Raw genomic sequence first — 55,059 nt, 5'->3', positions numbered from 1 at the left:
CGGTCGGGGTCCACGCCTCGGCGACGAGGACGCGCTCGCCGTCGTACTCGCTCAGCACCTGGCGCCAGGACCGGTAGATCTCGTGGACGCCGTCCTGGTCGAAGAACGGCATGACGTCGTTGCCGAGCAGCTTCAGCTGGTCGTGGGCGCCGATGTCGGGCAGCCCCTCGGCCTTGACCAGACCGTGGGCGACGTCGACGCGGAAGCCGTCGACGCCCATGTCGAGCCAGAAGCGCAGGATGGAGCGGAACTCGTCGCGTACGGCCGGGTGGTCCCAGTTGAAGTCGGGCTGCTCGGGCGCGAAGAGGTGCAGGTACCAATCGCCGTCCTCGGTGCGGGTCCAGGCGGGGCCGCCGAAGATGGACTCCCAGTCATTGGGGGGCAGTTCGCCGTTCTCGCCCTTGCCCGGCCGGAAGTGGTAGCGCTCGCGCAGCGGGGAGCCGGGGCCCTCGCGCAGCGCGCGCTGGAACCACTCGTGCTGGTCGGAGGAGTGGTTGGGCACCAGGTCGACGATGATCCGCAGGCCCAGCTCGTGCGCCTCGCGGATGAGCGCGTCGGCGTCGAGGAGGTTGCCGAACATCGGGTCGATGGCCCGGTAGTCGGCGACGTCGTAGCCGGCGTCGGCCTGCGGGGAGGCGTAGAACGGGCTGAGCCAGACGGCGTCGACGCCGAGGTCCCTCAGGTACGGCAGCCGGCCGCGGACGCCCTCCAGGTCTCCCATGCCGTCGCCGTTTCCGTCGGCGAAGCTGCGCGGATAGACCTGGTAGATCACCGCGTCTCTCCACCAGCCCGTGTGCGTGCCGGTGGTCGGGGCGGCGGCGGGGGCAGCGAGGTGCTGGGTCATGTCTTCCTTGGAGGTAAGGAGGTACGTAGAAGGGGATGCGCGGGGTTCAGCCCTTGACGGCGCCGGCGGACATGCCGGTCACCAGGTGCCGCTGGGCGAAGAGGAACACCAGCGCGGCCGGGACGGCGATGAGGACGGAGGCCGCGGACATCGGGCCCCACTGGGCGCCGTACTGGTTGACGAACTTCTGCAGACCGCCGGCCAGGGTGAGGTTCTCGTCGCCGACCATGAAGGCGGAGGCGTAGGCGACCTCGCCCCAGGCGGTGATGAAGGAGTAGAACGCGGTCACCGCGAGGCCGGGCTTGGCGAGCGGCAGGATCAGCCGCCAGAAGGTGCCGAACGGGTTGAGCCCGTCGACCTGGCCCGACTCGTCGATCTCGCGCGGGATGGTGTCGAAGAAGCCCTTCATCATCCAGGCGCAGAAGGGGACGGCGATGGTGAGGTACGTGATGACCAGGCCGGCCGCCCTGTTCAGCAGTCCGAGCGTCGCCATGATGTTGTAGATCGGCACGATCAGGACGGCGACCGGGAACATCTGGGTGACCAGCAGCGTCCACATCAGCCCGCGCTTGCCGGGGAAGCGGAAGCGGCTGACGGCGTAGCCGGTGGTGGAGGCGACGAAGACGCCGAGGAGCGTGGTGAGGCCCGCGACGAGCAGCGAGTTGCCGAACCATGCGAGGAACTCGGTGTTCTCCAGCAGGTCGGTGTAGTTCGCGAGCGTCGTCTCCTTGAAGAAGTCGGTCGTGGTCGCGTACTTCGCCGGCTTCAGCGAGGTGAGCAGGACCCACAGCACCGGGAAGACGGCGATCACGGAGGCGACGATCAGGGTGGTGTGCAGCCCGATCGAGGCGAGCGGCGAGCGGCGGCCGCGCCGGGGGGCGTTGGTCGCGGTGGTCTGTGCGGTGGTCACCAGACTTCTCCCTGCTTGCGGAGCACTCGCCGGTAGACCGCGGCGAAGAGCATCAGGAGGATCAGGATGAGGACGCCCCAGGTGGACGACTGGGCGAAGTCACGGGGGCTGATCTCGAAGGAGAACTTGTACGCCTGGGTGACCAGGATCTGGGTGGCCTCGCCGGGTCCGCCCCGGGTGAGCAGGAAGATCACCGGGAACATGTTGAAGGTCCAGATGGTGCTCAGCAGGATCACGGTGGTGGACACCGAGCGGAGCCCGGGAAGCGTGATGTTGCGGAAGCGCTGCCAGGCGTTCGCGCCGTCCATCTCGGCGGCCTCGTAGAGCTCGCCGGGGATGGACTGCAGCCCGCCGAGGAGAGCGACCATCATGAACGGCACTCCGAGCCAGACGTTCACGGCGATGACCGAGAACTTGGCCCAGGTGGGGTCGTTGAGCCACGGCACGGCGTCGATGCCGCCGCCGGTGAGGATCTGGTTGAGCATGCCGCGGCGCTCGTCGTACAGGAAGCGCCAGGCGAAGACCGAGACGAAGCCGGGCACGGCCCAGGGCAGGATCAGCATCATCCGGTAGAAGGAGCGACCGGCGATCTTGCGGTTGAGGATGTTGGCGAGGCCCAGGCCGAGGCCGAAGGTGACGGAGACACAGCACACCGTCCACACCAGCGTCCAGCCGAGGGTGCCGAAGAACTGTCCCCCGGTGAGAGCCTCGACGTAGTTGTCCAGGCCGACGAACTCATAGGTCGCGGGGATCTCGTTGACACCGATGCTCCGCGCGACGTTGCGCTCGTTGGCGTCGGTGAGCGACAGGTAGATCCCGCGTCCCAGCGGGTACCCGATGATCACGCCGATCACGATCACCACCGGAGCGACCATCGCCCAGGCGTACCAGTGGGTGGAGAGGGAACGGCGCACCTTTCCCCCGGGGGTGCCAGTACCACGGTGCCGGCCGCGGGCGTCGTCGCCCGCGGCCTTCACCGCCGACTGGCTGCTGGTGTCCACAGCCATCAGCCGGCCTGCCTTCCTGGTTACTTCCAGTCCTTCAGGAGCTTGCGGTAGGCGTCACCCGTCGCCTTGGCGCCCTGCTCCGGGGTGGCCTGGTTGGTGAGGACCTTGGTGTACTCGGTCTGCAGCGGCGCGAAGAGGCTGCCGCCCTCGGGGATCCAGGGGCGCTCGACGGCCTTCTCGACGACGGGCTTGAAGAAGCTGATCATCTCGTTGCTCGCGACGTCCGGCTTGATGTAGACGGACTCGCGGGTCGGGAGCAGGCTGAGCTCCTTGGCCGCGGTGGTCTGCGCCTCGACGGAGGTCATGTACTCGACGAAGGCGTAGGAGGCGTCCAGGTTCTTGGAGCCCGCGTACACGGCGAGGTTGTGGCCGCCCTGCGGAGCGCCCTGGCCGGCGGAGCCGGCGGGGACCGGCGCGATGCCGAGGTTCGCCTTGTCTGCGAACTCCTTGCCGGCGAAGGTGTCGGCGACGGCCCACGGGCCGTTGATCATCATCGCGACCTTGCCGTCCTTGAAGGCGGCCTGCATGTTGTCCCAGCCGTTGGTCGCGTCGGTGATCGCGGCCTTCGAGTCGACCAGGTCCTTCACGGTGGAGAAGGCCTTCACGCCGGCGGCGTCGTCGACGGTGATCTTCTTCTGCTCGGCGTTGACCATGTCACCGCCCTCGCCGTACAGGAAGGAGAGGAACCAGTAGGCGTCGTCGCCGCGCAGGTAGAGACCGGTCTTGCCGGTCTTCTCCTTGATCTTGGTGGCGACGGTCTTCAGCTCGGCGACCGTCTTGGGGGCCTCGACACCGGCCTCCTTGAAGATCTTCTTGTTGTAGAAGATGCCCATGGAGTCGATGACCTGCGGCACGCCGTAGGTCTTGCCGTTGTACTTGGTGGAGGCGGCGGCCTGCTTGAGGAAGTCCTTGTCGTCCTTCAGCGCGGCGGTGCCGTCCAGCGGCGCGAGGTAGCCGAGGTTGGCGAAGTCCGGGGTCCAGGCGACCTCGGAGCGGATGACGTCCGGGGCGCCGCTGCCCGACTGGGCGGCGTTCTTGAACTTGTTCTGCGCCTCACCGAACGGCACGTTGACGTACTTGACGGTGACCTTCGGGTGCTTCTTGGTGAAGTCCTCGGCCAGCTTCTTGAAGACCTTGTCCTCGCTGCCGACGCTCGACGTGTCCCACCAGGTCACGGTGCCGGAGAGCTCGCCCGAGCTCTTCGTGCCGCCGCCGTCGGAACCGTCGCTCCCGCACGCTGCCAGGGTCACGCCCAGGGCCGCGACCAGCGCGGTGGCCGCTATGCCACGCCGCATGTGAACTCCTTCAAACGATCCCGGATGAACGAGGGGCGAAGACCTTCCTCATGCGACCGCTCCCTCGCGGCGCGCCGGGTTGCCAGGAACGTAACAGGGATGAAAACGAGCCGAAAGAGCTTGCGAGAACTTTCTGCAAGGAGCGGCGATCGTTACATCGGCGTGTCCTGAAGGTTGCCGACGAGTCGCTTGACAGCGGGCTCCGAGCCACCTCCAGGCCCTCTTGCGGCCTGGCAGTGGCCCTGCAAACCTTTGCATCATCTCTTGCAGGACCGTTTCACGGCCGCCCCGACCTCGTTGTCAGTACGACCCCCACCCCCCGGAACACGCGAGAGGGACACCGCACATGGCCCATGAGCTCACCTCACCGTCGCTGTCGGACTCCGCAAGCCCTTGCGCAAGCGATCCCCGCACCGGCTGGTGGCGGGACGCCGTGATCTACCAGGTGTACGTCCGCTCCTTCGCCGACAGCGACGGCGACGGGATCGGGGACCTACGCGGCGCACGGGAGCGTCTGCCGCACATCGCGGCCCTGGGAGCGGACGCGGTGTGGCTGACGCCGTTCTACGCCTCCCCGCAGGCGGACGGCGGCTACGACGTGGCGGACTACCGGGCCGTCGACCCCGTCTTCGGGGACCTGGCGGACGCCGACGACCTGGTGCGCGCGGCGCACGCGCTGGGCCTGAAGGTCATCGTGGACATCGTCCCCAACCACACCTCGGAACGGCACCCCTGGTTCGAGGCGGCGCTCGCCGGGGTGGGCCGGGACCGGTACGTGTTCCGCCCGGGGCGGGGCCCGGACGGCGCGCAGCCCCCCAACGACTGGGAGTCCGTCTTCGGCGGCCCGGCGTGGACGCGGGTGGCGGACGGATCCTGGTACCTGCACCTCTTCGCGCCCGAGCAGCCGGACCTGAACTGGGAGAACGCGGAGGTACGGGCCGAGTTCGACTCCGTGCTCCGGTTCTGGCTGGATCTGGGGGTGGACGGCTTCCGGATCGACGTCGCCCACGGCATGGTCAAGGCGGACGGCCTGCCGGACATCGGGCACGGGCAGCAGGCCAAGCTGATCGGCACCCAGCGGCTGCCGTTCTTCGACCAGGACGGCGTGCACGAGATCCACCGCGGCTGGCGCCGGCTCCTGGAGTCGTACGACTCCGACCGCATCGGGGTGGCGGAGGCGTGGGCACCGACGCCGGAGCGGCTCGCCCTGTACGTACGCCCCGACGAGCTGCACCAGGCGTTCAACTTCCAGTTCCTGAACTGCCCCTGGGACGCGGAGGCACTGCGGTCGGTCGTCGACGCCTCGCTGCGCGCGACGGCCTCGGTGGGGGCTCCGACGACCTGGGTGCTCTCCAACCACGACGTGGTGCGGCACACCACGCGGTACGGAAGCCTGCAACGCGCCCGGGCGGCGGCGCTGTTGATGCTGGCGCTGCCCGGCTCTGCGTACGTCTACCAGGGCGAGGAGCTGGGCCTGCCCGAGGTCACGGAGCTGCCGGACGAGTTCCGCCAGGACCCGGCGTTCTGGCGGGGCGACGGCCAGGACGGGCTGCGCGACGGCTGCCGCGTCCCGCTGCCCTGGACCGCCGACGGTCCTTCGTACGGCTTCGGCCCGGCCGGTGCCTGGCTGCCGCAGCCCCCGGAGTGGGCCGGCCTGAGCGTGGCGGCCCAGACCGGTGACCCCGCCTCCACGCTGGAGCTCTACCGCGCGGCCCTCCGTATCCGCCGCGGCCATCCGGCCCTGGGCGCGGGCGAGGCGGTCGAGTGGCTGGACGCCCCGGAGGGCGTCCTCGCCTTCCGCCGCCGCGCGGAGGCGGGCGACGTGCTGGTCGCCCTGAACACGACGGGCGCGGATGTGACTGTGGACCTGCCGGTCACGGGCGCGCCGCTCCTGAGCAGCGCGCCGGGCGCGGCGCGGCCGGCCCCGGCTTCGCCGGGCGCCGGCGACCATGGGGCCACCACGTCCCGCCTTCCCGCGGCCGGCGCGGGTTCGGCCCGCGCCGCACACTCGGCTTCGCCGGGCGGCAGTGAACGCGCGGTCTCCACGGCAGGCGAGAACCCGCCCACCGGACAGGTCGCCGTCACCGCCGGCGAAGCCGGGCGGGGCACCGGCCCTGTGGCCGAAGGCCCGCACCACCGCGTCGACGGGCGGCCGGCCGGAAGGCCGGGAGGCCGGCGGGCGTTCAGCGGCGGGGGGACCGGGGGCGACGCGGCCCTGGTGCCCTCGCCCGCCGGGGAGTTCGACCCCGATGCCCCCGGCGCCGGCGCCGGGCCGGGCGTCCTGGTTCCCGCCGACTCCTGCGTTTGGTGGGCAATCTGACGTGCGACCGGTACAGTCCAATCCCATGACCGCGCGGCTTGCCGACATCGCAGCCCAGGCGGGGGTCAGTGAAGCCACAGTCAGCCGCGTGCTCAACGGCAAGCCCGGTGTGGCCGCGGCCACCCGTGAATCCGTGCTTGCCGCACTCGACGTCCTCGGGTACGAGCGGCCCGTACGGCTGCGCCAGCGCAGCGCCGGGCTCGTCGGGCTGATAACCCCCGAACTGGACAACCCGATCTTCCCCGCGCTCGCGCAGGTCATCGGGCAGGCCCTGACACGCCAGGGCTACACCCCCGTCCTCGCCACGCAGACCCCCGGCGGGTCCACCGAGGACGAGCTGACCGACATGCTGGTCGAGCGGGGCGTTTCCGGGATCATCTTCGTCTCCGGGCTCCACGCCGACACCACCGCCGACATGACGCGCTACGACCAGCTGCGCGGCAAGGGCGTCCCGTACGTCCTCATCAACGGCTTCTCCCCCAAGGTCCAGGCCCCCTTCGTCTCGCCCGACGACCGGGCCGCGATGCAGCTGGCCGTGACGCATCTGGCCGCGCTCGGGCACACCCGGATCGGGCTCGCGGTGGGGCCGAAGCGGTTCGTGCCCGTGCTGCGCAAGATCGAGGGGTTCCGGCGCGGCATGCAGGAGCGGCTCGGGCTCTCCCCCGAGGAGTCCGAGGAGCTGATCCAGCACTCGCTGTACACCCTGGAGGGCGGTCAGGCCGCCGCCGGTGCCCTGATCTCCGCCGGCTGCACGGCCGTCGTCTGCGCGAGCGACATGATGGCACTCGGTGCCATCCGCGCGGCCCGCCAGCAGGGTCTCCAGGTGCCCCAGGACGTGTCCGTCGTCGGCTTCGACGACTCCCCTCTCATAGCCTTCACCGATCCGCCGCTCACCACCATCCGCCAGCCCGTGCAGGCGATGGGGCAGGCCGCGGTCCGGGCGCTGCTCGAGGAGGTCGGGGGCACCCCGGCCCCGCACAGCGAGTTCGTCTTCATGCCCGAGCTGGTCGTTCGCGGTTCAACCGCTTCCGCCCCGCATCAGGGAAACCACTGACGTCGGCGTCCTCCTCAGGAGGGACCGAGTGCGCCCCGTACCCGTCCGGGGGATGATCGGACGAGGGGCTTGGATCTGGCAGACTCTCCTCCTATGGGTGAAGCGACCGTGAAGAGTTTGGAAGGCCGGACGGCGGCCACCCCGTCACCCATGCTGGACGGTGGCGGAGTGCGGGCCCGCCTGCGCGCGCCGCGCCGTCCCCGGATCTGGTTCGAGATCCTCCTGATCGGCGTCAGCTACTGGACGTACTCGCTCATCCGCAACGCGGTGCCGGAGCAGAAGGCCCAGGCGCTGAAGAACGCCGACTGGATCTGGGACGCCGAGAAGAGCCTCGGGCTGGCCTTCGAGCAGACCGTCAACCATGCCGTGAACTCGGTGACATGGCTGATCGTGTCGATGAACTACTACTACGCCACCCTGCACTTCATCGTCACCATCGGTGTGCTCGTGTGGCTCTACCGGTGGCAGCCGGGCCGGTACGCCGCGGCCCGTACGGTGTTGTTCGCCACCACCGGTGTGGCGCTGGTCGGTTACTACCTGTATCCGCTCGCGCCGCCCCGGCTGATGAACGGGCAGAGCTTCGTCGACACGGTCCTGGTGCACCAGACCTGGGGCTCGATGGCCTCGGGCGACCTCAAGCACATGTCGAACCAGTACGCGGCGATGCCGTCGATGCACATCGGCTGGTCGCTCTGGTGCGGCCTGATCATCTTCGCGCTGGCCTCGGCGCCGTGGGCGCGCATCCTCGGCCTGCTCTACCCGGCCGCGACCCTGGTCGTGATCGTGGCCACCGCCAACCACTTCTGGCTGGACGCGGTGGGCGGCATGATCTGCCTGGCCTTCGGCTTCACCGTCTCCTACCTCTGGTACGGCTCGCTGCCGCAGGGCCGGCCCACGCTGGTGGAACCGGCCGTGGCGGTGGTGCGGGGCGGTCCGGAGAAGGCAGGTCCGGGGAAGGCGGGTCCGCCCCCGGAGCCGGAGGCGGACCGCGAGCACACCGGGCCCAAGGTCACGTCCGGTACGTGATCCGGCCGCCAGCCGTGGTGAGCCGGATCGGCGCCTGCTCGGTCTCGTCGGCGGGCGCCGTCACCGGGTCGACCGTGAAGGCGGTCAGATCCGCCCGGTATCCCGGGGCGATCCGTCCCGCGATCCTCTCCTCCCCCGCCGCGACCGCCGCGTGCGTCGTCAGGCCCTCCAGCGCCATGAGGCCGGTCAGACCGCGGTGCGCGGAGGCTGCGCCGCGCGGGGCCTGGGCGGTGGCCAGGACCTGACGGGCGTCGTGGTGGGCGATGGGCCAGTCCGAGCCGAGCGCGAGGTACGCGCCCGCGTCGCGCAGGTCCCGGCAGCGCCAGGCGCGGTCCGCCCGCTCGTCGCCGAGCCGCTTGGACCACTCGTCGGTGTGGTCGGCGCGGGTGTAGGCGGTGTGCGGGGGCTGCATGGAAGCCACGACGCCGAGCGCGGCGAACCGGCCGAGCTGCCCGTCCGGGACGGTCTCGATGTGCTCGATCCGGTGCCGGGGGCCGCCGGCACCCGGTGCCGCGAGGCTTTCGACGGTGTCGAGGACGTGCCGGACGGCCGCGTCGCCGATGGCGTGCGTGGCGGTGCCGACCCCGGCCTCGTGGAAGTGGCGCACGGCGGCCGCGTACGCGGCCGGGTCGGGCCAGAAGGCGTCGGTGCCCTGGCCGTGGCAGTCGGCGTGCTCCAGCCAGGCGGTGCCACCCTCGACGGTGCCGTCCATGAAGAACTTCACGCCGCCGACCCGCCACAGGCGGCCCGAGCGTTCCTGGAGCCGTACGAGCTCCGCCAGCTCCTCCCGGTCGGCACCGGGCATGCACCAGGGGGCGAGGCGCAGGCGCAGCGGCAGGTCGCCGTCGTCCTCCAGGGCGGTGAGGAGTCCGGGGACGTCGTGGCCGCCGAGGTCCATGACGTGGGCCCCGGTGAGTCCGGTGGCGGCCATGGAGCTCAGCAGTTCGACGAGCCGGTCGCGCCGCTCGGCGTAGGTCTTGCTCGGCAGGACGGGGGTCATGAGGTCCATCGCGGCGTGTTCGATCAGATGGCCGGTGGGCCGTCCTTCACCGTCGCAGACGATCTCCGAGCGCTGGGCGAAGGTGCGCGGCGCATGGATGCCCGCGGCCTTCAGGGCCGCCTCGGAGGCGAGGGCGGAGTGGCCGTCGTAGAGCCGCAGGAAGGCCGGGGCGCCGCCGAGGACGTCCTCGACGAGCTCGCGGTGGATGGGGCGGCCGCCGAAGACGTTGTGGTCGAGGGCGAAGCCGACGATCCAGCCGTCGCGGCGCTCGGCCGTGGCGAGGACCGCGCGCAGTTCGTCGAGGTCGCGCACGGACGAGAGGTCGGTGCCCGTGAACATCTCCAGGCCCCAGACGGGGTGGCTGTGGGCGTCGGTGAGGCCGGGGGTGAGCGTGGCGCCGCCGAGGTCGACCGTCTCGGTGCCGGCGCCGCGCCAGGCGCGGGCGTCGGTGTCGTCACCGAGGGCGGTGATCAGTCCGTCGCGGACGGCGACAGCGGTGTGGCCGGTGAGCTCGGGGTCGCGGACGCGGGCGTTGACGAGGACGAGGTCGGGTGCGGACACGAGGGTTCTCCTTCTTCCGGCTCTGCGGCGAAGTTCGCGTAGACCTCGGGGCGCGTGCGGCGCAGCCGGTACGCGAGGAGGAGCCCGAGGACGAAGACGGCGGGGACGAGGGCGACCAGGACCGTGTTGACCGTGGCCGAGGCCCCGGTGAACACGTCGATCTTGGAGACGACGAGACAGATCGCCGCGGCGAGCAGGACGGCCGCGACGAGCGGCGCGACGACGGTGCGCAGGACGCCTTCGCCGTGGTTCCTGTGGCGGATGCGGCGGAAGTAGAACGGGACGGCGAGCGCGGCGAGGAGCTGGAGGGCCATGAGCCCGATGCCGCCGGGGGTGTTCACCCAGAGGAGCAGCTGGGTGTACGGGTCGGCCTCCGCCGCCGCGAAGCCGAGGACGACGGCGGCGCCGAGGACGGTCTGGGCGATGCCGGCGACGTACGGGGAGCGGTGGCGGGGGTGGATCCGGGCGAAGGCGGCGGGCAGGACGCCTTCCTCGGCGAGCGCGAGTCCGTAGCGGTTGATCGCGTTGTGGAAGGCGAGGAGGGAGGCCAGGACGCTGGTGACGATGAAGATGTGCATCAGGTCCGAGGCCCAGCCGCCGACGTAGGTGGTGATGGCGGCGAAGAACAGGCCGCCGGTGTCTCCGGCGGCGGCCTCGACGACCTTGTCGTCGCCGAACGCCTGGATCACGGTCCAGACGATGAAGGCGTAGAAGAGGCCGAGGAAGCAGACGGCGATGTAGGTGGCGCGGGGGATGGTCCGGGTGGGGTTGCGGGCCTCGCGGCGGTAGATCACGGTCGACTCGAAGCCGGTGAAGGCCGTGAACGCGAAGGCGAGGACGGCCGCGCTGCCGGGGACGAGGACGTTGCCGGGCGTGAACGAGGCGAGGGAGAGCCCGTCCGCGCCCCCGTCGAGGAGCACGCCGCCGGCGAGCAGGACGAGGATGCCGGTCTCGGCGACGAGCAGGACGCCGAGGAGCTTGGCGCCGAAGTCGATGGAGCGGAAGCCGCCGTACCAGATGAGCAGCAGCCCGGCGAGCGAGACGGGCAGCCAGGGGATGTCGATGCCCCACAGGGCGCCGGTGGTGTCGGCGGTGGCGGTGCCGAGGAGTCCGTAGACGCCGATCTCCATGCCGTTGTAGCCCAGCATGGCGAGCAGGGCGGCGGCGATGCCGACGGGCTTGCCGAGGCCCTGGGTGATGTACGCGTAGAAGGCGCCGCCGTTCCGGACGTGGCGGGTCATCGTGGTGAAGCCGACGGCGAAGATCGCGAGGGTGATACCTGCCAGGAGATAGCCGGCGGGGGCGCCGATGCCGCCGAGGACGATGGCGATGGGGGCGACGCCCGCCATGACGGTGAGCGGGGCGGCGGCGGAGACGACGAAGAAGGAGATGTCGGCGGTGGAGAGCGTGCCGGTTCTCAGCCCCTTGGGAGCGGGGGTGGGTGAGGACATGGGTGGGGAAGCCCTTTCGCGGCAGGAAACCTAAAGGCTTTCGGTTGCGGCAATGTAGCCTCGCGCTCAACGATTCGGGAAGACCTGACCAGGGGGAAACCATTCATGGGCCGGCCGCGCAAGCCCCTCCTCGACCGGGAGCGCATCACCACGGTGGCGCTCGAACTCGTCGATGAGCGGGGCGAGTTCAGCGTTCCGCAGATCGCGAAACGGCTCGGGGCGCAGACCGCGTCGGTGTATCACCATGTGGACGGCCGCGACGGGATCGTGGAACTGCTGCGCGAGCGGGTCTGCGACGCGATCGACGGCGACACGCTGGACCTGGAGCCCTGGGACGTGGCGATGGAGGCCTGGGCGCGCTCCTACCGCTCGGCCTTCGCCGGCCACCCCCGGGCCATCCCCATGCTGATGACGTCACCGGTGCGGGCGCCGAAGGTGCTCGCCCAGTACGAGCGGGCGGTGGCCCGCCTGCTCGCCGTCGGCTTCGACAACGCCGACGTCATGACGGTGATCATCGCCCTGGAGAACCTGGTCCTGGGCTCGGCGCTCGACCTCGCCGCCCCGGACACGATGTGGGAGCTTCCGGACGAGACCACGACCCCGCGGCTGGCCGAGGCGCTGGTGGCGGTCGGCCCCGCGCGGGCGGACGCCGCGTTCGACCTGGCGCTCGTGGCGTTCCTCGCGCACTGCCGGGGGATGCTGGAGGGTCCGGCGTCGGCCTCGTAGGGGGTCCCGCGCGTGGAGAACCGAGGCCCTACGCCCCGTAGAACAGCTCCTCGACGACCGCCCGGGCCCGGCGCGTGATGCGCCGGTAGTCGTCGACCATCTCGCCGACGTGGCCCGGGCCGTAGCCCAAGTACCGCCCGACGGCCGCCAGTTCGCGGCCGTCCGAGGGGAAGGTGTCCCCCGGGCGGCCGCGCACCAGCATCACCCCGTTGCGGACGCGCGTCGCCAGGACCCACGCCTCGTCCAGGATCTGGGCCTCGTCCGTGGGGATGAGCCCCGCCGCCTGGGCGGCGGCGAGGGCCTCCCGGGTCCGGGTGGTGCGCAGGCCGGGTTCGGCCCAGCCGTGCCGCATCTGGAGCAGCTGGACCGTCCACTCGACGTCGCTGAGTCCGCCGCGCCCGAGCTTGGCGTGCAGCGTCGGGTCCGCGCCGCGCGGCAGCCGCTCGGTCTCCATCCGGGCCTTCAGGCGCCGGATCTCGCGGACCGCGTCCTCGCCGAGCCCCTCGGCCGGGTAGCGCAGCGGGTCGATCAGCTCGATGAAGCGCCGCCCGAGCTCCGGGTCGCCCGCCATGGGGACGGCGCGCAGCAGCGCCTGGCTCTCCCACACCAGGGACCAGCGGCGGTAGTAGGCCTCGTACGACTTCAGCGTACGGACCATCGGGCCGCTCTTGCCCTCCGGGCGCAGGTCCGCGTCGATGAGCAAAGGCGGGTCGGCCGTGGGGACCTGGAGGAGCCTGCGCATCTCGGCGACGACCTGGTTCGCGGCCCGGGCGGCCTCCTGCTCGCCGACGCCCTCGCGCGGTTCGTGCACGAACAGGACGTCGGCGTCGGAGCCGTAGCCGAGCTCGTTCCCGCCGAAGCGGCCCATGCCGATGACCGCGAACCGCGTCGGCAGCGTGTCGCCCCAGCCCTCGCGCACGGCGGCGCGCAGCGCGCCCGCGATCGTCGCCGCGTTGAGGCCGGTGAGGGCGAGGCCGACCTGGTCGACCAGGGCACCGGGGTCGGCCTCCCGGGGGCTGTCCTCCGTGCCGTACGAGCCGATGAGGTCGGCCGCCGCGGTACGGAACAGCTCCCGGCGCCGTACGCCACGGGCCGCCGCGACCCCTTGTTCGGCGCCGTCGGCGCGGCCGACCGCCGCGAGGGTCTCCTGCTCCAGGTGGTCGCGCCCGCGCGGCTTCAGCCCCTCCGGGTCACCGAGGATCGCGACCGCCTCCGGAGCGCGCAGCAGCAGGTCGGGGGCGAGCCGTCCGGCGGAGAGCACCCGGGCGAGGTTCTCGGCGGCGGCGCCCTCGTCGCGCAGCAGCCGCAGGTACCAGGGGGTCTTGCCGAGCGCGTCGGAGACCTTGCGGAAGCCCAGGAGCCCGGCGTCCGGGTCGGCGGAGTCGGCGAACCAGCCGAGCAGGACCGGCAGCAGCGTCCGCTGGATCGCGGCCTTCCGGGTGACCCCGGAGGAGAGCGCCTCCAGATGGCGCAGGGCGGCGACGGGATCGGCGTACCCGAGCGCTTCGAGCCGCTGGCCGGCGGCCTTCGGGCTGAGCCGGGTCTCGCCGGGGGTGAGCTGGGCGACGGCGTCGAGCAGCGGCCGGTAGAAGAGCTTCTCGTGCAGCCGGCGGACGACCGAGGCGTGCCGCTTCCACTCCCTGTTCAGCTCGGCGACCGGGTCGGTGCGCAGGCCGAGCGAGCGGCCGAGGCGGCGCAGGTCGCTCTCGCCCTCCGGGACGAGATGGGTGCGGCGCAGCCGGTAGAGCTGGATGCGGTGCTCCATCGCGCGCAGGAAGCGGTACGCGTCGTCGAGCTGGGCGGCGTCCGCGCGGCCGACATAGCCTCCGGCGGCGAGGGCCGCGAGGGCGTCCAGGGTGGTGCCGCTGTGCAGCGTGGCGTCGCCGCGGCCGTGCACCAGCTGGAGGAGCTGGACGGCGAACTCGACGTCCCGGAGCCCTCCGGGACCGAGCTTCAGCTCGCGCTCGACCTGGGCGGCCGGGATGTTGTCGACGACCCTGCGGCGCATCTTCTGCACGTCGGGGACGAAGTTCTCGCGCTCGGCGGCCTGCCAGACCAGGGGCGAGACGGCGTCGATGTACGCGGCGCCCAGCTCCGGATCGCCCGCGACCGCCCGCGCCTTGAGCAGGGCCTGGAACTCCCAGGTCTTGGCCCAGCGCTGGTAGTAGGCGAGGTGGCTCGACAGGGTCCGCACGAGCGGGCCGTTGCGGCCCTCGGGGCGGAGGTTGGCGTCGACGGGCCAGATGGTGCCCTCGACGGTCGTCTCGGAGCAGATCCGCATGAGGTGGGAGGCGAGCCGGGTCGCTGCCTGGATCGCCTTGCCCTCATCGGCTCCCTCGACCGGCTCCGCGACGAAGATCACGTCCACGTCGGAGACATAGTTCAGCTCGTGGCCGCCGCACTTGCCCATGGCGATGACGGCGAGCCGGCAGTGGGCCGCGTCGGCGGGCGCGGCGGTACGGGCGATGGCGAGGGCGGCGCGCAGTGTCGCGGTGGCGAGGTCGGCCAGCTCGGCGGCGGTCTGGGCGACGTCGGCGCTGCCGCAGACGTCGCGGGCCGCGATGGCGAGCAGGCAGCGGCGGTAGGCGACGCGCAGGGAGACCGGGTCGGTGGCCTCGGCGAGGCCGCGCTCGAACTCGGCGACGCCGGGGTTGAGGTCGGCTGCCTCGTAGGTGACAAGGGCCTGCCAGTCCCTGGGGTGCTTGGCCAGATGGTCGGCGAGCGCCTCGGAGGCGCCGAGCACGCCGAGGAGCCGGTCCCGGAAGGGCTTGGCCGAGAGCAGCGTGCCGGCGAGGGTCTGCCGCTCCTCGTCGGGCTGCGCCTCGACGAGCCGCACCAGGCCACGCAGCGCGAGATCGGGGTCGGCGGTCGCGCCGAGCGCGTCGAGGAGTACGGAGTCGTCGCGCAGCGCCGCCAGCTCGGGGACGGCGAACAGCCGCTCGGCGCCGGACGGGTCGGTGAACCCGTGCCGCAGCAGCCGAGTGAAGGTACTGCCTCTGCGCCCCGGCACCGTCATCCCGCCGCTCCTTCGCACCCGTCCCACCCGTCGCGCCCGTCGCTCGCGTCGCACCCGTCCGGGCATCCACCGGCCCCAGGGCCGCACTCGAGCCTATCCGGACCGTGCGGCACGCGGTCGCGCCGAGGGCAGAAGTCGCGAACTAGGACATAACTACCCCTTCTGCGCCTTCGTTTCGCAGAGGATCACACGTGATGTCCCGCACATTCCTTACTATTCGCCGCCGATGAACCGTACTCCTTGAAAGTCCGTCTTCCTGCCCGAAGTCCTGCCGAAGCCCTGGTCGTCCTCCGAAAGCGCCTACCGCCGATGCCCGTCCGTCTCCGCCGCCGCCGTCCCTCCCTGCCGCCCCGCGCCCGGATCGTCACCGCCCTGACGGCGACCGCGCTCGTCGGCGGCTCTCTCGTGGGAGTGCTCCACCTCTCCTCCGGGACCGGCTCGGGCGCCTCGGCGTCCGAGGCACCGTCGGGGGCCGGCCACGGGCCACGCCAGGCGGCGGCCCCCGGGCCCGTGCGGCAGCCGGTCCGCACACCGGACGTCGCCGTGACGCAGATCGTGGCCCACCCGGACGACGACCTCTACTTCATGAATCCGGACACGGCCCAGTCCATACGCTCGGGCGCCTCCCTGACCTCGGTGTATCTGACGTCCGGCGAGTCGGACGGGGTCAACGCCCGCCCCCGCGCCCCCCATCGCCCCGCGCCCGACAAGGCGGGGTTCGCCGAGGCCCGGCAGAACGGCATACGCGCCGCGTACGCGGAGATGGCCACCGGCAGCCGCACCAGCCCCTGGGACCGGACCTCCATCCCGACGGCCGGCGGCGGCCACGCCGAGCTGGACGTCCTGCGCGCCGAGCCGCAGATAGCCCTGGTCTGGCTGCAGCTCCGCGAGGCCGGCTCCATCAGCGGCGACCGCCCGCACAGCCTGAACGGACTGTGGAACGGCCGCGTGGAGTCCCTCGCTTCCCAGCGCGCCGCCGGCACGCCCGTCGCCACCGACTTCTCGTACACGAAGGAGCAGGTGATCGACACCCTCACCGGACTCCTCACACGGTTCCGGCCCACCTTCGTCCGGATGCAGGACCCGACCCCGGGCCGCAACGCGAAGACCGGCGCGTACAGCGACCACCAGGACCACCTGTACGGCGCCCGGTTCGCACAGGCCGCCCTCGCGCGGTACGGGACCACCACCGGCCGCCCGCACTTCGGCGTCCAGAACTACCTCGGCTACCCCGTCGGCACGCTGCCGCACACCCTCGACCCCGAGACGGCCGGCGCCAAGCTGCACACCCTGAAGACGTACGCGTGGGTCGACGAGATCAACGACTGCGCCGACCCGGCCGGATGCGGCGATCTCAAGGTGGCCGGCCGCCCCGGCGGATGGGGCTGGACCGAGAGCATCCGTTACGCCCGCGGCACCTCCACCTCCTGGGTGCAGCGCGCCACCGACGGCGGCCTGCACGCCTTCTCCGTGCTCGACGGACGCCTCGCGGTGTGGGAGAAGCCGGCGGGCGCCGCCACCGTCTGGCAGGGGCCGGTCCTGCTCCCCGGCGACGGCCTGGACAGCGGCGTGACCTCCGTACGGCTCCCCGACGGCCGGATCGCCGTGTTCGGCACCCGTACGACGCTCGGCGGCCCGGAGCGGGCCTACGGTCGTGAGGTCGTGACGACGGAGCAGTCCGCGCCCGGCGGCGCGTTCGGACCGTGGCGGTCGCTCGGCACGCCCGAGAGGAACGACGCCCGGGGCACCTCCGACATCAGCGCCCCCGCCGTGGCCGTGGACGGCACCGGCCGGACGACGGTGCTGCTGCGCGACAGCCGGCACCGGCTGACCGCGCGCGAGCGGGGCGGCGACGGCGGCTGGGGGCCCTGGCGCTCGCTGGGGGGCGGGAGCCTGTACGGCGACCCGGTGGCCACGACGGACGGGGCAGGCCGGGTCCACGCGTTCGCCGGCACGAAGAGCACCGTCCTCACCTGGACGCAGCAGCGGCCCGGCGGGCCGCTGTCGGGACCGCAGCGGACCGGCCTGCCGACGACCACGCTGGCGCTGAGCGCGAGCCCGGCCCCGGACGGGCAGGGCGTACGGCTCTGGTTCCGCAAGCCGGCCTCCGGCGCCCTGCGCATGGCCGACCTTTCCGGCGGGGCCCTCACCTCCCCGGTGACCGAGCTGGTCGGCGGGGTCGCCGGCTTCGGGCCGGTGGGCGGCGGCCAGGGCATGCTGGCGGTCCGTTCCCGTACGGGCGTCCTGGCGACGGCCCCGGCGGCGAGCGCGGACGGGCGGCCGGTCTGGACGCTGGAGAAGTTCCTGGTCTCCGGCGCTCCCGGCGGGGTCGTGGACGGAGTGGCGGCGATGGGTCTGGACGGCAAGCTGCACTGGACGCCCGCGATGCGATGAGTTCCGGCTCCGGGACCGGTCTCCCTTCCACATGGACAGCTCTGCCCTGGAGGAGATCATGGCCCCGGAGACCACTCTGGACCCCCGCTTCAGCGATCCGAAGGCCCACCCCGCCCCGTGGTCCGAGGCCACCGTCCGGCTCGCCGAGGCGGAGGTCTACTGGCTGACCACCGTCCGCCCGGACGGCCGCCCGCATGTCACCCCGCTGATCGCGGTCTGGTCGGAGGGGGCGTTGCACTTCTGCACCGGTCCCGAGGAGCGCAAGGCGCGCAATCTCGCGGAGAACCAGGAGGTGGTCCTCACCACCGGGTCCGCCTCGCTCGGCGAGGGGCTCGATCTGGTGGTCGAGGGTACGGCCGTTCGGGTGACAGACGAGGGGCGGCTCCGGGCCCTGGCCAGGGTGTATGTCGAGAAGTACGGCCCGGATTGGCGATTCGACGTGCGCGACGGAGCGTTCGTGGGCGACGGTGGGACCGCCCTGGTGTTCGCCGTGGCGCCCCGCACGGCGTTCGGTTTCGCCAAGGGCGACCCCTTCGGCCAGACCCGCTGGCGTTTCTGAGGAGACCCCCATGAACCTGACGCTCGAAGTCGTGCCCGTTCCTGTCACCGACATGGACCGGGCGAAGGAGTTCTACGGCGACAAGTGCGGCTTCAAGATCGACCTCGACGACGAGGTCGCGCCCGGGATGCGCATCATCCAGGCGACGCCGCCCGGCTCGCGCTGCTCGATCGCGATGCTCAGCGGTATGCCGTCGATGCCCGGTACGAAGGAGATGGCCCCGGGCACCCTGCACGGCCTCCAGCTCTGCGTCACCGACATCGAGGCGGCACGCGAGGAACTCGTCGAGCGGGGCGTGGAGGTCACGCCGATCCGGCACGTGGGCGCGGCGGGCTGGGAGGAGGGCAAGGGCGAGACCTGGAACTCGTTCATGTCCTTCGAGGACCCGGACGGCAACGGCTGGGTGGTCCAGGAAGCGCCGTCGGAGCTGTCGGAACGCTGAGGCGCGGGGAGGCGGCGGGTGGGCGCTCGGGCGTTTCACACGGTGAACGCCGCCCGGTAGTACCGCACCCGCTCGTCCTCCCCCGCGTACCGCATCCCGGCCGCCTCCATCACCTTCTGCGAGGCGACGTTCGCGAGATCGGCGTCGCCCTTCGCGCCGGCGACGCCCTGCTCCCGGGCCAGGTCGAGCAGGGCCCGCAGCGCCTCCGTGGCGTATCCGAGCCCGCGTACCTCGGGGATCAGCCCGTATCCGACGGTCACGAACCGCTCGTCGTCCGGCGGCCCGTGGAACCCGATCCCGCCGACGGCGGCCCCGTCCGCCCGCCGCCGTATCTCGTACGCGCCGAACACCCCCGGATCCCCGTGCGCGGCCCACACGCCCAGGAACCCGCGGGCCCCGGACACGTCCCCCTCGGCGGGATAACCTGGCGCCCACCGGTCCTCCCGCGCGGGCGCCGCGGCGACGATCCGCTCGGCCTCGGCGACGGTGAGCGGGTGCAGCAGCAGACGCCCGGTGACGTACGAGGTGATCTCCATCGGGGCAGTGTCCGCCGCACCCGACGGACCGTCAACGCGATTGCGTGAAGCGCAGCATGTTGCCGGAGGGGTCGCGGAAGGCGCAGTCGCGGACGCCGTACGGCTGGTCCACCGGCTCCTGCAGCACCTCGCCGCCCGCGGCGCGGATCTGCTCGAAGGTCGCGTCGACGTCGGCGGTGGCGAAGATGACACCGCGCAGAAGGCCCTTGGCCAGCAGCTCCGCCATGGCCTCCTTGTCGGCGGGCGAGGCGTTCGGATCGGCGAGGGGCGGTTCGAGGACGATGTTCACATCGGGCTGCGACGGGGCGCCGAGGGTCACCCAGCGCATCCCCTCGAACCCGACGTCGTTGCGCACCTCCAGGCCGAGGGCGTCCCGGTAGAAGGAGAGCGCCTTGTCGTGGTCGTCGACGGCGATGAAGCACTGCGAGAGCGTGATGTCCATGCGCTTCACGCTACGGGCGGGCGTCGCGCTTCGCTTCTCCGTTCCTGACCGGTCGCGTGTAGATCTTGGCGAAGCAGGCGGGGATGGCGGCGCCCTCGTCGTGGCTGCGGGCCCGGTAGGCGCTGGGGGTCTCGCCGACCAGCTCGGTGAACCGTGAGCTGAACGACCCGAGCGAGGTACAGCCGACCTCGAAGCAGACCTCCGTGACCGACAGATCCCCCCGCCGCAGCAGGGCCTTGGCCCGCTCGATCCGGCGCGTCATCAGGTAGCTGTACGGCGTCTCCCCGAAGGCGGCCCGGAAGCTGCGGGAGAAGTGCCCCGCCGACATGAGCGCGACGCGCGCGAGGGCCTCCACGTCGAGCGGCCTGGCGTACTCGCGATCCATCAGGTCACGGGCCCGGCGCAACCGGACGAGATCCTCCAACGTCGTCACCCGACCACCCTCCCACAGCCGCGCGGCCGAGGGGGCGCGTCCGCGCCTCCAGCGGCCGAACGGCCACGGACCACACCCCCTAGCCGAACACGAGCTCGGCCAGCTCCTCCAGCCAGTACCTCACCTGGTGCCATCGCCGGCAGAACCGCTTCGGCCGTCGCCACCTGCGCCCCTCGAGCGGCCGGTGGCACTGCTTGCACCGCTTCACCCGCGCCTACAGCACCGGCAGGTTCTTGCGGAGCTCGAAGGCGGTGACCTCGGAGCGGTACTCCTCCCACTCCTGCTTCTTGTTGCGCAGGAAGAAGTCGAAGACGTGCTCGCCCAGCGTCTCCGCGACCAGTTCGCTCTTCTCCATCAGGGCGATCGCCTCGCCCAGGTTCTGCGGCAGCGGCTCGATGCCCATCGCGCGGCGCTCCGCGTCGCTCAGCGCCCACACGTCGTCGTCGGCGCCGGCCGGGAGTTCGTAGCCCTCCTCGATGCCCTTGAGGCCCGCCGCCAGCAGGACGGCGTACGTCAGGTAGGGGTTGGCGCCCGAGTCGATGGAGCGGACCTCGACGCGGGAGGAGCCCGTCTTGCCCGGCTTGTACATCGGGACGCGGATCAGGGCCGAGCGGTTGTTGTGGCCCCAGCAGATGTACGAGGGGGCCTCGCCGCCCGCGCCCGCGCTGCGGGCCGAGCCGCCCCAGATGCGCTTGTAGGAGTTGACCCACTGGTTGGTCACGGCCGAGATCTCGGCCGCGTGCTTCAGCAGGCCGGCGATGAAGGAACGTCCCACCTTGGAGAGCTGGTACTCCGCGCCCGACTCGTAGAACGCGTTGCGGTCGCCCTCGAAGAGGGAGAGGTGGGTGTGCATGCCCGAGCCCGGGTACTCCGAGAACGGCTTCGGCATGAAGGTCGCCTGCACGCCCTGCTCCAGCGCGACCTGCTTCATGACCAGGCGGAAGGTCATGATGTTGTCGGCCGTGGACAGGGCGTCCGCGTACCGCAGGTCGATCTCCTGCTGGCCCGGCGCGCCCTCGTGGTGGGAGAACTCCACCGAGATGCCCATCGACTCCAGCATGGTGATCGCCTGGCGGCGGAAGTCCATGCCCACGTTCTGCGGGGTGTGGTCGAAGTAGCCCGAGTTGTCGGCCGGGGTCGGCTTGGTGCCGTCCAGCGGCTTGTCCTTCAGCAGGAAGAACTCGATCTCGGGGTGGGTGTAGAAGGTGAAGCCCAGGTCCGAGGTCTTGGCGAGGATGCGCTTGAGGACGTACCGCGGGTCCGCGAAGGACGGGGAGCCGTCCGGCATGAGGATGTCGCAGAACATCCGGGCCGTGCCCGGGGCCTCCGCGCGCCAGGGCAGGATCTGGAAGGTGCCCGGATCCGGCTTGGCGATCATGTCCGACTCGTAGACGCGGGCGAAGCCCTCGATGGCGGAGCCGTCGAAGCCGATGCCCTCGTCGAAGGCCTGCTCCAGCTCGGCGGGCGCCACGGCCACCGACTTCAGGAAGCCGAGCACGTCGGTGAACCACAGCCGCACGAACCGGATGTCGCGCTCCTCGAGCGTCCGGAGCACGAATTCCTGCTGCTTGTCCATATCCACACCCATCTTCGCTGGTCAGGCCGCCTGTTCCCACCGCCTCGGGCACATCGGGGGGCACCTGAGCATCCCACCACATGGTTTCGCGCACGTTGCACACCCATAGTGCCTGCTCGGGTGTGACACAGGTAACGGGGGACGGTCCGATTCCGTGCGTCTGTTCCCGTTCCGTTCCCCCCACCTGTCCCCTTGCGGCGCTCCGGCCACTACGATCTCCGCCCATGGGGGGCACTCCACTCGTACGCCTGCACCGGCGCGCGCGTCCCATGGCACTGGCGAGTGCCGTGGCGACGCTCCTCGCCGCGCTCTTCGTCTGTCTGGGTGCCGGTGACGCCGTCGCCCACGACGAGGCCGCTCAGGTGCACCACCAGCGGACCGCCGGTGCCGACGAGTACGTCTGCCCGTACGACCGCGGCGACTGCTCCCTGTTCCCCTCGCTCAGCCCGGCGGTGCTCACCGCGCCGCCGCTCGACCCGCCGCCCCAGGCGGAGGGCCGCCTCCCGCGCCTCGGACCGTCGTACGACGCCGGCCGGGCGCCCCGCTCCGGTGCGCAGCCCCGCGCGCCGGACCTGCACGTCCTTCAAGTTCTGCGGACCTAGGGCCTGTCTCTTGGATCACGCCCCACGGCTCACACCCCCCGCCACCCCACATCCGAGAAGGACGACACCACCATGGCCGCCAACCGCTCCGCCACCGCCGACCGCCGCGCCCGAATAGAGGAGATGCGCCGCGCCGAGCAGGCCCGCGAGCGCCGCAACCGTTTCCTCACCATCGGCGTCTCCGCCGTGGTCGTGCTGAGCCTCGTCGGCTTCGGCGGCTACGTGCTCAACGAGCAGTCCGAGAAGAAGGAGCAGCAGGAGGCCGCCGCCAAGGCCCCCATCAAGGACGAGAAGTCCTGGGACGCCAAGAAGCTCGGCCGCAACCACGTGAGCACCCCCGTCACGTACGAGATGAAGCCCCCGGTCGGCGGTGACCACGACCAGGTCTGGCAGAACTGCGACGGCGACGTCTACACGACGAAGATCGCCGAGACGAACGCCGTGCACTCGCTGGAGCACGGCGCGGTCTGGGTCACGTACAACAAGAAGGCCGCCGAGGCGGACGTGAAGAAGCTGGCCGAGAAGGTCGGCAAGACCCCGTACTCGCTGATGAGCCCGGTCGACGACCAGGCCGGCGCGATCATGCTGAGCGCCTGGGGCAAGCAGGTGACCGTGGACAGCGCGAGCGACCCGCGGATCGACGCCTTCTTCACCAAGTACGTGCAGGGCCCGCAGACCCCTGAGCCGGGCGCGGCCTGCACCGGTGGCGTCGGAGCCGCCCAGTGAAGCTGACCCGTACGCACGGGGCCTCGATCGCCGCCGTCGTCCTCGCGCTGCTCTTCGCGGGGGGCGCCGTCACGGTCGCCTCCGCGGAGCGGGAGGAGGCGCCGGCCACGCCCGTGTCGGAGTCGGCGGACGCGGGCTTCGCCCGTGACATGTCGGTCCACCACCAGCAGGCCGTCGAGATGTCGTTCATCGTCCGGGACCGCACCCAGGACGAGGAGGTGCGCCGGCTGGCGTACGACATCGCCAACACCCAGGCCAACCAGCGGGGCATGATGCTGGGCTGGCTCGACCTGTGGGGTCTGCCGAAGGTCGAGTCGGGCACGGAGCCGATGTCCTGGATGGGCATGGGCGGGCACGGCGACACCGGTCCCCTCGACGGGGCGCTGATGCCGGGCATGGCGACGAAGACGGAGCTGGACCGGCTGCGGAAGGCCAGTGGCAAGGAGGCCGAGATCCTCTACCTGCAGCTGATGACCGACCACCACAAGGGCGGTGTCCACATGGCCCAGGGCTGTGTGGAGAAGTGCTCGGTGGACGTCGAGCGGAACCTCGCGCAGGGCATGGTCGACGCGCAGGAGTCCGAGATCGCGCTGATGGCGGACCTGCTGAAGGCCCGGGGCGCGAAGCCGCGCGCCTGACAGCGGCGGATCGGCCCGTGTCGGCCCCCGTGACCCCAGCGGTCGCGGGGGCCGCGCCGCGCGCGCACAATGGGTGACGCTCGGGGACGTACGTACGACGACGTTCTACGGAGGACGTACCTCATGACCACCGCGAAGGACATCATGCACGCCGGGGCGAAGTGGATCCCCCAGCACGAGACGCTCGACCGGGCGGCGCAGCTGATGCGCCAGCTCAATGTGGGCGCGCTGCCCATCGCCGACGAGAACGAGCGGCTGTGCGGCATCATCACGGACCGCGACATCGTGGTCGGCTGTGTCGCCATGGGCCACGACCCGGCGAAGGTCACCTGCGGCGAGATGGCGCAGGGCACCCCGCGCTGGATCGACGCCGGTTCGGACGTGAGCCAGGTCCTCGAGGAGATGACGGGCCACCAGATCAAGCGCCTTCCGGTGATCGAGAACAAGCGTCTGGTCGGCATGATCAGCGAGGCCGATCTGGCGCAGCACCTGGACGACGAGCAGATCAAGGCGTTCTGTACGAGCGTCTACGCCACGTCCTGATCGCGTACCGCCCGCGCCACGGCGTCCGGGCGGTCCCACATCATCAGATGGCCCGACGGTTCGACCGCCTCGTAGCGGGCGCCGAGCCGCCGGGCCAGTGCGCGTTGGCGGCGCGCCCAGCGGGCGGAACCGTCCGGGGCGGCGAGGACGGTGACGGGCAGGCCGGGCGGCAGCGGGAACCGATCGCGCAGGGCGAGGAGTTCGGCCGCGACCGCTCGGTAGTGGGTGTTCTCCAGGAGGGCGCCCCGCATCGCCCGTGAGGTGGTGTACACCCGGCGGACGAGGTCGGCGGGCGCCGGGTCGCCGCCCGTCGCGCGGGAGAGCCGTACGGTGGTGCGGCGGACGGCCGGGCCGGCGCCGGCCGGAGCTCCGGTGGCGGTGAGCAGGGCGCCCAGACCGCGGGCGGCGGCGGTGCGCAGGGCGGGGGCGCGGGGTGTACGGGCGCGCTCCTCGACGGAGGAGTCCACGAGCACGATCCCGGCGGCGCGGTCCGGGTGGAGCCGGGCGAAGGCCTCGGCGTGGAACCCGGCGATCGAGTGGCCGACGACGGTGGCGGGCCCTGGCAGGGACAGCGCGTCGAGGAGGCCGGCGATCCGGTGGGCCTCGCCGGTGGCGCTGGGCGGGACGGCGGCCGGGGCGGAGAGTCCGTGGCCGGGGCGGTCGAAGCGGACGACCGTGCGGTGCGGGGCGAGCAGCGGCACGACCGGGTCCCAGTCGAACCAGCTCATGCCGAGGCCGGCGCTCAGCACGCAGACGGGTCCGGTGCCCTCGACGACGACGTGGTGGGCCACGCCTCCGACCCGTACGAACACGCTCAAGCTCTCTCCCTGGCCACGGAGACGGCGAGCAGTCCGAGCCAGACTGCCACGAGCAGGACCTGCAGCCGCTGCCCGGCCCCCAGGGCGAGCGTGCCCCGGCCCGCCTCGAAGGCGGCGACGGCGGCCAGGGTCCAGGCGGTGGCGGCCAGTTCGAGGACGACGAGCCAGGGGCCGGCGCGGGCGAGGGGCCGCCAGGTTCCGTAGCGGCGGGCGGCGAGGGTCAGCGCGACCATGGCGGCCAGGGCGCCAGCCATGGCGAGGCCGGAGCTGACGGCGTGCGCGGTATGGGTGGCCGGCACGAGTCCGGCGGTCTCGCGCGCGGCGCACTCCGGGTCGACGGTGGGCGCGCAGCTGAGCGGCAGCCGGGAGTCGACGGCGGTGGCGGCGCCGAAGAGGGCGAGGGCGAGCAGGCCGGTGACGATCCAGGGGCGGCGGCCGGGCAGCAGCAGGGCGGCCAGGGCGCCGGCGAGGACCAGCAGGCCGGCGACGAGGTCGGTGGCGCGGAACAGGCCGCCCAGCGGCTGGTCCACGGCGGCGAGTTCGGAGACGTAGGTGCGGATCGGGTCGAGCCCGGTCCGGACGACGACTTCGAGGACCCAGGCGGTGTACGCGAGCGCGCCGAGCAACAGCAGGAGGGCGGCGACCTGTCGCGTACGGCTTCTGGACATAGTGGTACGAGATGCTATGCGGCACCTCCGCGCCCCGGTGGCCGGGGTGGATCCGGCGAGTCCTCCCGCTTGATCACGAACACATGTCGTCCACAAAACCCCTGGCTTCTTCATGATCGGCTGGCTTACCGTCACGTTTTCAGCCACCGCGAAGGACGCCGCATGACCATGCCCACGAACACCCCCGGCCCCAACCCCTGGGGGCCGCCGCCCGGCATGCCCGGCATGCCGCCCCCGTTCCCGCAGGAGCCCCGCAACGGGCTCGGGGTGGCCGCGCTGGTCATCGGCATCGTGGGCCTGCTCGTCGCGCTCGTGCCGTTCCTGTTCTGGCTGGGCGCCGTCCTCGGGGTGCTGGCCCTCGTCTTCGGCATCATCGGCATCGGCAAGGCCGGCAAGGGCGAGGCGACCAACAAGGGCTCCGCCGTGACCGGCGTCGTCACCGGCGCGCTCGCCGTCGTCGTCTCGATCGTCTGGGTCGCCGTCCTCGCCACGGCCGTTAAGGACGTCGCCGACGAGATCGAGAAGGAGACCGAGAAGCTGGAGTCGGCCACCACCGCCCCCGCCGCGCCCGGCAGTGACTCCTCCGACTCCCCCGAGCAGACCGCCCCGGCGGCGCTCGCGTTCGGTCAGAGCCACACCTACCCGGACGGGGTCAAGGTCACCGTCTCCACGCCGCGCGCGTACAAGCCCGACCAGTTCGCCGCCGGACACGGCAAGGGCAACAGCGCGTTCCAGGTGACGGTCACGATCGTCAACGGCAGCAAGAAGGCCCTCGACGTCTCCACCGCCCTGCCGGACGCGAGCGACGCGGAGGGCGCGCCGGCCGACGCGATCTTCGACGGCAGCGACGCGACCGAGATGTTCCAGGGGACGGTCCTCCCGGGCAAGCAGGCCAAGAGCGACTTCGCCTTCTCCCTGCCCGCCGGCGCCGACCACGAGATGCAGCTGGAGATGGCGCCGAAGATGCTGGAGTACGACGACGTGATCTGGACCGGGAAGACGAAGTAACCCCACGGCAGAGCTCGCACGCAGGACATAGCGTCGGTCTGACGATTACACTGGGCGCGTGCCTCAACTACGCCTCGCTCTGAATCAGATCGACTCGACCGTCGGCGATCTCGCCGGGAACGCCGAGGCGATCGTCCACTGGACCCGGCACTCCGCCGAGCAGGGCGCGCATCTGGTCGCGTTCCCCGAGATGGTGCTGACCGGCTACCCCGTCGAGGACCTCGCGCTGCGCTCGTCCTTCGTCGAGGCGTCCCGGGCCGCCCTGCGGGCGCTCGCCCGGCGCCTCGACGCCGAGGGTTTCGGGGAGCTGCCGGTGATCGTCGGCTACCTCGACCGTTCGGAGCGCGCCGAGCCCCGGCTCGGCCGGCCCGCCGGATCCCCCGAGAACGCCGCCGCCGTGCTGCACCGCGGCGAGGTGGTGCTGCGCTTCGCCAAGCACCACCTGCCCAACTACGGCGTCTTCGACGAGTTCCGCTACTTCGTCCAGGGCGACACCATGCCCGTCGTCCGGGTCCACGGCATCGACGTGGCCCTCGCGATCTGCGAGGACCTGTGGCAGGAGGGCGGCCGGGTCCCGGCCGCCCGCAGCGCCGGCGCCGGGCTGCTCGTCTCGATCAACGCCTCGCCGTACGAGCAGGACAAGGACGACACCCGGCTCGAACTGGTCCGCAAGCGCGCCCAGGAGGCGGGCTGCACCACCGCCTATCTCGCGATGATCGGCGGCCAGGACGAGCTGGTCTTCGACGGCGACTCGATCGTCGTCGACGCCGACGGGGAAGTCGTCGCGCGCGCCCCGCAGTTCTCCGAGGGCAGTGTGCTCCTCGACCTCGACCTGCCGGCCGCCGCGGCCGACGCGCCCACGGGCGTCGTCGACGACGGGCTGCGCATCGACCGGGTCGTCCTCTCCGAGGAGCCGCTGCGGGCCTACGAGGCGGAGCTGACAGGCGGTTACGCGGACCGCCTCGACGACGACGAGGAGGTGTACTCGGCGCTGGTCGTGGGCCTGCGCGCGTACATCGCCAAGAACGGCTTCCGCTCGGTCCTCGTCGGTCTGTCGGGTGGCATCGACTCGGCCCTCGTCGCGGCCATCGCCTGCGACGCGGTGGGGGCGCAGCACGTGTACGGCGTCTCGATGCCGTCGAAGTACTCCTCGGACCACTCGCGCGGCGACGCCGCCGAGCTGGCCCGTCGCACCGGTCTCCACTTCCGTACGGTGTCGATCGAGCCGATGTTCGACGCGTACATGGGCGCGCTCGGGCTCACGGGTCTGGCGGAGGAGAACCTGCAGTCCCGGCTGCGCGGCACGATGCTGATGGCGATCTCCAACCAGGAGGGGCACCTCGTGCTCGCGCCCGGCAACAAGTCCGAGCTGGCGGTGGGGTACTCGACCCTGTACGGGGACTCGGTCGGCGCGTACGGACCCATCAAGGACGTCTACAAGTCGACCGTGTTCCGGCTCGCGCGCTGGCGCAACCGGGCGGCCGAGGAGCGCGGCCAGACCCCGCCGATCCCGGAGAGCTCGATCTCCAAGCCGCCGAGCGCCGAACTGCGCCCGGGTCAGGTGGACACCGACTCGCTGCCGGACTACGACGTCCTGGACCGGCTCCTGGCGCTGTACGTCGACCGCGACCAGGGCAAGGACGCCATCGTCGCGGCCGGTTTCGACGAGGAGCTGGTGACCCGGACGCTGCGGATGGTGGACCTGGCGGAGTACAAGCGGCGCCAGTACCCGCCGGGCACCAAGATCTCGGCGAAGGGCTTCGGCAAGGACCGCCGCCTGCCGATCACCAACCGCTGGCGGGAGACGCCGACCCACTGACCCCGGCCGCCGCGCGGACGGTCAGGGCCGCGGTCAGGCGGCTCGTTCCGAGTGGGGCGCGCGGTCGGCGGGCCGGTGGCTCTGCGCGACGACGCGGGACGTCCCCTCCGCCGTACCGCCCGTGCGGTCGAGCAGTCCGGCCACCGCGGCGATCGCCAGGCCGACGACGGCGAGGACCGCGCCGACCAGCGTCGGGGAGGTCCAGCCCCAGCCGGCGGCGACGGCCGCGCCGCCGGCCCAGGCGCCGCCCGCGTTGGCGAGGTTGAAGGCGGAGTGGTTGGAGGCGGAGGCCAGGGTCGGCGCGTCCTTGGCCTTGTTCATGACCAGCATCTGGAGCGGGGTGGTGGTCATGAAGCCGACGGCGCCGAGGACGACGACCGTCACCAGGGCCAGCCACGGCACGTGGATGGTGAACCGGAAGGCGACCAGGACGAGCGCGAGGGCGGCGAGGGAGCCGTACAGCGTCGGCCGCAGCGCCCGGTCGGTCAGCGGGCCCGCGGCGAGCGCGCCGGCCGTCATGCCGATGCCGAAGAGGGCGAGGACGAGGGTGACGGAGGACTCGCCGAAGCCCATCACCTCGGTCGTCATCGAGGCGAGGTACGAGTAGACGGCGAAGACGCCCGCGAAGCCGAAGACGGCGGTCAGCAGGCCGAGCAGCACCTGCGGACGGCCGAGCGCGCGCACCTCGCGGCCGAGGTTCTGGTGCGCCTCCACGGGGACGTACGGGACGAGCCGGGCGAGGGCCGCCATGGCCAGCAGGCCGATGACGGTGACGACGAGGAAGGTCGCGCGCCAGCCGAGGTGCTGGCCGAGGAGGGTCGCGGCCGGTACGCCGAGGATGTTGGCCACCGTCAGCCCCAGGAACATCGTGGCCACCGCCCGCGCCTGCCGGTCCTCGCGCACGAGCCGCGCGGCGACGACGGCGCCGACGCCGAAGAAGGCGCCGTGCGGGAGTCCGGCCAGGACGCGGCCGCCGATCAGCCAGCCGAAGCCGGGCGCGAGCGCGGAGGCCAGGTTGCCGACGACGAACAGCGCCATCAGCAGGAGCAGCATCTTCTTGCGCGGGACGCGGGAGCCGAGGGCGGTGAGCAGCGGGGCGCCGAGGACGACGCCGATCGCGTACGCGGAGACGAGGTGGCCGGCCGTGGGGACGGAGGTGCCGAGGTCGTCGGCGACATTGGGCAGCAGGCCCATCATCACGAACTCGGTGGTACCGATGCCGAAGGCGGAGACGGCGAGCGCGAGCAGCGCCAGGGGCATGGGGAGAGCCTTTCCAGAAGATAGTTCTTCGACTGAACAAATGCTCTCAGGTGAAATCTTCCCGCCGGCCTCCGCCCGGTGAAGAGAAGGTTTCAGAAGCGGACGCGGGCCGCGATCGGCAGATGGTCACTCTTCGTCTCCGGCAGCGTCCACGAGGACACCGGCTCCATGCCCCGCACGAGGATCTGGTCGATCCGCGCCATCGGGAACGACGCCGGCCAGCTGAAGCCGAAGCCGTCGCCCGACGCCCCCTGGGTGGACCGCATCTGCGCGGTGACGGCGTTGAGCGAGCGGTCGTTCATCGTGCCGTTGAGGTCGCCGAGCAGGACGATCCGCTCGCGGTCGTCGGCGATGGCCTCGCCCAGCAGGTCCGCGCTGTTGTCGCGCTGGTTGGCGGTGAAGCCCGCGTTCAGCTTGACCCGTACCGACGGGAGGTGGGCGACGTACACCCGCACATCACCCTTCGGCGTGGCCACGGTGGCGCGCATGGCGCGGGTCCAGCCCATGCCGATGTCCACCGGCTGCGGATCGCTCAGCGGGTACGTGCTCCACAGCCCGACCGTGCCCTGCACGGAGTGGTACGTGTACGCGCCCGCCAGGGCACGCTCGTACACCGGGACCATCTCGCCCTTGAGCTCCTCCAGGGCCACCACGTCCGCACCCGACCCGGCGATCTGGCGGGCGGTCCCCTCGGGATCGGGGTTGTCGGCGTTCACGTTGTGGGTGACGACGGTGAGGTCGCCGCCGGCGGCGGACTTGTCGGTGACGAGCCCCCCGAAGAGGTTGACCCAGACCACGGCCGGCAGGAGCAGGGCGATCAGCGCGGTGGCCGAGCGCCGCAGCAGCGCGAGGACCAGCAGGACCGGCACGCACACGCCCAGCCAGGGCAGGAAGGTCTCGGTGAGGCTGCCCAGGTTGCCGATCCGGTTGGGGATCTCGGCGTGGAAGACCATCAGCAGGGTCAGCAGCACCGCGCAGGCGGCCAGGAAAACGCCCCGGCGCCAGACGCCCCGGTCACCACGCCAGCGGTCGAGCGCCGTCCGGAACCGGGACCGGGAGCGCTCGTCCCCCGCGCCGCCGTTCTCGGTCTCCGCCATGTCCACCCGCGCCATCACTCAGTCCTCACTGCCTTGCTCTGTGACCCGACGTCGACACTAGGTGATGCCGGGCCTGCCGTACTGCCAGGGGGACGACAGACCGGCGCGGCGGGTTCCGGAAGGTTGCACGGGGACGGACGGCTGTGACAGAACGCGCACATTCGTACGTACGCATCGACGTTCTTCCCGCCACGCGGTGTGAACAGCACCACTTCGGCCCACTTCCCGTGCCACCGCGCGAAGTGCCACCATGGACGGGATCCGGGGACGCCGTCAGGGCGCCTCGAGATGACGAAGGAGCCGTTCACCATGACGCTTCAGCCTGCCCCGAAGCAGTCCCCCGACAGCAGCAAGGCGCTGTACGGAGGCAAGGGCACGCGCCGTATCACCGTCCACGACATCACCGCGGCGAAGGCCCGCGGCGAGAAGTGGCCCATGCTCACCGCCTACGACGCGATGACCGCGTCCGTCTTCGACGAGGCCGGCATCCCGGTCGTGCTCGTCGGCGACTCCATGGGCAACTGTCACCTCGGCTACGACACCACCGTGCCCGTCACGATGGACGAGATGACCCTCCTGTCGGCCGCCGTCGTGCGGGGCACCAAGCGTGCCCTCGTCGTCGGCGACCTCCCCTTCGGTTCGTACCAGGAAGGGCCCGTCCAGGCCCTGCGCAACGCCACCCGGCTCGTCAAGGACGCGGGCGTCGGCGCGGTCAAGCTGGAGGGCGGCGAGCGCTCGCTGCCGCAGACCGAGCTGCTCGTCCAGGCCGGGATCCCGGTCATGTCCCACCTGGGCCTGACCCCGCAGTCCGTCAACACCATGGGCTACCGGGTGCAGGGCCGCGGGGACGAGGCCGCGCACCGGCTGCTCAGCGACGCCAAGGCGGCCCAGGACGCGGGCGCCTTCGCCGTCGTCCTGGAGCTCGTACCGGCCGAGCTGGCCGCCGAGGTCACCCGCTCGCTGCACATCCCGACCATCGGCATCGGCGCGGGACCGGACACCGACGCCCAGGTCCTCGTCTGGACCGACATGGCCGGGCTGACCGGCGGGAAGGTACCGCGGTTCACCAAGCAGTACGCCAACCTCCGCGAGACGCTCGGCGACGCCGCGCGCGCCTTCGCGGAGGACGTCACCGGCGGGGCGTTCCCCGCCGAGGAGCACACCTTCCACTAGGGGGTGTCTTGTCGATCAGGCCGGATCAGCGAGCGGGGTCTGGTGCCGTGGATCGCAAGGCGGAGGAGGGAGACAACGCGGAGCGTTGGCGACCGACGACAACGCGGCGAGGCGCGGTGCCAGGGCACGCGAGCCCGGCATGATCGGCAAGACACCCCCTAGGCACCCCTTCGACCAGGGGAGTCGTACGGACGACAGCCCGCCGACCCACTTGTCGGCGGGCTGTCGGTCGTCTGTCGGTGGGCTGTCAGTGGCGGCTGGTCCCATGGGGGCATGACGCGATCCGCACACAACGCCGTCGAGGTACGAGGCCTCGTGAAGCACTACGGCGAGACGAAGGCCCTCGACGGGGTCGACCTGGACGTCCGGGAGGGCACGGTCCTCGGCGTGCTCGGTCCGAACGGGGCCGGCAAGACCACCCTCGTCCGCTGCCTGTCCACCCTGATCGTCCCCGACGCGGGGACCGCCACCGTCGCCGGCTACGACGTGGTGAAGCAGCCTCGCCAGCTCCGCCGCACCATCGGCCTCACCGGCCAGTACGCCTCGGTCGACGAGAAGCTCTCCGGCTGGGAGAACCTCTACATGATCGGGCGGCTGCTCGACCTCTCCCGCAAGGACGCCCGGCGCCGCGCCGACGGGATGCTGGAGCGGTTCTCGCTCACCGAGGCCGCCAAGCGGCCCGTGATGAACTACTCCGGCGGCATGCGGCGCCGGCTGGACCTGGCCGCCTCGATGATCGGGCAGCCCGCCGTCCTCTATCTGGACGAGCCGACGACCGGCCTCGACCCGCGCACCCGCAACGAGGTCTGGGACGAGGTCAAGCGGATGGTCTCCGAGGGGGTGACCGTCCTGCTCACCACCCAGTACATGGAAGAGGCCGAGCAGCTGGCCTCCGAGCTGACCGTCGTCGACCGGGGCCGGGTCATCGCCAACGGCAAGGTCGACGAGCTCAAGGCCCGGGTCGGCGGCCGGACCCTGAAGGTCCGTCCCATGGACACGGCCGACCTGCCCGCCATGGCCGCGGCGCTTCGCGAGTCCGGTCTGGACGGCATCGCCGGTTCGACGGTCGTCGCCGACGAGGGCCTACTGTACGTGCCGATCCTCAGCGACGAGCAGCTCACCGCCGTCGTGGGCCTGCTGGGCACGCGCGGCTACGGCATCGCCCACATCGGCACGCATCTGCCCAGCCTGGACGAGGTGTTCCTGGCCATCACCGGCGAGAAGGCGTCCGTTTCCGACACGATCACCGAGGAGGTCGCCGCATGAGCGCCACGACGACCACGCCGGCCACGACGGCCGCACAGCTCACCAAGGATCCCGCCGGCACCCCGGGGCCGGCGCGGCCGCACCTCGCGCCCGGCGGCGAGGGCCGGATCGGTCTGCGGGCCAACCTCCGCCACATCGGCGCCCTGGTGCGGCGCAACGCGCTGCAGATCAAGCAGGACCCGGAGTCGATGTTCGACGCCGTCCTGATGCCGATCATCTTCATCCTGCTGTTCGTGTACGTCTTCGGCGGCGCGATCTCCGGCAAGGGCAACAACACCGACTACGTGAACTACGTGACGCCCGGCCTCATGGCGATGATGGGCATGAACATCTCCATGGCCGTCGGGGTGGGCGTCAACGACGACTTCAAGAAGGGGGTCATGGACCGGTTCCGTACGATGCCGATCGCCCGGTCCTCCGTCCTCATCGCGAAGATCGTCGTCGAGGTCGGCCGGATGCTGGTCGCCACCGCGATCCTGCTCGGCACGGGCTTCCTGCTCGGTCTGGAGATCAAGACCTCGGTCCTCGAACTCTTCGCCGCGATCGGCCTGTCGATGGTGTTCGGCGCCTCGCTGATGTGGATCTTCATCCTGCTCGGTCTCACCCTGAAGACGGCACAGGCCGTCCAGGGGATGGCCATGCTCGTCCTGATGCCGCTGCAGTTCGGTTCGTCGATCTTCGCCCCGCCGACCTCGATGCCCGGCTGGCTGGAGACCTTCACCGACTACAACCCGCTCTCCAACCTCGCCGACGCCGCCCGCAATCTGATCAACGGCGGTCCGGTCGCCGAGTCGGTGTGGTGGACCCTCGGCTGGGCGGTGGCGATCACGGTCGTCACGGCGCCGCTCGCGGTCGCCAAGTTCCGCAGGAAGACCTGATGTCCTGCGGGCGGGCCTGAGCCGTACGGGGGTTCAGGACTCGGCGCGCCCGTTGATCGCGTCGGCGCTGTCGAGCAGGGCGGCGGCCTCCTCCAGGGAGAGGCCGTCGCCCTCGGCGTACGCGGCCTCGAACGCCTCGTCGCCGAGCACGGAACGGGACAGCCGGGTGGCCTCCTCCAACGTCTCCCGTTCGAGCGGGGAGAGTCGATGGCCCTCAGGGAGCAGCCCCGGCCGGGCGCCGAGGAGCCGGGCCCCGATCACCGCGTCGGCGCCGCCGAGACCGGTCAACGACCAGGCGACGGTGACCAGATGCGTCGCCGGCATCTGCGGGGCGACCACCATGGAGAGCGAGCCCCTGGACCGCTCCAGGGCCTCCCGTGCGCGCGGCAGCGCGGACGCGTACGCGCCGTCGAGGTTGTCGAGCCAGCCCAGACTGCCGAGGGTGAACCCCTCGAAGATCGACAGCGTTTCGGAGTTGAACTCCCGCAGCAGAGCGGTGAGATGCTCGCGTGCCTCGTCGGTGCGGCCGGTGCGACCGAGGAGGATCGCGAGGAAGATCCGGGCGGCGAGCATCGGCTCGTGCCCACGGGCGGGGCCGGCCGCCAGGATCTTCCGCAGGATCGCCTCACCCTCCTCCGCGCGGCCGGTGAGAGTGAGCATGTCCGCGTAACGGGCCCGCAGCAGGTCCGTCTGGGCCTGGGCGCCGATCCGTTCCGCGTACCCGATGGCGGCGGCGAAGTCCTCGGCCGCGCCCTCGTACTCGCACCGCTTCTCGCGGGCCTCGCCGCGCGCGGAGAGCGCCTCGGCCGCGCCCCAGGCGTCGCCGAGCCCGATGAAGAGCGTGAGGCTCTCGTCGGCGTCGGCGCTCGCCGCGCGGGCCAGGTCGGTGCGGTTGGCGAGCATGTTGGCGCGCCACTGGAGGACGTTTGCGAGGTCCCAGGCGTAACCGTGCGCGCGGCATGCCTCGACGGTCGCGTCGAGCATCTCCCTCAGCCGGCCGGCCTCGCCGGTGAGCATGTTGGCGAAGATGGCGAGGGAGCCGGGCAGTCGGCACGTCTGCGGCAGCCCTGGGCGGTACAGGGCGGTGATGCGGCGCAGCCGCTCGACGCCCTCGGGCGTGGTCCAGCGGCCTGTGTGGTGGTCCATGTTGAGCAGCTCGACCAGGCGCACGCCGCGCCGTGCTTCCCAGAGCTCGTCCTCGCCGAGCGGCGGGCCGGCGAGGCGGCGCTCGTGGAGCGGTACGACGGGGGGTGCGGCGGGCCCGAACGGGTCGGGGCCGAGGGCGGCGACGGCCTCGGCCCAGTGCAGGGCGTCGGCGCGCAGATCGCGCATCTGCCAGTACCAGAGCAGGCAGTGGACGAGCACGAGCGCCTCGTGCTCGTCGCGGGCGGCGACGGCGCGGCGCAAAGCGGTGCGCAGGTTCTCGTACTCGGTCCGGAACCAGGCCATGGCGCGGAGCTGGCCGCCGCCGCGGAGCTCGGGGTCGGTGGCGCGGGCGAGCTCGCGGTAGTGGACGAGATGCCGCCGCTCGACCGCCGCGCGCTCCCCCGCCTCGTCGAGCCGCTCGCCGGCGTACTCGGCGACGGTCTCCAGGAGGCGGTAGCGCATCGCCCCGTCGTCGGCGGGCGCGGCGACGACCAGCGACTTGTCGACGAGCGACCCGAGCACGTCCAGGGTGTGCGGCCCCGGGGCGGCGGGAGGTCGGTCCGCGGCGGGCGGGTCGGCGCACACCGACTCCACCGCGTCCAGGTCGCAGCCGCCGGTGAAGACGGACAGGCGGCGCAGGACGGCCCGTTCGGGCGCGTCGAGCAGGTCCCAGGACCAGTCGACCACCGCGCGGAGGGTCTGCTGCCGGGGCAGGACGGTACGGGATCCCGAGGTGAGGAGCCGAAAGCGGTCGTCGAGGCGGTCCGCGATCTGGCGTGGCGTCAGGAGCCGTAGCCGCGCTGCCGCCAGTTCGATCGCGAGCGGGAGCCCGTCGAGCCGCCGGCAGATCTCGGCGCACGCCTCGGGGTCGTCGCCGAGGTCGAAGCCGGGGCGGGCGGCGGTCCCGCGCTCGCCGAGCAGCCGCAGTGCGCTCTCCGGCGGCAGCGGCTCCACCGGGCGCAGGAACTCCCCGGGGACGCCGAGCGGTTCGCGGCTCGTGGCGAGGACCGTCACGCCCGGGCACCGGGCGAGCAGCGACTCGGCGAGGGCCGCCGCCGCGTCCACCACGTGTTCGCAGTTGTCCAGGATCAGCAGCAGCCGGCGTGAGGCGCAGTGTTCGACGAGGCGTCCGAGCGGGGTGTCGGAACCGCGCAGCTCCTCCGCGCCCGCGCCCCGCAACACGGTCTCGCGCGCCCCGACGGCCCCGAGCACGGCCTCGGTGACGGCCTCGGGGTCGGTCACGGGCGCGAGTTCGGCGAGCCAGACCCCGTCCGGCCACGCCCCGCCGCCGGCGGCGCGCTCGGCCCCCTCCTGCGAAAGCCGGGTCTTCCCGGCACCACCGGGCCCGAGGAGGGTGACGAGCCGACTGCCGTGCAGGTCGTCCCGAAGCTGAGCGATGTCCTGCCCGCGCCCGACAAAACTGGTGAGCCGCGCCCGGAGGTTACCGGGGTGGGACGAGACGGTGTGCGGCGAGGCGGGGTGGGCGGCGCCCGCGACACCCGGGGCGCCCCGGTGTTCGGCACCACCTGCGGGAGCCGCGTCCGGCGCCTGATCCGGGTCCCCCACATGGTGGGCAGCGTCCGGGTGGGCCGCGTCCCGGCCCTGGTCCGGGGTCCGTACCGGGTAAGACGCGCCGGGGTCCGGGGTCCGTTCCGGGTAGGGCGCCCCGGGGCCCCCGGCGGTCGCCGGGGCGACCGTGCCCGTGAGGGGCGCGGGTGCCGGGCTCGGGCCCTCCGGCCGGGCCGGGCCGGGGCGTCCCTCAGTCGGCGCCGCGTCCGGCTCCCGCTGCCCGCCGGCCGCAAGGGATCCCCCAGCGCCCCCGACCGGCAGGCCGCGCTGCCCCGCCGCGCCGGGGGTTCCGCCGTCCCCGCTCGGCGCGTCGGCACGGCGCCGTGCGGCCCAGGCCGGGGCCGGTGACAGCAGTTCCGCGTGGAGCGACCGCAGCGCCGGGGACGGGTCCGCGCCGAGGCGGGTCGCCAGGTCGCGGCGGAAGGACTCGTACGCGGCCAGGGCCTCCGCCCCGCGTCCCGTGTCGCGCAGGGCCCGGAGGCGCAGGGCCTGCAGGGGTTCGTCGAGCGGGTGCGCCTCGCAGAGGGCGGCCAGTTCCGGGAGGACGGACGCGCCCTCCCCGAGCGCGAGGGCGGCTCCGTACCGGGCCCGGCGGGCGTCCAGCCGACGGGCCTCCCAGCGGGCGGCCTCCGTCGCACGGTCCGGCAGGTCGGCGAGCGCGGGCCCGCGCCACAGGGCGAGCGCCTCGTCGAGCAGCTCCGCCGCCCGCGCCGGTTCGCCCGCGTCGAGCGCCCGTACGCCGTCGCCCGCCAGCCGCTCGAAACGGTGCGCGTCCACGTCCCCGGAGCCGGCCGCCAGTCGGTAGCCGCCCGGGGACGAGTCGACGGCCTCCCGGCCGAGCGCCCGCCGCAACCGCCCCACCAGGGCCTGGAGCGCCGCGGCGCCGTCGGCCGGCGGCGCCCCGTCCCAGACCTCGTCGACGAGGACGGTGACGGGCACGGTCCGCCCGGCCCGCAGCGCCAGGACGGTCAGCAGCGCCCGCAGCCGGGCCCCGCCGACGGGGACGGGGGTGCCGTCGGCGGTGTGGACCTGGGTGGGGCCGAGGACGGAGTAGTACACAGGCCCTATTCTCCGTGAGCCGGGGATCATCGCAGGAACTCACCCCCGCCCCGGCACGTTTCCCGCACACACCCCGCCGCGTCCCAGGGAGCCCCACCGATGACCACGGCCACCACCCGCAGCCACGAGCGCAGGATCAGCCCGGTCTTCCTGGCGATCCTCGCCGTCATGGCGGTCACCGGCTGGGCCGTGTGGACCGGCTTCGCGGCCTCCCCCGGCCTGGCGATCTTCCTCTTCGTGACCTCGGCGTGGGTGGTCTCGCTCTGCCTCCACGAGTACGCGCACGCCCGCACCGCGCTGCACGGCGGGGACATCACGGTCGGTGCGAAGGGGTACCTCACGCTCAACCCGCTCGCCTACACCCATGCCGTGCTGAGCGTCATCCTGCCCGTGCTCTTCGTGATCATGGGCGGTATCGGCCTGCCGGGCGGCGCGGTCTTCATCGAGCAGGGCCGGGTGAAGGGCCGGTGGAAGCACAGCCTGATCTCGGCGGCGGGGCCGCTGGCGAACGTCCTGTTCGCGATCGTGTGCACGGCGCCGTTCTGGCTGGACGCGCTGGACGGCGTCCCGCCCGCCTTCCGGTACGCGCTGGCCTTCCTGGCGTTCCTCCAGGTGACGGCCGCGCTCCTGAACTTCCTGCCGGTGCCGGGCCTCGACGGCTACGGGGTGATCGAGCCCTGGCTGTCGTACAAGCTGAAGCGGCAGATCGAGCCGTACGCGCCGTACGGCTTCTTCATCGTGATCGCGCTGCTCTTCGTGCCGGCGATCAACGGCGCGTTCTTCGACACGATCGACGCGCTGATGCGGGCGCTCGGCGTGCCGGAGATCTCCCGCTACTGCGGCTCGAACCTCTACCGCTTCTGGCAGGAGACGCCGGAGCTCTGCGAGGTCTAGGCGTCGACCGCTCGCGCGCGGCGGATGTAGTACCAGGCCATGTTGGAGGAGAGGCCGGCGAGGAGCACCCAGATCACGCCGAGCCAGCTGCCCGAGACGAAGGAGATGACGGCCGCGGCGACCGAGAGGACGCAGACGGCGAGGGCGTAGAGGGCGAGGCGGGGCATGGGGGTCGGCTCCTGTCCGGGTACGGCTGATGGTGCCCGTCCAGTGTCCCCCATGCCCAAACGCGTCTAGACGTCGGTGATGCGCAAGCCCGCGTGGGCCTTATAGCGGCGGTTGACCGAGATCAGGTTGGCGACCAGCGACTCGACCTGGTGGGCGCCCCGCAGCCGGCCGGCGAAGACGCCGCGCATGCCGGGGATGCGGCCGGCGAGCGCCTGGACGATCTCGACGTCGGCGCGCTCCTCCCCGAGGACCATCACATCCGTGTCGATCTCGTCGACCGAGGCGTCCTGGAGCAGGACGGCGGAGAGGTGGTGGAAGGCGGCGGCGACCCGGGAGTCGGGCAGCAGGGCCGCGGCCTGCTCGGCGGCGGAGCCCTCCTCCGGCTTGAGGGCGTAGGCGCCCTTCTTGTCGAAGCCGAGCGGGTTGACGCAGTCGACGACGAGCTTGCCGGCGAGTTCGGCGCGCAGCGACTCCAGGGTCTTGGCGTGCCCGTCCCACGGAACGGCGACGATCACGATGTCGCTGCGTCGGGCGCACTCGGCGTTGTCGGCGCCCTCGACGCCGAGGCCCAGCTCGGCGGCGGCGGTCTGCGCGCGCTCGGCGGCGCGGGAGCCGATGATCACCTTCTGGCCGGCCTTCGCGAGGCGGTAGGCGAGACCGCGGCCCTGGTCGCCGGTGCCGCCGAGGACGCCGACGACGAGACCGGACACATCGGGGAGGTCCCAGGGGTCCTTGGGAGCGGGCTTGCTGTCAGTCGTAGTCATGACCTCGACATTACTGGCCGGTCGTGTCCGCGCGTGCGTCTCCCGTACGGGTGGATCGTCGGCAACGCGCCACGCGCGGGGCGGGGCTGCGGCAGGATGCGATCCCATGGATGCCGTACGCGTCGCGCTGCTGCGGGAAGTGCTGGCCGGGACCGAGTGGCCGGCGGCCGCCCGCGGCTTCGCGGGTTCCCTCCGGTCGTCCGTCGTGCCGCACGGGGGCGGGCTGCTCCTGGTGGGGACGGCGGGGTACGAGCCCTGGCATCTGGCGGCGCACCTGGTGGACGAGGCGGCCTGGTCGGGGCAGCCGGAGCTGGCGCCGACGCTGGTGCGCCACCGGGTGCGGCCGGGTGATCCGGCGCATCTGGCGGTGGGGCTCGGCCGCCTGGAGTCGGCGGGGCGCGGGGCGACGCTGCTGATGGTGGCGCCGGAGCGGCCCGAGACGGGGCTTCTGGAGCGGGTCCACGACGCGCGCAGGGCGGGGGCGACGGTGCTCTCGGTGGACGACGGCGACCCGGAGGTCCACGGCCTGGCGCACGAGACGCTGACGGTGACCGCGGACGCGGAGGTGGACCTGGACACGGTCCAGCACCTGGTGAGCGCGGCGGCGGGCGAGAACAGCCTGCCTTCCCCGCGCGGCCGCCGCCGCTTCCGGGACCGCCTCTCCCGCTTGGCCGACCACCTGACGTCACCCCCACCACCGGCCTGGTAGGGCGGGGCGGCGGGGCGGACCGGCCGCTGAACCACCCGGTCGACGCCCCACACCCTCGCCACGGCTCCCGCCTGGCCGACCGGATCACGGCGACGGGGTGGTCTGACGAACGGGCACCGGGCCGCCCGGTGGACGCCGCCCGGACCGCGCCGCAGCCCCGCCGGGCCGGCGCGGCCGACTCCCACCCCCATGGGGCCCGTCGGGCCGTAAATCGGTTGCCCGGTCGGGCCGGGCGGTCGGAGCATGGCGCTTCGTGACCTCGAAGCTCTCCGCCGTGCTGCCCGATCTGGCGCCGTGGCGGTCCTCCCGTGACTTCCGGCTGCTCTGGGTGCAGGGGCTCGTCGCCTACTTCTCCAGCGCCGTGGCGATGATCGCGCTGCCGCTGCAGATCAAGGAGCTGACGGGATCGCCCCTCGCCGTCGGGGCGATGGGAGCGGTCGAGCTCGTCCCCCTGGTCGTCTTCGGGCTCTACGGCGGCGCGCTCGCCGACGCCGTCGACCGGCGCAAGGTCCTCGTCGCCACCGAGGTCGGGCTGGCGCTGCTCGCCGCGCTCCTGCTCCTCAACTCGCTCCTGCCCGTGCCGATGCTCTGGCCGCTGTACGTCGTCGCGGCCGGCGTCTCCGCGCTCGCCGGACTCCAGCGTCCCGCCCTGGACTCGTTGCTCGCCCGGATCGTGCCGCACGACCAGCAGACCGCCGCCGCCGCGCTCAACTCGCTGCGCTGGCAGATGGGCACGATCGCCGGTCCGGCGCTGGCGGGCCTGCTCGTGGCGTACGCCGGTCACGCCCCCGCGTACGGCGTGACGATCGCCGGTTTCCTCGTCTCCGTACTCCTGTGTCTGCGGCTCTCCCCCGCACCGCCCGCACACGACGCGGACAAGCCGTCGCTCCGGGGCATCGCCGAAGGAGCCCGGTACGCCTGGTCGCGGCCGGTGCTGCTCGGTACGTACGTGATCGACCTCGCCGCCATGTTCTTCGCCTTCCCGAACACGATCTTCCCGTTCCTCGCGGACGAGCTGGACGCGGACTGGTCACTGGGACTGATGTACGCGGCGGGCTCCGTCGGCTCGCTCGTCCTCGGCCTGACCAGCGGCTGGACCTCACGGATCCGCCGGCACGGGCTCCTGGTCGTCTGCGGGGCGACGGCCTGGGGCCTCGCGATCACGGCGGCCGGCTGGTTCTCGAACCTCTGGCTCGTGTTGCTGTGCCTGGCGTTCGCGGGCGCCGGCGACATGGCGAGCGGACTCGGCCGCGCCACGATCTGGAACCAGACGATCCCGGAGGAGCTGCGCGGCCGGCTCGCCGGAATCGAGGTCCTCTCCTACAGCGTCGGCCCGCAGCTGGGTCAGGTCCGGGCGGGCGCCATGGCGGGCTGGACGGGCACGCGGGCGGCGATCTGGTCCGGCGGCGTGGCCTGCGTGGCCTCGGTGGGCCTGCTCTGCCTGGCCCTGCCGAAGCTCCTCACCTACGACTCCGACACGGACGAGGACGCGCTGCGCCACAAGGCCGCGCAGGAGGAACGGGAGGGGCGGGACTCCCGAGAGGCCGGGACCGGAGCCCCGGCCTGACGAGCGCGAGCGACCGGGGCATTCCCGATACGACGACCTAGCGCTGGGCCTGCCCGGCCGCGGCGATCTCGGCCGCAGTCGCCGTGGCCCGCCGGCCCGCCTGGACCTGCTGGAGTCGCTTGATCGTGGCGGCCAGCACGTCATGGGCGTCCGTGGGATCCCCGCCCGCGTCCTCGACGCGGATCTGGGCGATGACAGTGCCGGACCGGGTGTAGCCGTAGACCGTGCCGCTCGATCCGGTGGACTGGAGGAAGACCGATTCCTCCCCCACCCGAGCGACCTCGACGGGAGCCGTTTCCTCCCTGTCCTGCCACCGGTCGTACGCCGCCTTCGCGTGCGCGGCGTTGTCGAACTGGCAGACGTCCAGATCGATCCCTCGCGAGATGGTCGATCCCTGGTAGTCGTAGTCGCCCCTGCCCGCCCGCTGCCAGCCGGCCGGCGCGGGTGCGTCCGTGGGAGCGCAGTCGTCGGGCTCCCCGGGCATGCTCTTGTGCAGGCTGCCGCGGTAGTAGCCGGGGACCACGTCCTCGGCGTCGGGAATCGCCTGGGTGAACTCGCCCTGACGGAACTGCCTGGTCAGCGGCACGTCGGAGTCGTCCTTGAACGGCTGCGGCGTGCCGGTTCCGCTCGCGGACGGCGCACCGGCGGGTGGCGGCGGCGCCCCCTGCGGTGCCTTGTCCGCGGAGCAGGCGGACAGCGTGAGACTGGCCAGAAGGGCTGTGGCTATGGCGAGGTGACGACGTGTCATGTGATCAACATAGACCGGCCCTCTGTCGCCCGGACGACCGAATCCAGGCCGTCGTTCCCGGATCTCGCCGGGGGCCGGCTGTGCCGCCCGGCGCGATCCGAGAGAGACGCCCTAGTCCGGCGTCTCGTCCGACTTCGGGGCGTCGTGCCACTTCGGGTCGGTCTCCCACTCCAGGTTGCGCTCCCGGGCCGTCTCCATCGCCTGGGACGCCTCCTCACGGCTGGTGTACGGGCCGAAGCGGTTCTTGGCCGGGCACTCCGGGCCCTCCTCGACCTTCTTGTGCTCCAGGCAGTAGTACCACTCGCCCGGTTTGCCCACCGTGCGCTTCTTGAACAGGGCCATCGTCGGCTCCTTCCTCTGAGGCCATGCTGCCCCAGACACGGTCGTTAGACTCGCTGGCATGTCTGGCCAGTCGCTGCTCGCACCGGGGGAGATCTCCCCCCACCGCTCCGTTCCGGGAGCCATCCGTCGTCCCGAGTACGTCGGGAAGCCCGCACCCACCCCGTACACCGGGCCCGAGGTGCAGGACTCCGACACCATCGAGCGGATGCGGATCGCCGGCCGCATCGCCGCGCAGGCGATGGAGGAGGCCGCCAAGCACATCGCGCCGGGTGTCACCACGGACGAGCTGGACCGGGTCGCCCACGAGTTCATGTGCGACCACGGGGCGTACCCCTCCACCCTCGGCTACCGCGGCTTCCCGAAGTCGCTCTGCTCCTCGGTGAACGAGGTCATCTGCCACGGCATCCCCGACTCCACCGTCCTCAAGGACGGCGACATCGTGAACCTGGACGTCACGGCGTACATCAACGGGGTGCACGGCGACAACAACGCCACCTACCTCTGCGGCGACGTGGACGACGAGTCCCGTCTCCTCGTCGAGCGCACCCGCGAGTCCCTGAACCGGGCCATCAAGGCGGTCAAGCCGGGCCGCCAGATCAACATCATCGGCCGGGTCATCGAGTCGTACGCCAAGCGCTTCGGCTACGGCGTCGTGCGCGACTTCACCGGGCACGGCATCAACTCGTCCTTCCACTCCGGGCTGATCATCCCGCACTACGACTCCCCGCACGCCACCACCGTCATCCAGCCCGGCATGACCTTCACGATCGAGCCGATGCTGACCCTGGGCACCCACGAGTACGACATGTGGGACGACGGCTGGACGGTCGTGACCAAGGACCGCAAGCGGACGGCGCAGTTCGAGCACACGCTCGTCGTCACGGACAGCGGGGCCGAAATCCTCACGTTGCCCTGACGCCGTCTCGGGGTAGCGTCTTACCGACAGGCCGTCGGGAACCAGTTGACTTAGGCATGCCTAAGTAGCAGGATCTCCACAGGTCCCCGTCCCATCGGCTCCGGAGGCACGCCTTGGACACGCCCTTCTCGACGCTCATCCGCACCGCCTCGCACGAGCAGCACACCGAGGCCGAGACGTCGACGTTCATGAGCGACCTCCTCGGGGGACGTCTCGCGGTGGACGCCTTTACGCGGTACACGGAGCAGCTCTGGTTCGTGTACCGCGCTCTGGAGGAGGGTGCGGAGGGGCTGAAGGGCGATCCGGTCGCCGGGCCCTTCATACAGCCGGAGCTGTTCCGCACCGCCGCCCTGGAGCAGGACCTCGCCCACCTCCGCGGCCCAAACTGGCGCGCCGGGCTCTCCCCGCTGCCCGCCACCGCCGCCTATGCCGCACGGGTGGCGGAGTGCGCGCGCGACTGGCCGGCCGGGTATGTGGCGCACCACTACACCCGCTACCTGGGCGACCTCTCCGGCGGCCAGATCATCCGCGACAAGGCCGAGCGCACATGGGGCTTCGCCCGTAAGGGCGACGGCGTGCGGTTCTACGTCTTCGAGGAGATCGCGAACCCGGCCGCCTTCAAGCGGGCGTACCGGGAGCTGCTCGACGGGGTGAACGCCGACGACCTGGAGAAGCAGCGGATCATCGACGAGTGCAAGCGCGCCTTCGACTTCAACGGCGCGGTGTTCCGGGAGCTGGGAAGCGAGTTCCCGCTCAGCGCGTGAGCGGTCAGCGCGTGAGCGGTCAGCGCGTGAGCGGTCAGCGCGTGAGCGGTCAGCGCGTGAGCGTGCGTTCGAGGCGGACCCGGCCGCCCAGCTCGATCACACCGTCGGGGCCGGGGGCCGTCAGGATCTGCGAACCCCGGCCCTGCGTGATGTTCAGGGCCCGGCCCAGCTCGGCGGTGAGCAGCAGGGCCGCCGCGCCCGTCGCCTCGTCCTCCTCGATGCCGTCCCCGCGCCCCGGGAACGCCCGCGCCCGGATCCGGCCGGCCGCCTCTTCCTCCCACGCCCAGGCGTAGACCCACTCGCCCGGTTCCGGCACGTCGAGAGCGTCTACCTCGGCAGCCGATCCGTACCGCCGCAGAGTACGCGGCGGCGCCCACTCCGCGCGGGCCTCGATCCAGGTGAACTCGCCGTCCCCGCGCACCCACACCTCTCCCGCCGGCGGATGGACGACCTCCAGGTCCAGCAGCCAGGCGGCCCCGACGAGCGGATGCCCGGCGAAGGGCAGCCGGACGCCGGGCGTGTAGATGTCGACGTCCCCGCGCTCCGGGTCGTCCACGAACACCGTCTCGCTGAAGCCGAGCTCCTTGGCGAGCGCCTGCCGGGACGCCTCGTCGGGGTGCGTGCGCCCGTCGCGTACGACACCGAGGGCGTTGCCGAACCGGCCGTCGCCGGCGCAGAAGACCCGCAGGACGTCGATGTCGGTGGCGCTACTCGTCACGGTCGTGTTCATGGCGGAATTCAAGCATCCAGGCGTCCCACTCGGCGGCCCCACCCGGAATCGGCCAGGCGCGGGTGCGGGCTTCGTCGTACGGGACGCCCGCGGCGACGTCGGAGAGGCCCCGGACCGACGCCGCCCGCCGCCGCTCCGGATCGGGGCCGGCGACATCGCGCACCAGCAGCCGCTCGTACGTCTCCGACACGGAACCGCAGAGCTCCGTCACCCTGTCCTCGTCCTCGGCGCGGTGCAGCACGACCGTGCGCGGCGTCCGCCCCTCGGCGAGCGCGGCCACCGCGCGGTCGTGGCCGTCCAGGAGCAGCCAGCCGTCGAAGGCCGTCACCCACCACAGCAGGACGGGCGCGAGGCTGCCGTCCCTGGCCTGCTTGCGGTACGCCGTGACCCGAGGGGCGTCCGGGGCCGACAGGCGCCGCAGCGGGACGACGCCGTTCCAGCCGTCGTTCCCGTCCAGATGGCCGCCCGGCCATGTGGTGAGGAAGTCGTCGCCCCAGACGTACGGCGGGAACACCTCCCGCCGCCCGAGCACCCAACGCCCCGCGTGCAGAGGCCCGGCCTCCGCCGCCTCCAGCCAACCCGCGTACCGCTGCGACCAGTCCGGCCCCCGCCGGGCGTCGTCCGCCCGTATCGGCGGAAGCGGCGACCGGTAGCCCGCACGGCGGTGGACGCGTATCCCGCCCCGGTCCTCGTCGGCCCGGGCGAGCAGCACCGGCCGGTCGCCCTGGCGGAGCAGCATCCGGCGGCCGTCCGTCATCTCCATGCGCAGGGGCGGGGGTACGAGAGGACCTTCGGCGCGGAGAACGACGGGTCCGGGAAGGTTCTCGCGGTACAGGCGCATGTCCCGCACGCTAGCCGGGCGAACGGCGGGGCCGCACCGCCGTTTTCCGGGATGCGGCCGCCTCGGGGACCCCGTCCTGCCGGTCCCGCCCGGTCGGCGGAGTCCTCGCCTCCCGGCCCCGACCGACGGCCCGTCAGGTCACGGAGTGGGCGCACTGTCCGATCCCGGCGCCCGGCCTGTTCCCGGCCCCGGTAGGGTCGGGTCCGTCCGTGCCGGTGGAGGAGCAGAAGGCGACCGATGAGAAGGCTGAGGCGACCGTCGAGGGGACTCGTGGCGGCGACGGTGGCGACCGTGCTCGCCCTGACGGCGAGCGGTTGCGTGACGGTGCACGGCGAGCGGGAGCTGCTGCCGGCGGCGACGGAGACGGAGGCCGCGCAGGCCCTCAAGGACTTCACCGACGCCTACAACAAGGCGGACAAGGCGTTCGACCCGGCGCTCGACGCGGGCCGGGTCACCGGGCCGCTCGGGGCGATCAACCAGGCCGGTCTGACGTCCCGTTCGATCACCGATCCCGGGGGCAACCCGAACCACCGGCCGCTGGAGCTGACGGACGCGAAGTTCGTGCTGCCCAGGAAGGCGGGCTGGCCGCGCTGGTTCGTCGCCGACACCGACTCCAACCGGGACACCGACCAGGGCAGCGGCGACAACCGCTGGCTCCTGGTCTTCGTGCGCAACGGCTCCGAGCAGCTGTGGGAGGTCGCCTATCTGGCGATCCTGACCCCGGACGAGATCCCGGTGTTCAAGAAGGACGGCGCGGGGTACGCGGTGCCGGTCCCGGCGGACTCCGCCGAGCTCGCGGTCGCCCCCAAGGACCTGGGCCGGAACTATGTCTCGTTCCTGGGCGGCGGGGAGCAGGGGCAGTTCGCTGCGGGCCCGCACACCACCGAGTGGCGGGAGCAGCGGCAGAAGGGCGCGAAGCGGGTGGGTCTGGTGACGCAGTACGTCGACCAGGTCGCGGACGCCGGGGACTTCGCGCCGCTGGGTCTCGCGACCGAGGACGGCGGGGCGCTGGTCTTCTTCGCGACGCGCTACTTCGAGCAGCAGACCGCGGCGCAGGGCTACCGGCCGAAGGTGACTCCGGACGTGAAGGCTCTGATGACCGGTGAGGTGAAGAGCACGGTCACCAAGGAGTGGGTGTCGAGCCAGAGCGTCCTCGTGAAGCCGGCGGGCACGCAGCGGGACGGGGTCACGATCGCGGGCCGGCTCCAGGGCGTGACGGGGGCGAAGGGCTCGTAGCCCTTCGCACGCGACCGGAGTGCGCCCGGAGCCCGCGCTCGTACCCCTCCGCGCGCCCCGTGGTCTCCGTACGACCGTCGGTCTCCGTACGACCGTCGCTCAGCGGCGCCCGAGCGGCCAGGCGACCTCGTGCCCGGTGTGCTGGTCCCCCTGCTCGGCGGCGTGCCGGGCGCAGGCGTCGGTGAGGGTCTCCAGCAGGTTCAGCGGGTCGGGCAGGGCGTGCTCGGGGCCACGGACCCAGGAGACGGCCGGCCGCTCCTCCTCGTCCCCGATGAGCCGGGCCGGCGGTACGAGGACGTAGCTGCCGCGGCAGTGCCAGCGCAGCCCGGGGTGCTCGTCCATGGTCTCGGGGTGGCAGTCCAGCTCGCAGGGCCACCACTCGTCCTCGTCCTCGGGCGTGCCCCGGGTGGCGGTGAAGAAGAGCATCCGCCCGCCGTCGCCCGCGCTCTCGGCGGACTCGGCGACGGGCCCGACGTCGACGCCCTGGGCGAGGAGTCGCTCCAGGGCGGCGCGGCCGGCGTCCAGGGGGACGTCGAGGACGTCGTGGACCATGCCGGTGGCGGTGATGAAGTTCGCCTCGGGCTGGCCCAGTGCCCAGCGCTCGATCTGGGCGCGGTCGGTGGTCGACTGGGTCTGCCAGGCGAAGGAGACGGGGTGCCGGGCGGGGGTCGGACAGCCGACGCGCTCGCAGGAACAGCGGTAGCCGACGGGGTACGCGGCGGGGGCCACGGGCATTCCGGCGGCGGCGGTGGCCAGGAGCAGCGTCACGCGGTGGTTCTCGTCGTCCGCCGCGGTGCGCTTGGGACGCCTGCGCAGCCACTGCGCCAGTTTGCTCTCCGTGCCGCGGTAGCGGCCGATACCGTCGCCCATCTATCCCCTCACACCTGTGCTCGCCCGTTCGGCTCTGCCCATGGTCCCACCATCCTGCGCCTTGGGTGACCGGAGTACGGAACCGGGGTACATATCGGGGTTGCTCCCGGGGGGTACGGGGGTCACGTCCGGGGGCGCGGGGGTCACGCGCGGGGTGCGAGTCCGCGCAGTGCGTAGTCGACGAGCGTGTCGGCGTAGGCGTGGGTGAGGGGCAGCGTGCGGTGGAGCCAGCGGTGGTTCAGGGGGCCGACGAGGAGTTCGAGGGCGATGCGGGGGTCGATGGTGGGGTCGATGTCCCCGGCGGCCTGGGCGGCCTCGATGCGGCGTGCGTAGAGCTGGAGCTGGGGTTCGAGGAGCCGCTCCACGAACTGGGCGCCGAGTTCGGCGTTGACGACGCCCTCGGCGACCAGGGCCCGGGAGGGGGCGTCGTACGTCGGATCGTTCAGCTCGTCGACGGTGGCGCGCAGCACGTACTTCAGGTCGGCGGCGAGGTCTCCGGTGTCGGGGATCTCACTGTCGGCGTCTCCCCCCAGGGCCTCGTTGGCCTGCGCGGCGAGGTCGAGGAAGGCGTCGAGGAGGACGGCGGCCTTGGAGGGCCACCAGCGGTAGATGGTCTGCTTGCCGACACCGGCGCGGGCCGCGATGCCCTCGATGGTGGTCCTGGTGTAGCCGGCCTCGGAGACGAGGGCGAGAGCGGCGTCGAAGATGGCGCGGCGGGAGCGTTCGCTGCGGCGGGAGGCGTCGGGGGCCTTGGTGTCGGGCATGGGCCCAATCTAGCAGGGCGGCGAGACGCAACGTCTCGCTGTCTGATGTTCAGTCGAACCACCCGAACGGTCCACTGCGCGAAGGCGGGCGGAGGGCGGACCATGGGCTCCGTCCGACCATCTCGCTTCCGTCCGTGAGGAGCCCTCATTGCGCCACACTCCGCGCGAGGCTTCGCCCCGCCGCTACCTGATGTGCCCACCCACGCACTTCCAGGTGACGTACTCCATCAACCCCTGGATGGACCCCACCAAACCGGTCGACCTGCCGCTCGCCCTCGTCCAGTGGGAGGACCTGCAGATCCGCTACCGCTCGCTCGGTCACACCGTCGAGCTCCTCGATCCCCGGCCCGGCCTGCCGGACATGGTGTTCGCCGCGAACGGCGCGACCGTGGTGGACGGACGGGTGCTGGGTGCGAAGTTCGCCTACCCGGAACGTACGGACGAGGCGGCCGCGCATCTGGACTGGTTCCGCGCGCACGGCTTCGAGGAGGTGCGGGCGCCGGACCACGTGAACGAGGGCGAGGGCGACTTCGCGGTGACCTCGTCGTGGATCCTGGCCGGCCGCGGCTTCCGCTCCAGCCCGCTGGCGCACCACGAGGCGCAGGAGTTCTTCGGGCGCCCGGTCATCGGCCTGGAGCTGGTGGACCCGCGCTACTACCACCTGGACACGGCGCTCTGTGTCCTGGACCCGGAGGTTGAGGAGATCATGTACTACCCCGACGCCTTCTCCCCCGGCAGCCGGGCGGTCCTGCGCCGCCTCTTCCCCGACGCCCTGCTCGCGACGGAGAGCGATGCGGCGGCGCTGGGCCTGAACGCGGTGAGCGACGGCCGGCACGTCCTGCTGCCCCAGGCGGCGGTGGGTCTGTTCGCCCCGCTCCGCGACCGGGGCTTCGAACCGATGGGCATGGACCTGTCGGAGCTCCTCAAGGGCGGCGGCAGCGTGAAGTGCTGCACCCAGGAGCTGCGCTCCTGACACCACCGCCGCGGGTGACGCCCGGCCGCTACTCCGGGGGCCAGGCGTCGCCCCACTCCGCGTCCCGCGCCGCCTTGTACAGCGCCCCGTGGCGCTTGGTGACCGTCTCGCGCGCGAGGCCCGTCTCCTCCGCGCCGCAGAGCTCCAGCAGGACCAGGCCCTTGCGGATCTGGGGCTTCCGGATGACCCGGGAGACCGCCGGCGTCACGGGGAACCGGGTCGCCGCGACGTAGCTGAACTTCTCGTCCTCGTACGGCAGCGAGCCGCCCTTCACCTGCCGGTGCAGCGAGGACCGGCTCACCCGCGCCGCGAAGTGGCACCAGTCGGCGCCGGGTTCGATGGGGCAGGCCCCGCTGTGCGGGCACGGCGCGGCGACGGTGAGCCCGGCCTCGACGAGGAGCGTGCGGGCGGCGATGATCCGTTCGTAGCCGTCGGGGGTGCCGGGCTCGACGATCACGACGGCCTGCGCGACCCGCGCCGCCTCGGTGACGACCGCGCGGCGGTCGGCCTCGGTCAGCTCCTTCAGGACGTACGAGACGGTGACGAGGTCCGTCGGGTCGAGCTTCAGGGCGCCGCTGATCCGGGCCCGCCGCCACTCCGCCTCGAACGTTCCGCTCGCCAGCTCCCGGCCGAGCGCGAGCGCCGGCTCCGCCCAGTCGAGGACCGTCGTCCGCGCCAGGCCGTCCCACGCCTCGGCGACCGCCCAGCTCGCCGCTCCGGTGCCGCCGCCGATGTCGGTGTGCGTCACCGGCTCCCACGCGGGCGCCGCGTCCCGCAGCGCGTCGAGCGCCGCCCGGACCGCCTCGAAGGTCGCCGGCATCCGGTACGCGGCGTAGGCCGCGACGTCGGAGCGGTCGCGGAGCACGGGGGCGTCGGTCGGGGTGGCCCCCCGGTAGTTGGCGATCAGCCGGTCGACGGCCTGGGCGGCCTGCCGCGGCGGCAGCCCACCGAGAAGCCCGGCGAGGGCGGCGCGCAGCGTGTCACCGGAGGCGGGGGAGGAGAACTCGTTCACCTCCACATTTTAGGCGCGCCGCGGAGGCTCCCCGGGCCGCACCCACGGGGTCAGGCGCGGGGCTGCCAGGGGCGGCACAGGGCCAGGAAGCACGTCAGTGCGGCGATCGCGCAGGTCAGCTGGACCACCGCCATCGGGACGGCCGTCGTCTCGCCCGCGATGCCGACGAGCGGTGAGGCGACCGCGCCGACGAGGAAGGACGAGGTGCCGAGCAGCGCGGACGCGGAGCCCGCCGCGTGCGGGGTCCGCATCAGCGCCTGCGCGTTCGTGTTGGGCAGCGCCAGCCCCATCGCCGACATCAGCACGAAGAGGCCCGCCGAGATCGGGGCAAGGCCGACCCTTCCGAACACGCCGCTCGTCATGAGCACCAGCGCCACCGAGGCGAGCAGGATCACGCTCAGCCCCCAGCCCAGGACCTTGTCCAGGCTGACCCGTCCGACGAGCAGCTTGCCGTTGATCTGTCCGACGGCGACCAGGCCGATGGAGTTGAGGCCGAACAGCAGGCTGAAGGTCTGCGGCGAGGCGCCGTAGATCTCCTGCACGACGAACGGCGAGGCCGAGATGTACGCGAAGAGCGCGGCGAAGGCGAGCCCGCCGGCCAGCATGTAGCCGGTGAAGACCCGGTCGGCGAGCAGTCCGCGCATGGTGCGCAGCGCCTCTCCGACCCCGCCCGCGTGCCGCCGCTCCGGCGGCAGGGTCTCGCCGAGGAACTTCCACACCACCACCGTGAGCAGGACGCCGATGACGGCGAGGACGTGGAAGACGCCCCGCCAGTCGGTGATCCGCAGGATCTGCCCGCCGATGAGCGGGGCGATGATCGGGGCGACGCCGGAGATCAGCATCAGGGTCGAGAAGAACCGCGCCATCTCGACGCCGTCGTACAGGTCGCGCACGATCGCGCGGGCGATCACGATGCCGGCCGCGCCCGCCAGGCCCTGGAGCAGCCGGAAGGAGATGAGGAGTTCGGCGGAGGGGGCGAACGCGCAGACCGCGGTGGCGGCGACGTACACGATCATGCCGATGAGCAGGGGCCGGCGGCGGCCCCACCTGTCGCTCATGGGGCCGACGACGAGCTGGCCGAGCGCCATGCCGGCGAGGCAGGCGGTGAGGGTCAGCTGGACGGTCGCGGCGGGCGCGCGCAGGGACTCGGTGACCTCCGGCAGCGCCGGCAGGTACATGTCCATGGAGAGCGGCGGCAGCGCGGTCAGACCGCCGAGCACGAGGGTGACGAGCAGCCCGACGCGGCGGGCGGCGGCCTTCGGCAGGGCGGATATGGGGTCCTGGGCGGTGGTCCGGCCGCTCTCCGGCATCGACAGCTCCATTTCGTTGAATCCTTCCCTATGCTCTCAGCTCGTCAGGAGTGGTCGAGACCTTTTTCGGGACGGGCAGGGGTGGGGCACATGACAGGGGTGGGGCACATGAGTGGCGCCGTGCGGTGGGGCGTGCTGGCGACGGGCGGGATCGCGGAACGGTTCACCACCGACGTGGCGTCCCTGCCGGACGCGGAGGTCGTGGCCGTGGCGTCCCGCACGGAGGCGTCCGCGCGGGCGTTCGCGGATCGCTTCGGGATACCGCGGGCGTACGGGGACTGGGCCTCGCTCGTCGCGGACGAGGACGTCGACGTCGTCTATGTGGCGACCCCGCACCACGCGCACCGGGCGGCGGCCGGGCTCGCCCTGGAGGCGGGCAAGGCGGTCCTCTGCGAGAAGGCGTTCACGCTCAACGCGCGCGAGGCGGAGGAACTCGTCACGCTCGCCCGGGACCGGGGCCTCTTCCTGATGGAGGCCATGTGGATGTACTGCAACCCGCTGATCCGGCGGGCGGCGGAGCTGGTCCGGGACGGGGCGATCGGTGAGATCCGTACCGTACAGGCGGACTTCGGGCTGGCGGGCGCGTTCGGGCCGGACCACCGGCTGCGCGATCCGGCGTTGGGCGGCGGCGCGCTGCTCGACCTCGGCGTCTATCCGGTGTCGTTCGCCCAGCTGCTGCTCGGCGAGCCCGACTCCGTACAGGCGCACGCCCTGCTCTCGCCGGAGGGCGTCGACCTGAACACGGGGATGCTGCTCGGCTGGGCGTCCGGGGCGTCGGCCCTGCTGTCCTGCTCGGTCGTGGCGGACACTCCGCTGACCGCGTCCGTGACGGGGTCGGAGGGCCGGATCGACTTCCCGCGCGGCTTCTTCTTCCCGGAGCGGTTCACGCTGCTGCGCAGCGGCACCGAGCCGGAGGAGTTCGTGAACACCGACGACCCGCACTCGCTGCGGCACGAGGCGGCGGAGGTGATGCGGTGCCTGCGCGCGGGCGAGACCGAGTCCCCGCTCGTCCCGCTGAACGGCACGCTCGCGGTGATGCGGACGCTCGACGCGGTACGGGACCGCATCGGCGTCCGCTACCCCCAGGAGGCCCTCACGCGCGTGTGAGACCGGGGTTGCCCGCCTCCGTGACGAAGGAGCCGGCCGTGACGACCGGGGTTGTCGCGTACAGGATATCCACGTGTCGGACGGATGAGTTCATGGGGCACGCGTCTGCCGTACGCTCGCGGCCATGAGCACTGAGTCGCGCATCGCAGTGGTGACGGGAGCGGGTTCGGGCATCGGCCGCAGCGTGGCCCTCGCCCTGGCGGAGGCAGGCTGGTCGGTGGCGCTGGCGGGCCGTCGGCGGGAGCCCCTGGAGGAGACGGCGGCGTCCGTTTCCTCCTCGGACGTCCTGTGCGTCCCGACGGACGTGACGTCACCGGAGGCGGTGACGGCCCTCTTCGCGGCGGTACGGGACCGGTTCGGCCGCGTCGACCTGCTCTTCAACAACGCGGGTACGTTCGCGGGCGGCGGCGTCCCGGTGGAGGACCTGGACCACGAGACCTGGCGCTCGGTGGTCGACGTGAACCTGACGGGCGCCTTCCTGTGCGCCCAGGCGGCCTACCGGGCGATGAAGGAGCAGTCGCCGCAGGGCGGCCGGATCATCAACAACGGCTCGATCTCGGCGCACGTGCCGCGCCCGCACTCGATCGCGTACACGGCGACGAAGCACGCGATGACGGGCCTGACGAAGTCGCTGTCGCTGGACGGGCGCCCGTACCGGATCGCCTGCGGCCAGATCGACATCGGGAACGCGGCGACGGAGATGACGGCGCGGATGCAGACGGGGATCCTGCAGGCCAACGGGGAGCTGGCGGTGGAGCCGGTGATGGACGCGGCGGACGTGGCGGCGACGGTGGTGCACATGGCGGGGCTGCCGCTGGAGGCGAACGTGCAGTTCGCGACGGTGATGGCGACGGCGATGCCGTACATCGGGCGGGGGTAGGGGCGGGGGCGAGGGCCCGGGAGGATCGGGCCCCCACCCCAGCCCGCCCCCGGACTACGCCTGGCCGGTCTCGAAGCGGGCGATCTTCCCGCCGTCGATGACGAAGCGCCAGCGGGTACGCATCTCGCCCCAGGTGTCGTTGCGGAAACGGGCGACGAGGGTGCGCCCGTCCTCCTTGACCGACTCGATCTCCATCTGGCCGCGCGAGGAGAAGACCTCCTTCTCGGTCCACTCCGCGATGTTCCGGTCCGAGCCGTCGTCGGACATGGTGGCACCGGGCGTCAGGGCCTGCACGAAGGCATCGCGGTCGTTGGCGTTGAGGGCCGTGACGAAGGCACGTACGGCGGGGTCGCTGAGTCTGTCCACTGGGATGGTCATGGCCTACCCGTACACCTCGCCGCCCGCGTACCCGTGGACCCGGGCCGACGGTGTGACGCACGGCGGTGGCGGGAGTCGGCCACCTGGGCGAGCGGGACTGGCAGGCTTCGGCCTCATGACCGACACCTGGAGCACCATCGACCGACTGACGGACTGGATCGCCGCGCACCACACCCTCCCGCCCGAACAGGACGTCCTGCTGCGCGTCCTGAAGCTGTCGGAGG

Annotated in this window: 52 protein-coding genes and 1 pseudogene (2 of these 53 cut by a window edge); 26 read left to right on the top strand and 27 right to left on the bottom strand. The window is 72.3% G+C overall.

The features are described from left to right. The 4 genes in view from ACFYV5_RS33060 to ACFYV5_RS33045 are tightly spaced (at most 46 nt apart) and all read right to left on the bottom strand, a layout consistent with a single transcriptional unit that may run on beyond the window. Window positions 1-844 carry the 5' portion of a glycoside hydrolase family 13 protein gene (locus ACFYV5_RS33060; protein ID WP_389174781.1) on the bottom strand. It extends 809 nt beyond the left edge of the window, so the window shows 844 of its 1,653 coding nt (coding positions 1-844); it begins with the start codon at window positions 842-844; the stop codon falls past the left edge of the window. A 46-nt stretch (window positions 845-890) separates the two neighbouring features. Continuing rightward, entirely contained in the window at window positions 891-1,757 is an 867-nt protein-coding gene (locus tag ACFYV5_RS33055) for a carbohydrate ABC transporter permease (RefSeq protein ID WP_355109268.1), read from the bottom strand. Then, window positions 1,751-2,761, bottom strand: a complete 1,011-nt coding sequence (locus tag ACFYV5_RS33050; RefSeq protein ID WP_355108990.1) for a sugar ABC transporter permease — start codon at window positions 2,759-2,761, stop codon at window positions 1,751-1,753. The genes ACFYV5_RS33055 and ACFYV5_RS33050 overlap by 7 nt, the downstream gene beginning before the upstream one ends. A gap of 20 nt (window positions 2,762-2,781) precedes the next feature. Then, on the bottom strand, window positions 2,782-4,056 hold the full coding sequence (locus tag ACFYV5_RS33045; protein WP_389174778.1) for an extracellular solute-binding protein: 1,275 nt from the start codon (window positions 4,054-4,056) through the stop codon (window positions 2,782-2,784). A 346-nt stretch (window positions 4,057-4,402) separates the two neighbouring features. On the opposite strand from ACFYV5_RS33045, the pseudogene ACFYV5_RS33040 reads away from it, so the two are divergent. The 3 genes and pseudogenes from ACFYV5_RS33040 to ACFYV5_RS33030 form a co-directional block, all read left to right on the top strand. Then, window positions 4,403-5,968: pseudogene (locus ACFYV5_RS33040) on the top strand (glycoside hydrolase family 13 protein); the annotation flags it as partial. Between the two features lie 433 nt (window positions 5,969-6,401). Further along, complete coding sequence (locus ACFYV5_RS33035; protein WP_355108986.1) at window positions 6,402-7,430, top strand: LacI family DNA-binding transcriptional regulator; 1,029 nt, start codon at window positions 6,402-6,404, stop codon at window positions 7,428-7,430. Between the two features lie 93 nt (window positions 7,431-7,523). Further along, the gene (locus tag ACFYV5_RS33030; protein ID WP_389174774.1) at window positions 7,524-8,456 is read left to right on the top strand and encodes a phosphatase PAP2 family protein; all 933 of its coding nucleotides are present in this window, start codon (window positions 7,524-7,526) and stop codon (window positions 8,454-8,456) included. Here ACFYV5_RS33030 and ACFYV5_RS33025 read toward each other — a convergent pair. Together ACFYV5_RS33025 and ACFYV5_RS33020 are read right to left on the bottom strand one after the other, a co-directional pair. After that, on the bottom strand, window positions 8,440-10,017 hold the full coding sequence (locus ACFYV5_RS33025) for an amidohydrolase (RefSeq protein ID WP_389174771.1): 1,578 nt from the start codon (window positions 10,015-10,017) through the stop codon (window positions 8,440-8,442). The two genes, ACFYV5_RS33030 and ACFYV5_RS33025, sit on opposite strands and share 17 nt — an antisense overlap. Continuing rightward, window positions 9,927-11,468: an APC family permease gene (locus ACFYV5_RS33020; protein WP_389174767.1), complete on the bottom strand. Its 1,542-nt coding sequence runs from the start codon at window positions 11,466-11,468 to the stop codon at window positions 9,927-9,929. Before ACFYV5_RS33020 ends, ACFYV5_RS33025 begins: the two co-directional genes overlap by 91 nt. A gap of 105 nt (window positions 11,469-11,573) precedes the next feature. On the opposite strand from ACFYV5_RS33020, the gene ACFYV5_RS33015 reads away from it, so the two are divergent. Then, complete coding sequence (locus ACFYV5_RS33015) at window positions 11,574-12,194, top strand: TetR/AcrR family transcriptional regulator (RefSeq protein ID WP_389174764.1); 621 nt, start codon at window positions 11,574-11,576, stop codon at window positions 12,192-12,194. Window positions 12,195-12,222: 28 nt separating this feature from the next. Here the strand turns inward: ACFYV5_RS33015 and ACFYV5_RS33010 are convergent, their stop codons facing one another. Beyond that, window positions 12,223-15,210 (bottom strand): bifunctional [glutamine synthetase] adenylyltransferase/[glutamine synthetase]-adenylyl-L-tyrosine phosphorylase, encoded by a 2,988-nt coding sequence (locus ACFYV5_RS33010; RefSeq protein ID WP_389174761.1) that lies wholly within the window; start codon window positions 15,208-15,210, stop codon window positions 12,223-12,225. 309 nt (window positions 15,211-15,519) lie between these two features. Here ACFYV5_RS33010 and ACFYV5_RS33005 point away from each other — a divergent pair, with 309 nt between their 5' ends. From ACFYV5_RS33005 to ACFYV5_RS32995, 3 genes are read left to right on the top strand one after another with little or no spacing between them, the layout of a single operon-like run. Further along, window positions 15,520-17,604 carry a PIG-L family deacetylase gene (locus ACFYV5_RS33005; RefSeq protein ID WP_389174757.1) on the top strand — a complete coding sequence of 695 codons (2,085 nt, stop codon included), beginning with the start codon at window positions 15,520-15,522 and terminating at the stop codon, window positions 17,602-17,604. A gap of 31 nt (window positions 17,605-17,635) precedes the next feature. Next, window positions 17,636-18,163, top strand: a complete 528-nt coding sequence (locus ACFYV5_RS33000) for a pyridoxamine 5'-phosphate oxidase family protein (protein WP_389174754.1) — start codon at window positions 17,636-17,638, stop codon at window positions 18,161-18,163. 10 nt (window positions 18,164-18,173) lie between these two features. Then, a complete protein-coding gene (locus tag ACFYV5_RS32995; RefSeq protein WP_355108970.1) occupies window positions 18,174-18,605 on the top strand; it encodes a VOC family protein in 432 nt (143 codons plus the stop codon). 35 nt (window positions 18,606-18,640) lie between these two features. Here ACFYV5_RS32995 and ACFYV5_RS32990 read toward each other — a convergent pair whose 3' ends face one another. The 4 genes from ACFYV5_RS32990 to ACFYV5_RS32975 form a co-directional block, all read right to left on the bottom strand. Beyond that, window positions 18,641-19,141, bottom strand: a complete 501-nt coding sequence (locus tag ACFYV5_RS32990) for a GNAT family N-acetyltransferase (RefSeq protein WP_355108968.1) — start codon at window positions 19,139-19,141, stop codon at window positions 18,641-18,643. A gap of 31 nt (window positions 19,142-19,172) precedes the next feature. Further along, a complete protein-coding gene (locus ACFYV5_RS32985) occupies window positions 19,173-19,583 on the bottom strand; it encodes a VOC family protein (RefSeq protein WP_355108966.1) in 411 nt (136 codons plus the stop codon). 10 nt (window positions 19,584-19,593) lie between these two features. Further along, window positions 19,594-20,016, bottom strand: coding sequence for a helix-turn-helix domain-containing protein (locus ACFYV5_RS32980; RefSeq protein ID WP_389174749.1), 423 nt, complete (start codon window positions 20,014-20,016; stop codon window positions 19,594-19,596). Between the two features lie 214 nt (window positions 20,017-20,230). Then, complete coding sequence (locus ACFYV5_RS32975) at window positions 20,231-21,592, bottom strand: glutamine synthetase family protein (RefSeq protein ID WP_355108962.1); 1,362 nt, start codon at window positions 21,590-21,592, stop codon at window positions 20,231-20,233. A gap of 224 nt (window positions 21,593-21,816) precedes the next feature. Between ACFYV5_RS32975 and ACFYV5_RS32970 the strand changes: the two genes are divergently transcribed. The 4 genes from ACFYV5_RS32970 (at window position 21,817) to ACFYV5_RS32955 (ending at window position 24,101) form a co-directional block, all read left to right on the top strand. After that, complete coding sequence (locus ACFYV5_RS32970; protein ID WP_355108960.1) at window positions 21,817-22,194, top strand: hypothetical protein; 378 nt, start codon at window positions 21,817-21,819, stop codon at window positions 22,192-22,194. A gap of 72 nt (window positions 22,195-22,266) precedes the next feature. Continuing rightward, window positions 22,267-22,920 (top strand): DUF3105 domain-containing protein, encoded by a 654-nt coding sequence (locus ACFYV5_RS32965; RefSeq protein WP_355108958.1) that lies wholly within the window; start codon window positions 22,267-22,269, stop codon window positions 22,918-22,920. 2 nt (window positions 22,921-22,922) lie between these two features. Next, on the top strand, window positions 22,923-23,558 hold the full coding sequence (locus ACFYV5_RS32960) for a DUF305 domain-containing protein (RefSeq protein WP_355109266.1): 636 nt from the start codon (window positions 22,923-22,925) through the stop codon (window positions 23,556-23,558). A gap of 123 nt (window positions 23,559-23,681) precedes the next feature. Beyond that, window positions 23,682-24,101, top strand: a complete 420-nt coding sequence (locus ACFYV5_RS32955; RefSeq protein ID WP_355108956.1) for a CBS domain-containing protein — start codon at window positions 23,682-23,684, stop codon at window positions 24,099-24,101. Here the strand turns inward: ACFYV5_RS32955 and ACFYV5_RS32950 are convergent. Together ACFYV5_RS32950 and ACFYV5_RS32945 are read right to left on the bottom strand one after the other, a co-directional pair. Further along, on the bottom strand, window positions 24,086-24,919 hold the full coding sequence (locus tag ACFYV5_RS32950) for an alpha/beta fold hydrolase (protein WP_389174743.1): 834 nt from the start codon (window positions 24,917-24,919) through the stop codon (window positions 24,086-24,088). The genes ACFYV5_RS32955 and ACFYV5_RS32950 overlap by 16 nt on opposite strands. Then, a complete protein-coding gene (locus ACFYV5_RS32945) occupies window positions 24,916-25,587 on the bottom strand; it encodes a DUF998 domain-containing protein (RefSeq protein WP_355108953.1) in 672 nt (223 codons plus the stop codon). The genes ACFYV5_RS32950 and ACFYV5_RS32945 overlap by 4 nt, the downstream gene beginning before the upstream one ends. A 162-nt stretch (window positions 25,588-25,749) precedes the next feature. On the opposite strand from ACFYV5_RS32945, the gene ACFYV5_RS32940 reads away from it, so the two are divergent. Together ACFYV5_RS32940 and ACFYV5_RS32935 are read left to right on the top strand one after the other, a co-directional pair. Next, a complete protein-coding gene (locus tag ACFYV5_RS32940; RefSeq protein WP_389174740.1) occupies window positions 25,750-26,595 on the top strand; it encodes a DUF4190 domain-containing protein in 846 nt (281 codons plus the stop codon). A gap of 58 nt (window positions 26,596-26,653) precedes the next feature. Next, window positions 26,654-28,414: an NAD+ synthase gene (locus tag ACFYV5_RS32935; RefSeq protein WP_389174737.1), complete on the top strand. Its 1,761-nt coding sequence runs from the start codon at window positions 26,654-26,656 to the stop codon at window positions 28,412-28,414. Between the two features lie 33 nt (window positions 28,415-28,447). Here the strand turns inward: ACFYV5_RS32935 and ACFYV5_RS32930 are convergent, their stop codons facing one another. Beyond that, window positions 28,448-29,674 (bottom strand): MFS transporter, encoded by a 1,227-nt coding sequence (locus tag ACFYV5_RS32930; protein WP_389174734.1) that lies wholly within the window; start codon window positions 29,672-29,674, stop codon window positions 28,448-28,450. Window positions 29,675-29,766: 92 nt separating this feature from the next. Beyond that, entirely contained in the window at window positions 29,767-30,786 is a 1,020-nt protein-coding gene (locus ACFYV5_RS32925; protein ID WP_389174731.1) for an endonuclease/exonuclease/phosphatase family protein, read from the bottom strand. Between the two features lie 294 nt (window positions 30,787-31,080). Between ACFYV5_RS32925 and panB the strand changes: the two genes are divergently transcribed. The 3 genes from panB (at window position 31,081) to ACFYV5_RS32910 (ending at window position 34,088) form a co-directional block, all read left to right on the top strand. Continuing rightward, window positions 31,081-31,944, top strand: coding sequence for a 3-methyl-2-oxobutanoate hydroxymethyltransferase (gene panB / locus ACFYV5_RS32920; RefSeq protein WP_355108943.1), 864 nt, complete (start codon window positions 31,081-31,083; stop codon window positions 31,942-31,944). 273 nt (window positions 31,945-32,217) lie between these two features. Continuing rightward, window positions 32,218-33,210: an ATP-binding cassette domain-containing protein gene (locus ACFYV5_RS32915; protein ID WP_355108941.1), complete on the top strand. Its 993-nt coding sequence runs from the start codon at window positions 32,218-32,220 to the stop codon at window positions 33,208-33,210. After that, the gene (locus tag ACFYV5_RS32910; protein WP_389174726.1) at window positions 33,207-34,088 is read left to right on the top strand and encodes an ABC transporter permease; all 882 of its coding nucleotides are present in this window, start codon (window positions 33,207-33,209) and stop codon (window positions 34,086-34,088) included. The genes ACFYV5_RS32915 and ACFYV5_RS32910 overlap by 4 nt, the downstream gene beginning before the upstream one ends. A 33-nt stretch (window positions 34,089-34,121) precedes the next feature. On the opposite strand, the gene ACFYV5_RS32905 is transcribed toward ACFYV5_RS32910, so the two are convergent. Further along, window positions 34,122-37,862 carry a BTAD domain-containing putative transcriptional regulator gene (locus ACFYV5_RS32905; protein ID WP_389174723.1) on the bottom strand — a complete coding sequence of 1,247 codons (3,741 nt, stop codon included), beginning with the start codon at window positions 37,860-37,862 and terminating at the stop codon, window positions 34,122-34,124. 99 nt (window positions 37,863-37,961) lie between these two features. Here ACFYV5_RS32905 and ACFYV5_RS32900 point away from each other — a divergent pair, with 99 nt between their 5' ends. Further along, complete coding sequence (locus tag ACFYV5_RS32900) at window positions 37,962-38,756, top strand: site-2 protease family protein (RefSeq protein ID WP_355108935.1); 795 nt, start codon at window positions 37,962-37,964, stop codon at window positions 38,754-38,756. Here ACFYV5_RS32900 and ACFYV5_RS32895 read toward each other — a convergent pair. Then, window positions 38,753-38,977, bottom strand: a complete 225-nt coding sequence (locus ACFYV5_RS32895) for a hypothetical protein (protein ID WP_355108933.1) — start codon at window positions 38,975-38,977, stop codon at window positions 38,753-38,755. The two genes, ACFYV5_RS32900 and ACFYV5_RS32895, sit on opposite strands and share 4 nt — an antisense overlap. Window positions 38,978-38,989: 12 nt before the next feature. After that, a complete protein-coding gene (npdG, locus tag ACFYV5_RS32890) occupies window positions 38,990-39,688 on the bottom strand; it encodes an NADPH-dependent F420 reductase (protein WP_355108931.1) in 699 nt (232 codons plus the stop codon). 106 nt (window positions 39,689-39,794) lie between these two features. Here npdG and ACFYV5_RS32885 point away from each other — a divergent pair, with 106 nt between their 5' ends. Together ACFYV5_RS32885 and ACFYV5_RS32880 are read left to right on the top strand one after the other, a co-directional pair. Then, window positions 39,795-40,397 carry a hypothetical protein gene (locus ACFYV5_RS32885; protein ID WP_355108929.1) on the top strand — a complete coding sequence of 201 codons (603 nt, stop codon included), beginning with the start codon at window positions 39,795-39,797 and terminating at the stop codon, window positions 40,395-40,397. A gap of 253 nt (window positions 40,398-40,650) precedes the next feature. Then, entirely contained in the window at window positions 40,651-41,964 is a 1,314-nt protein-coding gene (locus ACFYV5_RS32880; protein ID WP_389174716.1) for an MFS transporter, read from the top strand. Window positions 41,965-42,001: 37 nt separating this feature from the next. On the opposite strand, the gene ACFYV5_RS32875 is transcribed toward ACFYV5_RS32880, so the two are convergent. Both ACFYV5_RS32875 and ACFYV5_RS32870 read right to left on the bottom strand, forming a co-directional pair. Beyond that, window positions 42,002-42,712 (bottom strand): hypothetical protein, encoded by a 711-nt coding sequence (locus ACFYV5_RS32875; RefSeq protein WP_389174714.1) that lies wholly within the window; start codon window positions 42,710-42,712, stop codon window positions 42,002-42,004. A gap of 111 nt (window positions 42,713-42,823) precedes the next feature. Continuing rightward, complete coding sequence (locus ACFYV5_RS32870) at window positions 42,824-43,054, bottom strand: hypothetical protein (protein ID WP_355108923.1); 231 nt, start codon at window positions 43,052-43,054, stop codon at window positions 42,824-42,826. A gap of 58 nt (window positions 43,055-43,112) precedes the next feature. Between ACFYV5_RS32870 and map the strand changes: the two genes are divergently transcribed. Together map and ACFYV5_RS32860 are read left to right on the top strand one after the other, a co-directional pair. Further along, complete coding sequence (gene map / locus ACFYV5_RS32865; RefSeq protein WP_355108921.1) at window positions 43,113-43,970, top strand: type I methionyl aminopeptidase; 858 nt, start codon at window positions 43,113-43,115, stop codon at window positions 43,968-43,970. 113 nt (window positions 43,971-44,083) lie between these two features. Continuing rightward, on the top strand, window positions 44,084-44,734 hold the full coding sequence (locus tag ACFYV5_RS32860) for a heme oxygenase (biliverdin-producing) (RefSeq protein ID WP_389174709.1): 651 nt from the start codon (window positions 44,084-44,086) through the stop codon (window positions 44,732-44,734). 49 nt (window positions 44,735-44,783) lie between these two features. On the opposite strand, the gene ACFYV5_RS32855 is transcribed toward ACFYV5_RS32860, so the two are convergent. Both ACFYV5_RS32855 and ACFYV5_RS32850 read right to left on the bottom strand, forming a co-directional pair. Next, window positions 44,784-45,464, bottom strand: coding sequence for a PhzF family phenazine biosynthesis protein (locus ACFYV5_RS32855; RefSeq protein ID WP_389174707.1), 681 nt, complete (start codon window positions 45,462-45,464; stop codon window positions 44,784-44,786). Beyond that, a complete protein-coding gene (locus ACFYV5_RS32850) occupies window positions 45,442-46,305 on the bottom strand; it encodes a hypothetical protein (RefSeq protein ID WP_389174704.1) in 864 nt (287 codons plus the stop codon). The genes ACFYV5_RS32855 and ACFYV5_RS32850 overlap by 23 nt, the downstream gene beginning before the upstream one ends. A gap of 237 nt (window positions 46,306-46,542) precedes the next feature. Here ACFYV5_RS32850 and ACFYV5_RS32845 point away from each other — a divergent pair, with 237 nt between their 5' ends. Then, entirely contained in the window at window positions 46,543-47,541 is a 999-nt protein-coding gene (locus ACFYV5_RS32845; RefSeq protein WP_389174701.1) for a hypothetical protein, read from the top strand. A gap of 99 nt (window positions 47,542-47,640) precedes the next feature. Here ACFYV5_RS32845 and ACFYV5_RS32840 read toward each other — a convergent pair whose 3' ends face one another. Continuing rightward, window positions 47,641-48,411 carry a bifunctional DNA primase/polymerase gene (locus ACFYV5_RS32840; RefSeq protein WP_355108911.1) on the bottom strand — a complete coding sequence of 257 codons (771 nt, stop codon included), beginning with the start codon at window positions 48,409-48,411 and terminating at the stop codon, window positions 47,641-47,643. A 143-nt stretch (window positions 48,412-48,554) separates the two neighbouring features. After that, on the bottom strand, window positions 48,555-49,175 hold the full coding sequence (locus tag ACFYV5_RS32835; RefSeq protein WP_389174698.1) for a TetR/AcrR family transcriptional regulator: 621 nt from the start codon (window positions 49,173-49,175) through the stop codon (window positions 48,555-48,557). A 148-nt stretch (window positions 49,176-49,323) separates the two neighbouring features. Here ACFYV5_RS32835 and ddaH point away from each other — a divergent pair, with 148 nt between their 5' ends. Next, complete coding sequence (ddaH, locus tag ACFYV5_RS32830; RefSeq protein WP_389174695.1) at window positions 49,324-50,148, top strand: dimethylargininase; 825 nt, start codon at window positions 49,324-49,326, stop codon at window positions 50,146-50,148. A 28-nt stretch (window positions 50,149-50,176) separates the two neighbouring features. Here ddaH and ACFYV5_RS32825 read toward each other — a convergent pair whose 3' ends face one another. Both ACFYV5_RS32825 and ACFYV5_RS32820 read right to left on the bottom strand, forming a co-directional pair. Beyond that, the gene (locus ACFYV5_RS32825; RefSeq protein WP_355108905.1) at window positions 50,177-51,160 is read right to left on the bottom strand and encodes a small ribosomal subunit Rsm22 family protein; all 984 of its coding nucleotides are present in this window, start codon (window positions 51,158-51,160) and stop codon (window positions 50,177-50,179) included. Between the two features lie 50 nt (window positions 51,161-51,210). Continuing rightward, window positions 51,211-52,470, bottom strand: coding sequence for a Bcr/CflA family multidrug efflux MFS transporter (locus ACFYV5_RS32820; RefSeq protein WP_389174881.1), 1,260 nt, complete (start codon window positions 52,468-52,470; stop codon window positions 51,211-51,213). A gap of 108 nt (window positions 52,471-52,578) precedes the next feature. Between ACFYV5_RS32820 and ACFYV5_RS32815 the strand changes: the two genes are divergently transcribed. Together ACFYV5_RS32815 and ACFYV5_RS32810 are read left to right on the top strand one after the other, a co-directional pair. Further along, window positions 52,579-53,577, top strand: a complete 999-nt coding sequence (locus ACFYV5_RS32815) for a Gfo/Idh/MocA family protein (protein ID WP_389174692.1) — start codon at window positions 52,579-52,581, stop codon at window positions 53,575-53,577. 124 nt (window positions 53,578-53,701) lie between these two features. Continuing rightward, complete coding sequence (locus tag ACFYV5_RS32810) at window positions 53,702-54,457, top strand: SDR family oxidoreductase (RefSeq protein ID WP_355108901.1); 756 nt, start codon at window positions 53,702-53,704, stop codon at window positions 54,455-54,457. Between the two features lie 54 nt (window positions 54,458-54,511). On the opposite strand, the gene ACFYV5_RS32805 is transcribed toward ACFYV5_RS32810, so the two are convergent. Next, complete coding sequence (locus ACFYV5_RS32805) at window positions 54,512-54,835, bottom strand: nuclear transport factor 2 family protein (RefSeq protein ID WP_355108899.1); 324 nt, start codon at window positions 54,833-54,835, stop codon at window positions 54,512-54,514. A 115-nt stretch (window positions 54,836-54,950) separates the two neighbouring features. On the opposite strand from ACFYV5_RS32805, the gene ACFYV5_RS32800 reads away from it, so the two are divergent. Next, window positions 54,951-55,059 carry the 5' portion of a MazG-like family protein gene (locus ACFYV5_RS32800; RefSeq protein WP_389174688.1) on the top strand. The gene runs 212 nt beyond the window's last position, so 109 of the gene's 321 nt are visible here — the first part of the coding sequence; it begins with the start codon at window positions 54,951-54,953; the stop codon falls past the right edge of the window.

Source organism: Streptomyces sp. NPDC003035 (genome assembly GCF_042888285.1).
Classification (GTDB): domain Bacteria; phylum Actinomycetota; class Actinomycetes; order Streptomycetales; family Streptomycetaceae; genus Streptomyces.
Note: the sequence above shows the minus strand (reverse complement) of the source record. Positions and strands in the feature narration are given on the sequence as shown.

Excerpts from the sequence above, each read along its gene's own strand:
- ACFYV5_RS32970 (WP_355108960.1), top strand. The coding sequence starts at position 21,817 with ATGGGGGGCACTCCACTCGTACGCCTGCACCGGCGCGCGCGTCCCATG.
- ACFYV5_RS32985 (WP_355108966.1), bottom strand. The coding sequence starts at position 19,583 with ATGGACATCACGCTCTCGCAGTGCTTCATCGCCGTCGACGACCACGAC.
- ACFYV5_RS32870 (WP_355108923.1), bottom strand. The coding sequence starts at position 43,054 with ATGGCCCTGTTCAAGAAGCGCACGGTGGGCAAACCGGGCGAGTGGTAC.
- ACFYV5_RS32940 (WP_389174740.1), top strand. The coding sequence starts at position 25,750 with ATGACCATGCCCACGAACACCCCCGGCCCCAACCCCTGGGGGCCGCCG.
- ACFYV5_RS32810 (WP_355108901.1), top strand. The coding sequence starts at position 53,702 with ATGAGCACTGAGTCGCGCATCGCAGTGGTGACGGGAGCGGGTTCGGGC.
- ACFYV5_RS32945 (WP_355108953.1), bottom strand. The coding sequence starts at position 25,587 with ATGTCCAGAAGCCGTACGCGACAGGTCGCCGCCCTCCTGCTGTTGCTC.
- ACFYV5_RS33015 (WP_389174764.1), top strand. The coding sequence starts at position 11,574 with ATGGGCCGGCCGCGCAAGCCCCTCCTCGACCGGGAGCGCATCACCACG.
- ACFYV5_RS32815 (WP_389174692.1), top strand. The coding sequence starts at position 52,579 with ATGAGTGGCGCCGTGCGGTGGGGCGTGCTGGCGACGGGCGGGATCGCG.
- ACFYV5_RS32850 (WP_389174704.1), bottom strand. The coding sequence starts at position 46,305 with ATGCGCCTGTACCGCGAGAACCTTCCCGGACCCGTCGTTCTCCGCGCC.
- ACFYV5_RS32895 (WP_355108933.1), bottom strand. The coding sequence starts at position 38,977 with ATGGGGGACACTGGACGGGCACCATCAGCCGTACCCGGACAGGAGCCG.
- ACFYV5_RS32845 (WP_389174701.1), top strand. The coding sequence starts at position 46,543 with ATGAGAAGGCTGAGGCGACCGTCGAGGGGACTCGTGGCGGCGACGGTG.
- ACFYV5_RS32835 (WP_389174698.1), bottom strand. The coding sequence starts at position 49,175 with ATGCCCGACACCAAGGCCCCCGACGCCTCCCGCCGCAGCGAACGCTCC.
- ACFYV5_RS32820 (WP_389174881.1), bottom strand. The coding sequence starts at position 52,470 with ATGCCGGAGAGCGGCCGGACCACCGCCCAGGACCCCATATCCGCCCTG.
- ACFYV5_RS33000 (WP_389174754.1), top strand. The coding sequence starts at position 17,636 with ATGGACAGCTCTGCCCTGGAGGAGATCATGGCCCCGGAGACCACTCTG.
- ACFYV5_RS33010 (WP_389174761.1), bottom strand. The coding sequence starts at position 15,210 with ATGACGGTGCCGGGGCGCAGAGGCAGTACCTTCACTCGGCTGCTGCGG.
- ACFYV5_RS33035 (WP_355108986.1), top strand. The coding sequence starts at position 6,402 with ATGACCGCGCGGCTTGCCGACATCGCAGCCCAGGCGGGGGTCAGTGAA.
- ACFYV5_RS33050 (WP_355108990.1), bottom strand. The coding sequence starts at position 2,761 with ATGGCTGTGGACACCAGCAGCCAGTCGGCGGTGAAGGCCGCGGGCGAC.
- ACFYV5_RS32965 (WP_355108958.1), top strand. The coding sequence starts at position 22,267 with ATGGCCGCCAACCGCTCCGCCACCGCCGACCGCCGCGCCCGAATAGAG.
- ACFYV5_RS33030 (WP_389174774.1), top strand. The coding sequence starts at position 7,524 with ATGGGTGAAGCGACCGTGAAGAGTTTGGAAGGCCGGACGGCGGCCACC.
- npdG (WP_355108931.1), bottom strand. The coding sequence starts at position 39,688 with ATGACTACGACTGACAGCAAGCCCGCTCCCAAGGACCCCTGGGACCTC.
- ACFYV5_RS32955 (WP_355108956.1), top strand. The coding sequence starts at position 23,682 with ATGACCACCGCGAAGGACATCATGCACGCCGGGGCGAAGTGGATCCCC.
- ACFYV5_RS32885 (WP_355108929.1), top strand. The coding sequence starts at position 39,795 with ATGGATGCCGTACGCGTCGCGCTGCTGCGGGAAGTGCTGGCCGGGACC.
- ACFYV5_RS33005 (WP_389174757.1), top strand. The coding sequence starts at position 15,520 with ATGCCCGTCCGTCTCCGCCGCCGCCGTCCCTCCCTGCCGCCCCGCGCC.
- ACFYV5_RS32990 (WP_355108968.1), bottom strand. The coding sequence starts at position 19,141 with ATGGAGATCACCTCGTACGTCACCGGGCGTCTGCTGCTGCACCCGCTC.
- ACFYV5_RS32930 (WP_389174734.1), bottom strand. The coding sequence starts at position 29,674 with ATGCCCCTGGCGCTGCTCGCGCTCGCCGTCTCCGCCTTCGGCATCGGT.
- ACFYV5_RS32910 (WP_389174726.1), top strand. The coding sequence starts at position 33,207 with ATGAGCGCCACGACGACCACGCCGGCCACGACGGCCGCACAGCTCACC.
- ACFYV5_RS32900 (WP_355108935.1), top strand. The coding sequence starts at position 37,962 with ATGACCACGGCCACCACCCGCAGCCACGAGCGCAGGATCAGCCCGGTC.
- panB (WP_355108943.1), top strand. The coding sequence starts at position 31,081 with ATGACGCTTCAGCCTGCCCCGAAGCAGTCCCCCGACAGCAGCAAGGCG.
- ACFYV5_RS32840 (WP_355108911.1), bottom strand. The coding sequence starts at position 48,411 with ATGGGCGACGGTATCGGCCGCTACCGCGGCACGGAGAGCAAACTGGCG.
- ACFYV5_RS32875 (WP_389174714.1), bottom strand. The coding sequence starts at position 42,712 with ATGACACGTCGTCACCTCGCCATAGCCACAGCCCTTCTGGCCAGTCTC.
- ACFYV5_RS32855 (WP_389174707.1), bottom strand. The coding sequence starts at position 45,464 with ATGAACACGACCGTGACGAGTAGCGCCACCGACATCGACGTCCTGCGG.
- ACFYV5_RS32925 (WP_389174731.1), bottom strand. The coding sequence starts at position 30,786 with ATGGCGCGGGTGGACATGGCGGAGACCGAGAACGGCGGCGCGGGGGAC.
- ACFYV5_RS32995 (WP_355108970.1), top strand. The coding sequence starts at position 18,174 with ATGAACCTGACGCTCGAAGTCGTGCCCGTTCCTGTCACCGACATGGAC.
- ACFYV5_RS32915 (WP_355108941.1), top strand. The coding sequence starts at position 32,218 with ATGACGCGATCCGCACACAACGCCGTCGAGGTACGAGGCCTCGTGAAG.
- ACFYV5_RS32805 (WP_355108899.1), bottom strand. The coding sequence starts at position 54,835 with ATGACCATCCCAGTGGACAGACTCAGCGACCCCGCCGTACGTGCCTTC.
- ACFYV5_RS33020 (WP_389174767.1), bottom strand. The coding sequence starts at position 11,468 with ATGTCCTCACCCACCCCCGCTCCCAAGGGGCTGAGAACCGGCACGCTC.
- ACFYV5_RS32975 (WP_355108962.1), bottom strand. The coding sequence starts at position 21,592 with ATGGACAAGCAGCAGGAATTCGTGCTCCGGACGCTCGAGGAGCGCGAC.
- map (WP_355108921.1), top strand. The coding sequence starts at position 43,113 with ATGTCTGGCCAGTCGCTGCTCGCACCGGGGGAGATCTCCCCCCACCGC.
- ACFYV5_RS33045 (WP_389174778.1), bottom strand. The coding sequence starts at position 4,056 with ATGCGGCGTGGCATAGCGGCCACCGCGCTGGTCGCGGCCCTGGGCGTG.